This window comes from Microbulbifer sp. CnH-101-G, from assembly GCF_052466775.1.
The window spans coordinates 917,675-975,345 of the sequence record NZ_CP174292.1 but is presented as its reverse complement, the minus strand read 5'-3'; the positions used below and the strand labels follow the sequence as shown (position 1 = coordinate 975,345).

At 49.2% G+C, this 57,671-nt stretch carries 47 protein-coding genes (2 of these 47 running past the window's edge); 25 read left to right on the top strand and 22 right to left on the bottom strand.

Annotated elements, in window-relative coordinates; all coding sequences use genetic code 11:
• The 8 genes from ACJJID_RS04490 to ACJJID_RS04455 form a co-directional block, all read right to left on the bottom strand.
• Positions 1-410, bottom strand: partial view of a prenyltransferase gene (locus tag ACJJID_RS04490; RefSeq protein ID WP_444921669.1) — the beginning only. 703 nt of this gene lie to the left of the window's left edge; only the first 410 of its 1,113 coding nucleotides appear in the window; the start codon lies at positions 408-410; its stop codon lies off the left edge, out of view.
• Positions 407-1,159: a class I SAM-dependent methyltransferase gene (locus tag ACJJID_RS04485; RefSeq protein ID WP_444921668.1), complete on the bottom strand. Its 753-nt coding sequence runs from the start codon at positions 1,157-1,159 to the stop codon at positions 407-409. The genes ACJJID_RS04490 and ACJJID_RS04485 overlap by 4 nt, the downstream gene beginning before the upstream one ends.
• Positions 1,159-2,502 (bottom strand): glycosyltransferase family 4 protein, encoded by a 1,344-nt coding sequence (locus ACJJID_RS04480; RefSeq protein WP_444921667.1) that lies wholly within the window; start codon positions 2,500-2,502, stop codon positions 1,159-1,161. Before ACJJID_RS04480 ends, ACJJID_RS04485 begins: the two co-directional genes overlap by 1 nt.
• Positions 2,503-3,160: 658 nt before the next feature.
• Positions 3,161-4,546, bottom strand: coding sequence for a glutamine synthetase family protein (locus ACJJID_RS04475; protein ID WP_444921666.1), 1,386 nt, complete (start codon positions 4,544-4,546; stop codon positions 3,161-3,163).
• Between the two features lie 122 nt (positions 4,547-4,668).
• Entirely contained in the window at positions 4,669-6,018 is a 1,350-nt protein-coding gene (locus ACJJID_RS04470; RefSeq protein WP_444921665.1) for an aspartate aminotransferase family protein, read from the bottom strand.
• 335 nt (positions 6,019-6,353) lie between these two features.
• On the bottom strand, positions 6,354-7,025 hold the full coding sequence (locus ACJJID_RS04465) for a GntR family transcriptional regulator (RefSeq protein WP_444921664.1): 672 nt from the start codon (positions 7,023-7,025) through the stop codon (positions 6,354-6,356).
• Positions 7,022-8,128: a hypothetical protein gene (locus ACJJID_RS04460; protein ID WP_444921663.1), complete on the bottom strand. Its 1,107-nt coding sequence runs from the start codon at positions 8,126-8,128 to the stop codon at positions 7,022-7,024. The genes ACJJID_RS04465 and ACJJID_RS04460 overlap by 4 nt, the downstream gene beginning before the upstream one ends.
• A 59-nt stretch (positions 8,129-8,187) precedes the next feature.
• Complete coding sequence (locus tag ACJJID_RS04455; protein WP_152452724.1) at positions 8,188-8,628, bottom strand: VOC family protein; 441 nt, start codon at positions 8,626-8,628, stop codon at positions 8,188-8,190.
• 75 nt (positions 8,629-8,703) lie between these two features.
• Here ACJJID_RS04455 and ACJJID_RS04450 point away from each other — a divergent pair, with 75 nt between their 5' ends.
• Complete coding sequence (locus ACJJID_RS04450) at positions 8,704-9,876, top strand: hypothetical protein (RefSeq protein WP_444921662.1); 1,173 nt, start codon at positions 8,704-8,706, stop codon at positions 9,874-9,876.
• Between the two features lie 143 nt (positions 9,877-10,019).
• Complete coding sequence (locus tag ACJJID_RS04445; RefSeq protein WP_444921661.1) at positions 10,020-10,730, top strand: SIMPL domain-containing protein; 711 nt, start codon at positions 10,020-10,022, stop codon at positions 10,728-10,730.
• Positions 10,731-10,789: 59 nt separating this feature from the next.
• On the opposite strand, the gene ACJJID_RS04440 is transcribed toward ACJJID_RS04445, so the two are convergent.
• Positions 10,790-12,151, bottom strand: a complete 1,362-nt coding sequence (locus ACJJID_RS04440) for an amidohydrolase family protein (RefSeq protein WP_444921660.1) — start codon at positions 12,149-12,151, stop codon at positions 10,790-10,792.
• 90 nt (positions 12,152-12,241) lie between these two features.
• On the opposite strand from ACJJID_RS04440, the gene ACJJID_RS04435 reads away from it, so the two are divergent.
• The gene (locus ACJJID_RS04435; RefSeq protein WP_444921659.1) at positions 12,242-12,853 is read left to right on the top strand and encodes a glutathione S-transferase family protein; all 612 of its coding nucleotides are present in this window, start codon (positions 12,242-12,244) and stop codon (positions 12,851-12,853) included.
• 140 nt (positions 12,854-12,993) lie between these two features.
• Here ACJJID_RS04435 and ACJJID_RS04430 read toward each other — a convergent pair whose 3' ends face one another.
• A complete protein-coding gene (locus tag ACJJID_RS04430; RefSeq protein ID WP_444921658.1) occupies positions 12,994-15,810 on the bottom strand; it encodes a M16 family metallopeptidase in 2,817 nt (938 codons plus the stop codon).
• 250 nt (positions 15,811-16,060) lie between these two features.
• Complete coding sequence (locus tag ACJJID_RS04425) at positions 16,061-17,149, bottom strand: Glu/Leu/Phe/Val dehydrogenase dimerization domain-containing protein (protein ID WP_152452712.1); 1,089 nt, start codon at positions 17,147-17,149, stop codon at positions 16,061-16,063.
• 348 nt (positions 17,150-17,497) lie between these two features.
• Here ACJJID_RS04425 and ACJJID_RS04420 point away from each other — a divergent pair, with 348 nt between their 5' ends.
• From ACJJID_RS04420 to ACJJID_RS04405, 4 genes are all read left to right on the top strand, one after another.
• The gene (locus ACJJID_RS04420) at positions 17,498-19,465 is read left to right on the top strand and encodes a VacB/RNase II family 3'-5' exoribonuclease (protein WP_444921657.1); all 1,968 of its coding nucleotides are present in this window, start codon (positions 17,498-17,500) and stop codon (positions 19,463-19,465) included.
• Between the two features lie 116 nt (positions 19,466-19,581).
• A complete protein-coding gene (locus ACJJID_RS04415; protein ID WP_444921656.1) occupies positions 19,582-21,054 on the top strand; it encodes an aminoacyl-histidine dipeptidase in 1,473 nt (490 codons plus the stop codon).
• 284 nt (positions 21,055-21,338) lie between these two features.
• Positions 21,339-21,854 carry a hypothetical protein gene (locus ACJJID_RS04410; protein ID WP_444921655.1) on the top strand — a complete coding sequence of 172 codons (516 nt, stop codon included), beginning with the start codon at positions 21,339-21,341 and terminating at the stop codon, positions 21,852-21,854.
• Positions 21,855-21,876: 22 nt separating this feature from the next.
• The gene (locus ACJJID_RS04405) at positions 21,877-22,203 is read left to right on the top strand and encodes a YceK/YidQ family lipoprotein (protein ID WP_444921654.1); all 327 of its coding nucleotides are present in this window, start codon (positions 21,877-21,879) and stop codon (positions 22,201-22,203) included.
• Positions 22,204-22,351: 148 nt separating this feature from the next.
• Here ACJJID_RS04405 and ACJJID_RS04400 read toward each other — a convergent pair whose 3' ends face one another.
• The 3 genes from ACJJID_RS04400 to ACJJID_RS04390 all read right to left on the bottom strand — a co-directional run bounded on the left by ACJJID_RS04400 (position 22,352) and on the right by ACJJID_RS04390 (position 25,318).
• On the bottom strand, positions 22,352-23,254 hold the full coding sequence (locus ACJJID_RS04400; protein WP_444921653.1) for a polysaccharide deacetylase family protein: 903 nt from the start codon (positions 23,252-23,254) through the stop codon (positions 22,352-22,354).
• Positions 23,254-24,135, bottom strand: a complete 882-nt coding sequence (locus tag ACJJID_RS04395) for a GNAT family N-acetyltransferase (RefSeq protein WP_444921652.1) — start codon at positions 24,133-24,135, stop codon at positions 23,254-23,256. Before ACJJID_RS04395 ends, ACJJID_RS04400 begins: the two co-directional genes overlap by 1 nt.
• Positions 24,136-24,235: 100 nt before the next feature.
• Complete coding sequence (locus ACJJID_RS04390) at positions 24,236-25,318, bottom strand: linear amide C-N hydrolase (protein ID WP_444921651.1); 1,083 nt, start codon at positions 25,316-25,318, stop codon at positions 24,236-24,238.
• Between the two features lie 523 nt (positions 25,319-25,841).
• On the opposite strand from ACJJID_RS04390, the gene ACJJID_RS04385 reads away from it, so the two are divergent.
• The 7 genes from ACJJID_RS04385 to rdgC all read left to right on the top strand — a co-directional run bounded on the left by ACJJID_RS04385 (position 25,842) and on the right by rdgC (position 33,904).
• Entirely contained in the window at positions 25,842-26,240 is a 399-nt protein-coding gene (locus ACJJID_RS04385) for a VOC family protein (RefSeq protein ID WP_152452696.1), read from the top strand.
• A 427-nt stretch (positions 26,241-26,667) separates the two neighbouring features.
• Entirely contained in the window at positions 26,668-27,774 is a 1,107-nt protein-coding gene (locus ACJJID_RS04380; protein WP_444921650.1) for a hypothetical protein, read from the top strand.
• A 95-nt stretch (positions 27,775-27,869) separates the two neighbouring features.
• On the top strand, positions 27,870-28,373 hold the full coding sequence (locus tag ACJJID_RS04375) for a hypothetical protein (RefSeq protein WP_444921649.1): 504 nt from the start codon (positions 27,870-27,872) through the stop codon (positions 28,371-28,373).
• Positions 28,374-28,383: 10 nt separating this feature from the next.
• Positions 28,384-28,722, top strand: coding sequence for a hypothetical protein (locus tag ACJJID_RS04370; RefSeq protein WP_444921648.1), 339 nt, complete (start codon positions 28,384-28,386; stop codon positions 28,720-28,722).
• A gap of 330 nt (positions 28,723-29,052) precedes the next feature.
• Positions 29,053-31,410 (top strand): TonB-dependent receptor domain-containing protein, encoded by a 2,358-nt coding sequence (locus tag ACJJID_RS04365; protein WP_444921647.1) that lies wholly within the window; start codon positions 29,053-29,055, stop codon positions 31,408-31,410.
• Positions 31,411-31,601: 191 nt separating this feature from the next.
• Positions 31,602-32,732 carry an alkaline phosphatase family protein gene (locus ACJJID_RS04360; protein ID WP_444921646.1) on the top strand — a complete coding sequence of 377 codons (1,131 nt, stop codon included), beginning with the start codon at positions 31,602-31,604 and terminating at the stop codon, positions 32,730-32,732.
• A gap of 179 nt (positions 32,733-32,911) precedes the next feature.
• Positions 32,912-33,904, top strand: coding sequence for a recombination-associated protein RdgC (rdgC, locus tag ACJJID_RS04355; protein WP_444921645.1), 993 nt, complete (start codon positions 32,912-32,914; stop codon positions 33,902-33,904).
• A gap of 143 nt (positions 33,905-34,047) precedes the next feature.
• On the opposite strand, the gene gndA is transcribed toward rdgC, so the two are convergent.
• On the bottom strand, positions 34,048-35,568 hold the full coding sequence (gene gndA, locus ACJJID_RS04350; protein WP_444921644.1) for an NADP-dependent phosphogluconate dehydrogenase: 1,521 nt from the start codon (positions 35,566-35,568) through the stop codon (positions 34,048-34,050).
• Between the two features lie 1,032 nt (positions 35,569-36,600).
• On the opposite strand from gndA, the gene ACJJID_RS04345 reads away from it, so the two are divergent.
• Positions 36,601-37,083 (top strand): hypothetical protein, encoded by a 483-nt coding sequence (locus ACJJID_RS04345; protein WP_152452678.1) that lies wholly within the window; start codon positions 36,601-36,603, stop codon positions 37,081-37,083.
• A 284-nt stretch (positions 37,084-37,367) separates the two neighbouring features.
• On the opposite strand, the gene ACJJID_RS04340 is transcribed toward ACJJID_RS04345, so the two are convergent.
• Together ACJJID_RS04340 and ACJJID_RS04335 are read right to left on the bottom strand one after the other, a co-directional pair.
• A complete protein-coding gene (locus ACJJID_RS04340) occupies positions 37,368-40,376 on the bottom strand; it encodes a TonB-dependent receptor (protein WP_444921643.1) in 3,009 nt (1,002 codons plus the stop codon).
• A gap of 596 nt (positions 40,377-40,972) precedes the next feature.
• Positions 40,973-41,488 carry an RNA polymerase sigma factor gene (locus ACJJID_RS04335; RefSeq protein ID WP_444921642.1) on the bottom strand — a complete coding sequence of 172 codons (516 nt, stop codon included), beginning with the start codon at positions 41,486-41,488 and terminating at the stop codon, positions 40,973-40,975.
• Positions 41,489-41,653: 165 nt separating this feature from the next.
• Between ACJJID_RS04335 and ACJJID_RS04330 the strand changes: the two genes are divergently transcribed.
• The 8 genes from ACJJID_RS04330 to ACJJID_RS04295 all read left to right on the top strand — a co-directional run bounded on the left by ACJJID_RS04330 (position 41,654) and on the right by ACJJID_RS04295 (position 48,324).
• On the top strand, positions 41,654-41,935 hold the full coding sequence (locus ACJJID_RS04330) for a hypothetical protein (protein WP_444921641.1): 282 nt from the start codon (positions 41,654-41,656) through the stop codon (positions 41,933-41,935).
• A 313-nt stretch (positions 41,936-42,248) separates the two neighbouring features.
• Positions 42,249-43,721, top strand: a complete 1,473-nt coding sequence (locus tag ACJJID_RS04325) for an alpha/beta hydrolase (RefSeq protein WP_444921640.1) — start codon at positions 42,249-42,251, stop codon at positions 43,719-43,721.
• Positions 43,722-43,841: 120 nt separating this feature from the next.
• Complete coding sequence (locus ACJJID_RS04320) at positions 43,842-44,936, top strand: PaaI family thioesterase (RefSeq protein ID WP_444921639.1); 1,095 nt, start codon at positions 43,842-43,844, stop codon at positions 44,934-44,936.
• 145 nt (positions 44,937-45,081) lie between these two features.
• Complete coding sequence (locus ACJJID_RS04315; protein WP_152452668.1) at positions 45,082-45,615, top strand: DUF2058 domain-containing protein; 534 nt, start codon at positions 45,082-45,084, stop codon at positions 45,613-45,615.
• An 8-nt stretch (positions 45,616-45,623) separates the two neighbouring features.
• Positions 45,624-46,181: a DUF1415 domain-containing protein gene (locus tag ACJJID_RS04310; protein ID WP_444921638.1), complete on the top strand. Its 558-nt coding sequence runs from the start codon at positions 45,624-45,626 to the stop codon at positions 46,179-46,181.
• A gap of 3 nt (positions 46,182-46,184) precedes the next feature.
• Entirely contained in the window at positions 46,185-46,772 is a 588-nt protein-coding gene (locus ACJJID_RS04305) for an endonuclease dU (RefSeq protein ID WP_444921637.1), read from the top strand.
• 206 nt (positions 46,773-46,978) lie between these two features.
• Positions 46,979-47,440, top strand: a complete 462-nt coding sequence (locus ACJJID_RS04300) for an NINE protein (RefSeq protein ID WP_444921636.1) — start codon at positions 46,979-46,981, stop codon at positions 47,438-47,440.
• Positions 47,441-47,814: 374 nt separating this feature from the next.
• Positions 47,815-48,324 (top strand): 6-carboxytetrahydropterin synthase, encoded by a 510-nt coding sequence (locus ACJJID_RS04295; RefSeq protein WP_444921635.1) that lies wholly within the window; start codon positions 47,815-47,817, stop codon positions 48,322-48,324.
• Positions 48,325-48,466: 142 nt separating this feature from the next.
• On the opposite strand, the gene ACJJID_RS04290 is transcribed toward ACJJID_RS04295, so the two are convergent.
• Both ACJJID_RS04290 and ACJJID_RS04285 read right to left on the bottom strand, forming a co-directional pair.
• On the bottom strand, positions 48,467-48,949 hold the full coding sequence (locus ACJJID_RS04290; protein ID WP_444921634.1) for a hypothetical protein: 483 nt from the start codon (positions 48,947-48,949) through the stop codon (positions 48,467-48,469).
• A 254-nt stretch (positions 48,950-49,203) separates the two neighbouring features.
• Positions 49,204-49,689 (bottom strand): hotdog fold domain-containing protein, encoded by a 486-nt coding sequence (locus tag ACJJID_RS04285; RefSeq protein ID WP_444921633.1) that lies wholly within the window; start codon positions 49,687-49,689, stop codon positions 49,204-49,206.
• Between the two features lie 500 nt (positions 49,690-50,189).
• Here ACJJID_RS04285 and ACJJID_RS04280 point away from each other — a divergent pair, with 500 nt between their 5' ends.
• Positions 50,190-51,110, top strand: coding sequence for a haloalkane dehalogenase (locus ACJJID_RS04280; protein ID WP_444921632.1), 921 nt, complete (start codon positions 50,190-50,192; stop codon positions 51,108-51,110).
• Positions 51,111-51,203: 93 nt separating this feature from the next.
• On the opposite strand, the gene ACJJID_RS04275 is transcribed toward ACJJID_RS04280, so the two are convergent.
• Entirely contained in the window at positions 51,204-53,288 is a 2,085-nt protein-coding gene (locus tag ACJJID_RS04275; protein ID WP_444921631.1) for a neutral/alkaline non-lysosomal ceramidase N-terminal domain-containing protein, read from the bottom strand.
• A 788-nt stretch (positions 53,289-54,076) separates the two neighbouring features.
• On the opposite strand from ACJJID_RS04275, the gene ACJJID_RS04270 reads away from it, so the two are divergent.
• Positions 54,077-57,205, top strand: coding sequence for a cellulose binding domain-containing protein (locus ACJJID_RS04270; protein WP_444921630.1), 3,129 nt, complete (start codon positions 54,077-54,079; stop codon positions 57,203-57,205).
• Positions 57,206-57,255: 50 nt separating this feature from the next.
• On the opposite strand, the gene ACJJID_RS04265 is transcribed toward ACJJID_RS04270, so the two are convergent.
• Positions 57,256-57,669, bottom strand: coding sequence for a nuclear transport factor 2 family protein (locus ACJJID_RS04265; protein WP_444921629.1), 414 nt, complete (start codon positions 57,667-57,669; stop codon positions 57,256-57,258).
• On the bottom strand, positions 57,669-57,671 hold the final stretch of the coding sequence (gene pcaB / locus ACJJID_RS04260; protein WP_444921628.1) for a 3-carboxy-cis,cis-muconate cycloisomerase. 1,347 nt of this gene lie beyond the right edge of the window; 3 of the gene's 1,350 nt are visible here — the last part of the coding sequence; its start codon lies beyond the right edge, outside the window; it ends in the stop codon at positions 57,669-57,671. Before pcaB ends, ACJJID_RS04265 begins: the two co-directional genes overlap by 1 nt.

Here is a 57,671-nt window from a genome sequence, read left to right as displayed (position 1 = left end):
AAGACAAAATCGATGGCGCGCTCCACCATCGGCCAGTACCGCTGTAGAAAACGTCTATCACCGCTAATCAGGTAATACTGCCAGACCCCAGTGGCCACATAAGCGACAAAATTACTCTCCCGGCGCTCGCTATTATCAATCGCCCCATCTTTATAAGCCGCCCACCAACTGCCATCCTGCAATTGAATATCTGCCAACCAGCGATAGGCCTTCTCCGCGGCGACAAACTCCCCGGCGATGGCCAGTCCCATGGCCGCCTCTACGTGATCCCAGGGATCGGCGTAATGCCCTTTAAACCAGGGAATGGAGCCATCGGGCAGCTGTTGAGAAAGGATGTAGGCGGCACTATCGCGCACAAAGCCGGTAGGGAACAGGCTCGCCTTCTTTTGGGATGTTACCGTTTCAGTCACGAGTTCACCTCCTCGACCAGAGGTAGGGACTCAGGAACCCGCTGCTCCGCCTTCACAAAATAGAGCGCGATGCTTTTTCCCAAAAGCGGGTTCAACAATTTTTCCGTCACACGGGTGATCGCGGGCCGCTTCATCAAGTCCCAAACAAGCAGGCGATGATAGGCAGCCACCAGGCGATTATCCGGTTTGTTCCAAAACAGACACTTCAACCACCAATAGGGAGAGTGCAGAGCATGGGCCTTGTGACGGGCGAAGTGGCGGTGCCCCAGGGCTTCAATGCTCTGGCGCAGTTCGCGCTCACGGAAAATGCGGATATGTCCCCCCTCTACCTGATGGTACTCGTCGCTGAGTTGCCAGCAGATCCACTCGGGGAAATACGCCGGTACGGTGGCGGCGAAGATGCCCGAAGGTTTTAGCACACGGTCTATTTCTGCGAGGACTTCTTTGTACTCGTGAATGTGCTCCAACACTTCGGAGCAGATCACCACATCAAATGTGGCATCGGCAAAAGGCAGCTGTAAGCCATTCGCCACCCCGAGTAATAGGCGCCCTTTGGCATGCTTTGGATGGTTAAAAGGTTCGGCACGCTCACTGGCGGTGCGCACATCATTGAGGCACAGGTCTATGCCGTAGACATCCACCTCATCGGTGATCATCAAATGGATGGAGTGGCGCCCCTCGCCACAGCCCAGGTCCAAAACTTTTTGTCCTGGGCGAAGATTCAAGTGTTGCGGATCTACAGTAATCATTAAGCTGCCTCCGCACCGCTGACATCTGCGTCAACTAAATCGTTTTCTTTGTGCTGTTGTACAACCGGCTCACCGAGTATTTCGCGGTAGTAAGCCACCAGGTTTGCCGCCGCCAGACTCCAACAGAACTTATTCTCTATACGCGCCCTACCTTGAGCGCCCATATCGGCTTGTAAAGACTTATCCTCCAGAACGCGCCCCAACGCCTCCGCCAGCGCTTTGCTGTCACCGGCCGGGACGACGATACCCGCATCGCCAACTACTTCTGGCAGGGCGCCACCATCACTGGAAACCACCGGGGCTCCGCAAGCCATCGCCTCGCCTGCTGGCAGACCAAACCCTTCATAAAGTGACGGACAGGCAACAACTGTTGCACTGCGATAATGATTCACCAGTTCTTCATTGGAAATACCGGAAACAAACTGCACTGCATCCTGTAATTTCAGCTTTTTCAGCAGCTTTTCGGTGGCGCCGCCCTCGCGTAAGCGCCCGACCACCAATAGCTCCAAAGCAGGAAAGCGCTCTCGCAATCCAGCCATGGCCTGTAACAAGACGCCAAGGCCTTTGAGCGGCTGATCCGCCGATGAGGTCGTCATGATGCGCAAGGGCTGGCGATGTACTTTGTCGTCGGGGCTGAATATCTCTGTGTCGATACCGTTGTAAATCAGGTGGATCTGTTCTGGCGCTACCCCAAACTGCTCGATGATATCCCGCTCTGACTGTCGCGATACCGTGACAATATGGCGTAATTTCCTCGAGACCTTAATCTGCATATTGAGGAAGTTATGCCAGCGCCGCACCAATAAACGAAAACGCCAGTCCGGCGCCGCATCCAGGGCTAACTGACGATCGCGGGTAATAGGATGGTGAATAGTGGCAACAACCGGAAGGCCGCTGCGCTCAATATCCAACAGGCCGTAGCAAAGGGATTGATTATCGTGAACTATGTCGTACTTGTGGCCATGTTGGCGCAGGTAATTGCGCACTCGACGGCCAAAAGTGTAAGGTTCGGCAAAACCGCCGGTCAGTTTACTCCACCACTCAAAGAAATCCGCCCAGGAGAGCAGGTGTTTTGGTCTAAGAGCAAGGCTGGGCTTTTCTACTTCATAGAGATTGAGGCCGGGCATCTTAATCAGCTTGACCCTTTCATCCAATTCCGGATAGGGCTGGCCGGATATAACATCCACGGAATGACCGGCATCAACCAGTGCCTTACTCAAATAGCGGAGATAGATACCCTGGCCACCACTGTGCGGGTGGCTGCGATAACCCAGTAGACATATTTTTAGTGGCCGTGTCTCGCCAGCCATTGGACCGTCTGCACAATTTCCCAAGGCGGTCATAGATTCCCCATCTGCTTGTTCTGAGACCCACATACATTAATCAAAAATGCAGCGCCGGGCTGTGAAGCCTGGCTATAGCAGTCGACCAATCCGGGGCCCTACGCTGGTAAAGCGGAAGAATACACTGGCGGAGAAATGACTGCTAGGCAGAAGCAGTCCACGCTGTTGGCCAGTCCGCCCTTCCGCGTGGCTTCTGAAGCCAAATAAAATGAAGCAGGTGAATTCCCCCTCAATGGTATTTTCGCCGGTGAGATTTTGGCGAGCGCCTAAAAATTCACACAATGCTTAAAGCCCTATGGTCACTGCAGGCCCCCTATTCTGTGCATAGCCCACCCCAAATACCGCACCTCAAAAAACTGTGACGGATTATTTACCTGACAGTAACGTCTAAATTTCGCTACTTGAAACAGGTTAGGCGCAAAGAGAAAGGTGGCATTAGTTTTTTCAGCGGAAGAGCTAACCAAAAGCGAGCCTGATTATTTTTTTGACAAAAAAATGCCCGCCAATGGCGGGCCAGGTTTCTCGAACACACTTTCAGGAGGAGAGTTTCAAGCACGTTACGCACTTAAATTTAGGTATAGCAGAGTATTGCCACTCTCCAGAGCCCCTGTCGCAAAAGCCGTTCAGTATTTATTCGCCGGTGGCCGACGGGCCAAAATTAAACCCGATGCAAGTAACTTTGATATTCCACATCGGTAACTCGGGCGCCAATTTCTGCCATCTCCTGGCGCTTCAGCATCAAGAAAAGCTCGACAAACCGAGGATCAAGATACTCGCGCCACAAGACACTTCTATCAAAGCGCTTGAGTGCCCCACTCCAGGTGTTGATCAGCTGCTCGCTTTGCACCTGATAGGCATCACCTTCCACCGGTTCAGGCGCTTCCAACTGGTTCTCTAGACCATGGCAGACACCAGCCAAAATACCCGCCAAAACCAAATAAGGGTTCACATCCGCACCGGCGATACGGTGCTCGATACGACGGGCTTCTGGGTTGCTGGCTGGAACACGCAGTGTTGTGGTGCGGTTATCGTAGCCCCAACACAGGTTTAGCGGTGCGTGAGAGCTTTCCTGGAAACGGCGGTAAGAGTTGCTGTGCGGCGCGAAAAAGGCCATCGCATCATTGGCTGTTGCCAGCATACCCGCGGCTGCCTGACGCAACAGCTCGGAGCCCTCCTCACTGCCATCATCAAAAACATTTTTGCCACTGCTATCAATCAGACTTAAGTGCACATGCATGCCATTGCCAGCCTGATCCCCAAAGGGCTTGGCCATAGTGCTCACACGGAAGCCATGGCTGCGCGCTACGCCTTTCAATAAGCGTTTAAACAGCAATGTCTGGTCGGCTACTTTGACCGGATCGGCACTGTGCAGCAGATTGATTTCAAATTGACCGGGTGCACACTCTGAAAGTACCGAGTCAGCGGGAATGCCCTGAGCCTCGCAGGCGGCGCGTACATCGGCAAAAAAGTGACGCTGCGCATTCAATTCAGACAGATCGTATACATCCGTGGAGGGCACTAGCTCAGCATCATTGTCACTGACCGGACGCGGGCGCGCCAAATGGTCAACGTCATCGCGCAGCAGGTAAAACTCCAATTCGGTGGCACAAACCGCGGTGTAGCCGAGCTTCTGCAGGCGATCCACCACCCGCTGCAGCTGGGCGCGCGGATCGGCATAAAGTGGGGAACCATCCGCTTCATGTAACTGCATATGTAGTTGTGCCGTCTCCTCCCGGTGCCAGGGCGCCAAGCTGATGGGCGATACCGGCAGGCAGACACCATCACTGTCACCACTGGCGAACACCAGGGGACTGTCTTCAATATCCCGCCCCCAGATATCCAGGCTAACGGCGCTGCGCGGCATTTGCAGGCTCCCCTTGAGCAGCTTCTCCGCCGCTTCAGCAGGCAGCCATTTACCGCGGGGGACGCCATTGATGTCGAACATAAAGCCTTCGATCCACTTTAGGTCCGGGTGCTCTGCCAGGAATTTGCGCGACTGCTCCAGCAGCTCTGGCTGGGCAGTAAATTCTTTTTCTTGTGACATAAGTTGCCTGAGGTAGTCCTGTCAAACCGCAGAAGCGGCCCAGGGCTGCCCCCATGTCCGCCGTTGGCGAATTATGAGTGACAGCCTTGCGCCGCTTCCAATAAGGGGGCGAAACCCCGAGTTTACGCTAGAGCTTTAGCGGTGTCGTCTAGTGCGCGATGCGCTTTTTCCACCAACTCATCCACCTGCTCTGTGGTGATAATCAGCGGTGGCGCAATCACCATGGCATCACCGACAGCACGCATGACCAAACCGTGTTTGATACTCAAGTCGCGACATACCGCGCCGGCGGTGCAGTCGTCATCGAAACGGGCGCGGCTGGCCTTGTCCTTAACCAGTTCCAGAGCGCCGACCATACCCAGGCTGCGCGCCTCACCGACAATCGGGTGTTCGGCCAGCTCAGCCCAGCGCTTGGCCAAATAGGGGCCGGTTACATCGCGCACATTCTCGATAATTTTTTCGTTGCGCAGGATGTTGATAGTCGCCAGGCCTGCCATACAGGCCGCGGGGTGTGCGGAGTAGGTATAGCCGTGAGTGAATTCACCGCCCTTGCTCTTGATCACATCCGCAACGCGATCACCCACCATGGTACCGCCCAGAGGGAAGTAACCGTTGGTCACCGCTTTGGCGAAAGTCATCAGGTCAGGCTTGAGACCGTAGTAATCGGCGCCGAACCATTCACCGGTGCGGCCAAAACCAAAGATCACCTCGTCCATTACTAACAGGATGTCGTACTGATCCAGTACTTTCTTCACTTCAGGCCAGTAGGTTTCCGGGGGAATGACCACACCCCCGGCGCCCTGGATAGGTTCAGCAATAAAGGCGGCCACTTTCTCAGGGCCCAGCTCCTGGATTTTTTCATCGAGGCTGCGCGCGGCCTGGATACCGAACTCCTCTGGAGACAGTTCACCGCCCTCGGCAAACCAGTAAGGCTGCTGCACGTGTTCAATGTAATCCAGCGGCTGGAACTGTTTGTGCATGCCGCTCATGCCACCCAGGCTGGCACCGGCGATGGTGGAGCCGTGATAACCATTCTTGCGGGAAATCACAATGCGCTTCTCGGGCTTGTCCTGTAAGTCCCAGAAACGGCGGATCAGACGCAGGTTGGTGTCATTCGCCTCGGAACCAGAGCCGGTGAAGAATACATTGCTCATATTGGCGGGGGTTACTTCCGCCAGAGCGTCTGCCAACTCAATGGACGGCACGGTAGTGCATTGAAAGAAGCTGTTGTAGAACGGCAGAGTATTCAGCTGCTCATAAATAGCGTCACTGATTTCCTTGCGACTGTAACCTAGGTTGCAGCACCACAGACCGGACATGCCATCCAGCATACGGTTGCCATCGATATCGGTGATATAAGCGCCCTCGGCACTGGTGATCACACGGGTGCCCTGTTGCCCCAGATCGTTGAAGTCGGTAAAGGGGTGCAGCAGGTGCTCGCGATCGTGTTGTTGCAGCTCACTTTTGTTCATATTTCGCTCCTGGCTTTTGCTCGGGGGCTCTCTACAGCACCGGACTGAGTCCGCATGGTGTTGAACGAGTCCTCCCGCAAATTGATCACCTGCCCTCCTGAGCCCGTTTACGAGCACGGCCGGGCGGCATATTGCTTCCAACATTTGTGATCACATTCTAGTGGCGAGACTAACGGAAGCGCAAGATCTATCTATGCCTCTGGGTAACAATAGAGTCCAAAGCGCCAATTACCTTGGTGAGAAGAAAACCCCGAGGTCAAATCACAACGGCGAGAGCCCTCTCAACTTGAATAGTGAGAAGGCTTTTTTAGAGGCTTAAAAGGTTATTAGAACGGTTAAAGTAGTTCTTCTGCGGAAATGGAACCGAGTCCTTCCTCAATATCCTGGCGGATCGCCAAGCGCACTCGCGCCACATTGCCATCGGCTATCGCATCCAGCAGGTCCTCGTGACGATCCGGCAACTCTTGTACACCGAAGCGCTGGAATACCAGGTGCTGAAGGGGAGCAGTTTGCAGCCAAAGGCTCTCAATCAACGAGAGAATGATATGAGGGTGTCCCAAGCGGTAGAGGGTAAAGTGAAAATCGAGATTGGCCGTCACATATTCCTCGATATTCTTCTCTTTGAGCGCGCTAGTGACTCGAGCATCCAGCTGACACAGCTGCTCGAGAGCCCCCTGCCCCACAAAGGGCAGGGCCTGCTCTGCGGCCTGACACTCCAGCGCAACCCGCGCCGCACAAATCTCCGCAAGCTTCTCCGGGGTCATAGTGGGCACTGTGACACGGCGTGTGTCGGACAACTCCAATGCCCGCTCTGAGGTGAGACGCCGCAAGGCCTCACGAACGGGCATGGGACTGCAGTTCAACTCCGCCGCCAAACCCCGGATAGTGATCGGATGGCCCGGCAAAAACTTGCCGCGTAAAATGGCATCACGCACCTGAAAGTAGACCCGCTCCTGGGTGGTGCGAAAAGCCTCCTGAGGAGGGTTAAACTCCGGCGCCATATTCATGCGGCCCCAACCTGCTGCAATTTATGCGGCAAGTCATCGGACCCCACCTCAATAAGGTGATCCGCCACCTGACCCGTCTGCCAGATTTCCAAAAAATCATCTGCCACCTGCCGGCTCATCTCCACTACTTTTTTCCAGTAATTCACGCGTTCATCTGTGCTCAATTTATAAAAGTCATTACGGTCGGGGATTTTGCCAAATGGCAGCTTTTCGACAAATTTAGGCGATGGCGCAATCAGTAGTGTCGATGCCATGGCATCGCCGCGCACACGCCGCCAAGACAAACCCTTATCGAACCAGCCCGGGACCATAAACGGGAAAAAATGCGGATAGAGCACTAAGCCAGGCGGATGGTTAAAGCGAAGATCAAAATGGTAATCGGTGATTCCCCCGTCGCGATAATTGCCCAAAGGCGCACCAGCGGGGTTGCGCACGCCCGCCATTACCAGTGGGATAGAACCGCTGGCAAGCACCGCCGCGCAGACGTTTTCACGATTGAGGGGAGAGTTCACCGTACTCAAATTCCCAAACGCCACCGCGGGCTGTGCCTGAGAGTGGAACACTACCCGCTCCCAAAAGGCCTTCAAGCTGTGTCTGGAGAAGGCATTAGCCAACGCAGAAGTGAAAAGTGCCGGAGCCAGCAGAGCCCGCTTTTCACTGGCCAGGGGCCCGCGCCCGCGCGCTGTAACGAAGTGACTGTGCCACAAGGGGTTCTCTACCACTTCACTCGCGCCATTTTCCCCCAAAACTTCCAGCAGAATCGCCTCCCCCGCCGCGGTAATCTCCGCTGGGGTAGGTCTGGCGGTGCCGTAGCTCTGGTGGATATAACCGTATTCCAAGCGCTCCAATGCCGCCAAAGGTTCCTCCATGGCGTAACACATATTGCGGAAACTGCCGATGGAAGAGCCCAGTGTCGCAATAGGCTCGCAGCGATCCTTAAAAAAGTCGCCCATGAGAACCCGATCCAGCTGGCTGATAACCAGCCACTTGGGACCTCCAGAGGCGCCGACCAGGGTGGAGAACTGCCCCTGGTGCAATCCCTCTTCGCGAACCCTGCGCGCCGCAACAGCGCCGGCCAGTAAAATACAACTGCGGTTCTTCACATAATGTCCTTACAAATCAGCCTATAGCCAAGGTTTATTGGGAGCTTCCTTAGGGAAAATTACCATTCGCCGGTATTCTCCATCGACTTCCAGGGCTCCTTGGGCTCCAGAGGCTCACCATTTTGCAGCAGTTCAATCGATATGCCATCAGGCGAGCGGAAAAAGGCCATATGGCCATCGCGAGGAGGGCGATTGATGGTAATTCCCGCGTCCATCATTCGCTGACAAACCGCATAGATATCATTGACTCCATAGGCCAGATGGCCAAAATTACGCCCACCACTGTAGGACTCAGGGTCCCAATTGTATGTGAGCTCCAATGTCGGGGCTTTCTTCTCGCGGGCACTATCAACATCCTCTGGTGCCGCAAGGTACACCAAAGTGAAACGCCCCTTGTCATAGTCGTTGCGATTCACCACCTGCAAGCCCAATTTCTCACAGTAAAATTTTAAGGATTCTTCCAGGTTGGCCACGCGGACCATTGTGTGCAGGTATCTCACCCTCTACTCCTTCCTATTGCCAAGCTTTACAATCGGGGAATAATAAATAATTCAGCTTCGCCCGGCGAAAAGCAAATGTATAAAAAATTCTATCGTGCGTTTTCACAAGCGCCCAGCGGCAGCCCATCCTCCATGCTGCACATGGCCTGCCACTCGCATCATTACTGGCCCGATGTGACGCTGGAGGCGGTCCAGCAATACTGGCAGGATGCAGCGCTACTCGCCGATGACAAGTGGGGACCTATTTTCCAGGAAAAAATACCCGCCTGGCAAAGTGCTGTCGCGCGCGCACTAAACCTTCCCGACGCTTCTCAAATAGCTATTGCCCCCAATACCCACGAGCTTGTCTACCGGCTACTTAGCACCTTCCCTTTCACTGAACCCCTGCATATCCTCACTACAGATGGAGAATTTTACAGCTTCACCCGCCAGTTACAGCGGCTGGAGGAATTACCCAACATACAGGTAACCCGTATCCCCAAACACCCCTTCTCCACCCTGGCAGAGCGCTTCGAGAGAGAGCTGCATACCGGTGACTACCAGCTGGCTTATGCCAGCCTAGTATTTTTCGATTCTGGCGTGGTTTTCCCCGAATTGATTCGCATCGCCGAACGAAAGCCAATCCAAACCCAGTTTGTTATCGACGGATACCATGGATTTTTCGCTCGTCCAATCGACCTAAGCACCATCGCCGATAAAGCCTTTTTCACTGCCGGCTCCTATAAATACTTGGGCGCTGGCGAGGGAATGTGCTTTATGAGCATCCCCCGCCACTGCACTCTGCGGCCTCTAAACACCGGCTGGTTTGCAGAAATAGCAGAGCTGGAAAATCGCAGCGGCAGTGTCGGCTATGGGGACAACTGGCTGAGGTTTGCCGGAGCCACCATGGATTATTCCTGCCTGTACAAAGGCTTGGCTATTTTTGAGCTGTTTCGCCGCGAGGGCATTACTGTGGAAAAAATCCACAACTATGTCCTCGCCGCACAACAGCGATTCCTGCGCACCATGGATAGCGCCGGCCACCCTTTTCTCAATCGTGAGCATTTAATCCATCACGACCTGGAGCATGGTCATGGACATTTCTTCACTTTTGATTGTCACAGCGCAGAGAATGCAGAGAAATTACAAAGTGAATTAAAAGCCCGCGCCGTCCTTTGCGACCGGAGACAGCAGTTGCTGCGATTGGGGTTTGCCATCTACCACGACCACGAAGAAACATACCAACAGGTTTTTGGTTCTTACGAATAAGAAAGGAGGAAAGGATTTGCACCGTTATAGCCAACCCGCTGGATCCGGTATGCTCAGCTGAGGTTCAGACAAGCTTAGATAATATTTTTGACGCCAAGTGCATTGCTATATCGCCAACCCATAGCGATAGATAAGGAAAAATCATGAAGTTAGTAAAATTTTCGACCATTACACTACTCGCCCTGATACTTAGCGCCTGTGATAACGGGCAGGCACCCTCGCAGCGTGGCACCCTGGTATCTATCGCAGCCCAAGGCGAGACCAGCCAGGCCCCCGATGTTGCCAACTTGTCTGTGGGCGTGGTGACGGAGGCGGACGATAGCAAAAAAGCGATGCAAGATAACGCAGAGCAAATGGACTCTCTGATGAAGGCGATTAAAAAAGCCGGCATTGCCAAGAAGGATATTCAAACCAGCGGCGTTAGCCTCTCCCCCCGTTACCACTACCAAAGAGATCAGAAACCCAAAATCGTCGGTTACACCGCGCGCAATACCGTCAACATCAAAGTGCGTGAGCTGGATAAACTGGGAACCGTGTTGGACGACCTCACCGCCGCCGGTGCCAACCAGATTAACGGCCCTAGCTTTGAGATTGGTGAGCCGGGACCGGTAAAAGCCGAAGCCCGTGAGAAAGCCCTGATAGATGCCCAGGAGCGAGCAACCATTTATGCCAAAGCACTGGGTATGAAAGTTCGCCGGATCGTCAGCATCTCTGAGCAGGGCAGTGGCGGTATGCCCCGTCCGATGATGATGCGCGGCCAGATGGAGTCAATGAAAGACAGCGCCTCAACGCCAATTGCACCCGGTGAAACCACCGTATCGGTGAACCTGGACCTGGTCTTCGAATTGGAATAATCAGTAGCTTTTTACCGGCTCCGCAATTTTATGCGGCGCCGGTACCCTAGACACCACCGTCAGCCATTCTCCTCATGCTCCAGAAATACCTCCACGGCCGGCTCACTGGGGTATTTGAAAATCTTGCCTTCCTTCATGACAAACTGCACTCGCTGCAATTCGGAGATATCCTCCAGAGGATTGCCCCCGACTGCAATAATATCTGCGAGCTTGCCCTCACTGATACTGCCAAGCTCATCTTGGATTTGTAGCAATTGTGCTGCATTCCAGGTTGCTGAGCGGATAGCGTCAGCAGGAGACATACCGCCCTGCACCATCAAAACAAATTCCCTCGCATTCTCCCCGTGCCGGGTCACGCCGGTATCGGTCCCAAAAGCAATTTTAACTCCGCGTTTATAGGCCTTGGAAAAAGTCTCCTGCATCAAGGGCCCCATGGTGGCAGCCTTGGGGCGCACTATTTCCGGCAAAAAGCCATCGATCGCAGATTTCTCGGTTACCCACTCCCCAGCCATCAGGGTCGGGACAAACCAGGTGTTGTTGCGACGCATTAAGTCCATCACCTCTTCATCCATGTAAGTACCATGCTCAATGGAATCCACACCGGCACGAATAGCCCGAATCATGCCTTCCTTACCATGAGCATGCACCGCTACGGTAAAACCATAATCCTTGGCGGTGGAGACAATTGCCTCCAATTCATCCTGCATAAATTGTGGATTTTGCCCACTTTTCGCTACACTCAGCACCCCACCGGTAGCAGTAATTTTGATCAGATCGGCACCGTCTTTATAGCGCTGGCGAATCGCCTTGCGCGCTGAAATAGGCCCATCTACAACACCATCAGCCGGGCCGGGATTTCCCACCAGATCATGGCGACGGCCATTAGTGGGGTCGGCGTGACCACCCGTGGTTGCAATGGATTTTCCCGCAGTGTAAATCCTCGGGCCCTCAATAGTGCCGGCCTCAATCGCATGGCGCAGACTGACGGTGACATTATCGTGATCACCCAAATTACGAATGGTAGTAAAACCCGCCTGCAGAGTACGGTTAGCCGCATCGACACCGCGAAGGGTGAAGTCTGCCGCGTTCCAGGTATAGGATTCCATGTAAGCGCGAGGACCAAACTCATAGGTCAGGTGGCTATGCATATCCATCAGCCCAGGAAGCACAGTGAAATTGCGCAAATCAATGAGAATTTCACTCTCCCGCTTGGCAAACCCTTTTTGCACCGACTTGATACGACCATCCACGATATGAATGGTACGGTTCTCTAACAATTTACCATTGCTGCTATTGAAGAGTTTGCCCGCATAGATGGCCATTTCCTCAGCCGAAACTTGCTGACAAAATAGGCCTACAAAAACAGTCAAGGCCGTGACAGTGCGGCGAAAGAAGCAGTCTCTCTTGGAACTTGTTGTCATTGTCCTCACCAGTAAGTCTCTTTTAGATTTGTTGTGTTTCTATGGAAAGTTGCTCAATTTAACGCAATCACTAAGGCGAGAGAAAGCCCTATGAAAATCTATGAGTTTGCAAGCGCTCCCAATTGTCGTCGAGTTCGCATGTATCTTGCGGAAAAAGGCATCGAAGTTGAATTTTCCCATGTAGATATCGCCAAGGGCGAAAACCTCAGCCCCGAATATCGCAGCAAAGATATCAACAAAAAAGTCCCTTTATTAGAACTGGATGATGGCACTTATATCTCAGAATCTGTAGCCATCCAGCGTTACTTTGAAGAACTACACCCAGAACCGGCACTGTTTGGCCGCGATGCAAAAGAAAAAGCGCTGGTGGAAATGTGGAATCGCCGTGCCGACTTCAACTTAATGTTCCCAATAGGCATGTGCTTCCAACATGTATCAGGCTTTTTCAAAGACCGCATGAATGTCTACCCGGAGTTTGGCGAGGATTCCGGTAAGCGCGCAATAAAGTTTATGGGCGTCCTCAATGATCACTTCTCGGATCATGAATATCTGGCAGGTGACTATTTTTCTGTAGCGGATATCAGCATGGTTTGCGGCCTGGATTTTGGTAAAGTGCAAAACCTACGCCCGGATGCCGAAAAGCACCCCCATCTGATACGCTGGCGTGAACAACTCAAGCAACGCCCGAGCTTTAAAGTCTAAAGTGAGTTTGACAGGTCCTAGCCGTAAGACCTGATGTGATCTAGCTCTATAGCCACGTAAAGAGTCAGCAGACACCACACAAAAAAATGCCCCGATTCACAAGAGAGCGGGGCATTTTTTATGTAACAATAATTTTCTTATTAATCTTTAGCGGGTAAAACCTCCACCGGGCCGATATCCAGGGCTTCAACCTCTCCTTTAATCTTGTCCAGATCACCGACAATGACCCAGGTAAATTGATCTGGAGCGAGAAACTCCTGTGCCGAGGCCTCAACCTGCTCTTTATTCAGCGCCGCAACCCGCTGGGGATACTCGGCGATGTAATCCTCTGGCAACCCTTTTTCCACCTGCCAGTTTATACTGGAGAGCAGCTGCCCCTTGGTTTGGAAACGAGCGCTCTGTTTAAGCACTTCATCGTTTCGGTAGTCCTCCAGCTCCTTTTCTGTGATCGGCCGATCAGCCAAATATTCCCGATATTCTTTGATCAACTCTTGGATTGCAGGGGCCGTTTTATCGGTCTGAACCGGGGCAAATAGAATATAAGGTCGCTGGCCTTCGGTATCCATGGAAACCGCGCGCGCCCCGTAGGACCAATGTTTATCCTCGCGCAGATTCATATTTACCCGGGAGGTAAACTTGCCGGCAATCGTATTTGCCATTGCCTCAAAGGCTTCCGCCCCCTTTGGCTGCCAGGGCGGCATGACCAGCCCGGCCATAATATAACTCTGCTGAGCGCCGGGGCGGTCCAGGAGATAAACCCTGGCCTTTTCCGGGCGCGTCACCTTGGCCACTTCAATCTTTGGCAGCTCCTGCTTAGGCGCCTTCCAGCCACCCAGAGTTTCATTCAGCAGCGGCTCAATCTCTTTTTCTGTCACGTCACCAACGATGGTGAGCGTGGCGTTATCCGGGCGCACCCAGGTCTTTTGGAAATTCACCAGGTCTTCGCGGGTAATGGACTTAATGCCCTCGGGTGTGCCTGAGCCGGTCAAAGGGGCACCGTAAGGATGCTCGCTACCAAAGAGAAGTGGCGGCAACTCGCGCAGAGCCAGCCCTTGCGGCTGCGCCTTTTCCTGGGCAATGGCATCCAAGCGATTGGACTTTACCCGCTCGAGATCGGACTCAGGGAAACGGGGCTCTGTCACCACCTTGGCAAACAGCTCCAGGGAGGGTTTCAGTTGCGACTTGAGAGCACTCATGCTGATGGAGTTGTAATCCAGACCGCTACCTCCTCCGATACTAACTCCCAGTTCCTCGGCCCTGGCACTGAACTCGAGGCTGTCCAGATTTCCGGCGCCTTCATTCAGCATCTGTGCGGCCACTGAAGCGAGTCCGGGTTTGTTTTTATCTGCGGAGGCGCCACTGCGAAACTGCAAATTCATCAGTACAACCGGTGTATCGTGGCGCTCAGCCAAAACCACCCGAAGTCCATTTTTTAGAGTGAAATTCTGCTGTTTGGGCAATTCCAGCTCTACATTTTTATCGACCTCCGGCAGCTTACTGCGATCCGCACCCACTGTTGCCGCGGTGTACTGCTGCTGGGGCTCGATAATCAAGGTATAAGAGTCATCCTTAAGCCACTGCTCGGCGACGTCCTGCACCTCGCGGGCTGAAACCTTGGCATAGTCTTCGACGCCTTTCAGCAATGCTCCGGGATCATCGTAATAAAATTCCGAGCGGGCCAGAATATCGCTCTTACCCCCAAAACCACCGGTTTTTTCCAGGCCTTTAACCAAGTCGGCAAACTCGCCCTGCTTTACCCGGCGCAGCTCTTCTGCACTGACGCCGTTTTTGGCAAATTGCTGCAATTCCTTATTTAAAAGTTTTTCAACTCTATCGACAGACTGACCCGGTTTTACATCCACCACAATAATCAACTGCCCAGCCAACTGGCGGCCGTAGTAAAAAGCACTCACACTGGTGGCCACTTTTTCATCTCGAACCAAGCGGCGATACAGAAGGGAGTTTTTGCGGTTTGCCAGCAGGGAAGTCATCAACTCCAGCGCATGCTCTTCCTCGCTACCCACTGCCGGCACATTCCAGACCTTATAAATACGGGTTTGCGGCACCTGATCGTATACCACCTCCCGCTTTTTCACCTGGGAGGGCAACTCCCAGTTTTTGATGCGGGGTTGCACCTTGGTACTGGGAATATCCGCGAAATATTTGCGCGCTTTGGCCATCGCTTCATCGACGCTGATATCACCGGCGATCACCAAGGTGGCGTTGGCCGGTTGATAGTGATCCGCAAACCACTTTTTAACGTCTTCGAGACTGGCATTGTCCAGGTCTTCCATGGAGCCGATCGGCGTCCATGAATAGGGGTGATCCGCCGGGAAGGTACTTTTGGCAATAATGTCGAAAGCCTTACCGTAGGGTGCATTTTCACCCTGGCGCTTCTCGTTTTTTACCACCCCGCGCTGCTCATCGAGTACTTCCTGGGTAATAGCGCCCTGGAAATGTCCCATCCGGTCAGATTCCATCCATAGCGCCATATCCAGAGCACCCTTGGGGACGGTGGCAAAGTAATTGGTACGGTCGTTACTAGTGGTGCCGTTCATATCGGTGGCACCGGAGCGCTGGAAAGGTTCGAAGTACTCACCGGGGTAGTTCTCACTACCGTTGAACATCAAGTGTTCAAACAGGTGCGCAAAGCCGGTTTTACCTTTCGGCTCGTCCTTGGAACCCACTTTGTACCAGATATTGGTAGAGACAACCGGAGCCTTGCGATCCTCGTGCACAATCACAGTCAGTCCGTTGGGGAGAACTTCCTTGTGAAACGGGATATCCAGTTGAGGGGGCGGTACGAAAGCTTTCTTATCAATAGCCGCATTTTTACTACTTGCAGCGGCTTCCTTGTCCACAGAAAGAGCGTGGGGCGTATTGTCCGTAGACTGGTCACAGCCGGCGAGACCGGCTATAGCGATAACGATACTGAAGAACACTGGACGCAAGTCCATATTGTCACTCCCTAGTAATAACCGCGGATTCAGGATGGCAAGTTTAGGCCAGTATCCAATCCATTTACTGGCTAGCCTTCCGCAGTAATAAACCACAAACCTGGTACCAGAATGAGGAGCCAAGTCACTACATCAATCTTCAGACAAAAAAATGGGCACAAAAGTGCCCAAATAAATACATCACAGAGAGAAGCGATGATGCCAATCGCCAGGGATCAGGTCATCGGCACATCTCCCGTGCCGAATTAGATTATGCTGCCACAGTGCCGGACTTGTTTTCCGTATCACCAGTCACGGAGTGGTGTCCAAAGCGTTCTTCAGCGATACGGTCGGCCACATGCGCTGTGGTCTCACCGGTTTCATCCGCGCGCTCAAACACTTCTTTCATGGTGCTGCCGATCTCTTCGATATGGGCACGCACCTCTGCGGCGTCGTAGTCACCCTTTTGCTGGTAGTAAACATCGATAATGCCACCGGCGTTGATCACGTAATCCGGCGCATACAAAATACCTTTCTCGCGCAGAGCCGCTGCATGGCGCTCCTCAGCCAGCTGGTTATTGGCTGCACCAGCCACAGCGCCCACTTTCAGACGGGAAATGGTGTCGTCATTGAGGATGGCACCCATCGCGCATGGGGCAAACAGATCCACATCCAGATCGAAAATTTCATCGGCGGTAACGGCAATAGCACCCAACTCGGTTACTGCCCGGTCGATATTGTCTTGGAAAATATCGGTGACAAACAGCTCAGCACCGGCATCTTTCAGTAGTTTGCCCAGGCGGAAGCCCACGTTACCAACGCCCTGGATAGAAACTTTCAAGCCTGTGAGGTCTGTTTTGCCCCAGCGGTGCTCGACAGCAGCCTTGAGGCCGACAAACACACCGTATGCCGTGGAGGGAGAAGGGTCACCGCCGTATTCAGAGCCCGCAAACAGGCCGGATACGTACTCGGTGGTCTCACCGATAATACTCATATCGGCAACACTGGTACCGGAGTCCTCTGCGGTGATATAGCGACCGCCCAGGGTGTTGATGAACTCGCCCATAGCGCGCAATAGCTCGGGAGTCTTTTCCTTGCGAGGATCGCCGATAATGACTGATTTACCGCCGCCCAGCTTCAAACCTGCCATAGCGGACTTGTAGGTCATCCCACGGGACAGGCGCAGAACATCATTCAAAGCCTCGCCGTCATCGGCGTATGGCCACATGCGGCAGCCACCCAGGGAGGGACCTAAATTCGTATTGTGTACCGCGATAATTGCCTTGAGACCACTCTTAGCATCTTGGTAAAACGCCACTTGTTCGTGTTTATCGTAGGCGGAATGGGAAAAAATACTCATTAACTGTTCCTCTCCGGAAGGCCGGTTCTACAGCTGGGGAACAACCACAGCCCTTATCTGTTTTTATTTAGGGGTAAGATTATATCTAGCTTCGGCAGACAAAGTTTGCATATTTTGCACAGAACAGCGCTGTAATAGCTAAATTCTCACACAAATCATTATCTTTTAGGACAATTAACCTTACGGAAATATAGGGGGCCGTATAGTCATCAATCTTGACTGCTACTTCAACCTAGTACCTTTGCGCTGAATCAAACTGGGATATTTTCTCCTATTCCAGCACCCTGTTACCCGCTTCACCCTGGTCTGGTAGAATCCGCGCCTAAATCGACCCGAGAGATAAACTCGATGCTGAATGCCGACGCTCTGAAACAACTTTCACAACTGAAAACAGATATTCGCTCCAGTAAGGAGTTTGCCGAGGGCCGGGTTCGCGGCAGCAACGGCAAATTTGGCTTTGTGGAGCTGGAGGATGGACGCGAGGCTTTTCTGCCTCCCAATGAGATGGAACGGGTTTTCCCCGGTGATCGTGTTCGTGTCAGCCTCTCTGAAGAGAAGAAGGGCAAGCTCAACGCTGAGCTGGATGCCCTGATCGACAGCCAGCTGAATTACCTGGTGGGGCAATATGTACAGCGGGGCCAAGGGCATTTTATCCAGCCCAGCCAAAATGGTCTGTCTCGCTGGATTTTCCTGCCGCCCAAGGCCCGTGGCAAGGCTCAGCCCGGCGAGTTTATAGCCTGCAAAATCAATCGACACCCTTTTAAAGATGGTCGCGCCCAGGCAAAAGTGGAAACGGTCATTGGCAAACCCGATATCCCTGGTATCGAGCATGCCTATGTGGTCGCGCAATTCAAATTACCCGAGCAGTTTGGCCAGGCTGCAGAAGCCCAGGCACAGGAAATCAGCGCGCAACTCACTTCAGTGATCGCTGAGCGCCAGGATCTGTCCGAGTTGGGTTTTGCCACTATCGATGCGGAAAGCACCCGCGATATGGATGACGCTCTCGCCGTCAGCATCCGCGACGGCGGCTGGACCCTACATATCGCCATCGCCGACCCCTCCAGTGTGATTGAGGCCGGCAGCGCCCTGGACAAAGAGGCCTTCGCACGCGCTCACAGCCAATATCTGCCCGGTGAAACCCTGCCGATGCTGCCGCGCAACCTGTGTGAAGACCTGTTCTCCCTGGTGCCTGGAGAACTGCGCCCAGCCCTGGTGGTTCATATCGATATCAACAGCGATGGCAGCCTGGGCGAAAGCCGCTACGAGTATGCCGCGATCAGCTCCCAGCACAAACTGAGCTACATCCAGGTGAGCCAGTTTATCGAGGGCGACGAATCCGCTGTACCGGAAGAGCAGAAACAAAGCCTGCGCAACCTAGCTGCCGTTTATGAAGCCCGCTCTGCTTATCGCGCAAGTCACTCCCTGGCGATGGAAGACCGCCCAGACTACGAAATTCACCTCGACGACAAGCGCAAGATCGCACGCATCGAAAAGCAGGAGCGAAATGTTGCTCAGCGCATGGTGGAAGAAGCCATGCTCGCTACCAATATCAGCATCGGCGGCAAACTAGCAGAGCTGCAACAGGGCTGTTTCTCGGTACACCTGGGCTTCCGTGAGGAGCGCATGGGTGAAGTCCGCAGCCTCCTTAAGGAGTTACTGCCCGAGCATGCAGAGAAAGACCTCAGCGAGCTGCCACATTACCTGGCCCTGGTTAAGCACCTGGAAAGCCATGAAGATGCTCAGATGCAAAACCTGCTGGCGGTACTGAAGCGTATGCTGCGCCCCGGCCAGCTAGACAATAAAGCTGGGGCACACCTGGGCCTGGGTCTCGAATCCTACGCTACCGTGACCTCTCCTATCCGCAAGTACAATGACCTGCACAACCACCGGGTATTGCGTGCCGCCCTACAAGATGACACTGCTGTGGCGATGAGCGATGAGCAGATCGAATCCCTGCAGGAGAGCCTGATCCGCGGCCGCCAGGCCAATCGCGCTCTCGAGCAATGGCTTTACACCCAATTTATGCAGGACAAAGTTGGACAAGAGTTCACTGGCAAGATCACCCTGGTCAATGGTGCCGGACTCGGTGTGCGCCTGGATGAATTTGGTATCGATGGGTTTGTTCGCCTAAACGGGGATAAAAAGAACCTACCTAATTTTGACGGCAAGCACCTGACCCTCACTTACAACGAGCAAAGCTTCCAGCTAGAACAGGCTATCAAGGTCAAAATTTCCTCTGTAGATATCGACAAGCGTCGCATCTCTCTCGAGCTTTTACAGGAGAGTTCGCCAGGCGACACAGCTGCAGATAAATAAGTTCAAAAAAACCCAAAGAGCCCAGCACCCGCTGGGCTCTTTACTGTTATGCCCAAACCGCCCAAATTTTAGGGCAATGCATAAAGCCACCCCATAACAATCACTCGAGGCCACCAATGAGCAATATTGCTGAGCTGAACCCCACACCACTATGGAAGCACTTCGCCAAGCTCTGCGAAATTCCCCGCCCATCCAAACATGAAGATCACGTTGTCGAATACATTGTGGATTTTGCCAAGCATCGTGGTTTAGAGGTTCAGCTCGACGAGATCGGTAATGTCATCCTCAAGAAGCCGGCCACACCCGGCATGGAAAACCGCAAGACACTGGCCCTGCAAAGCCACGTAGATATGGTGCCGCAGAAAAATGCCGATACGGACCATGATTTTCTGACAGACCCGATCAAACCCTATATCGATGGCGAGTGGGTTACCGCGGAAGGTACCACCCTCGGCGCCGACAATGGTATCGGTGTGGCCGCCATTCTCGCCCTGATGGAATCCACGGATATCCCCCATCCAGCCCTGGAAGCACTACTGACCATTGATGAAGAAGCGGGTATGACCGGAGCCAAAAACCTGAAGCCCGGTTATTTTGAAGCAGACTTGCTGTTGAATCTCGACACGGAAGATGAAGGGGAGCTCTACATCGGCTGCGCCGGTGGTGTCGATGTTAATGTCACCCTGCCCTATAGCGCCGAACCGTTGATGGCTGATGCTGTGGCTTTCAAACTGGCAGTGCGCGGTCTGCGCGGTGGACACTCCGGCCTGGATATCGACAAGGGCCGCGGTAATGCCAATAAAATCGCCAACCGCATTATTGATATCGCCCTTCGATCCATCCCCCAATTACGTATTGCCAACCTCGACGGTGGCAGCCTGCGCAATGCCATTCCACGTGAGTCTTTCAGCACCCTAGTCGTACCTGGCAACGCGCAGAAACAGCTTCAAGAAATTGTTGAGAATGAAAGCGCACAAATTGCTCGCGAATTCGATAACGAAGCGGCGCTGGAAATCTGCTTGGAAGTAACCGAAGCACCGGCGAATGTCATGGACGAGGCGAGCCAGTTGAAGTTAATTCGCGCTGTTCGCGCCTGCCCCAATGGTGTCGAGCGTATGAGTACCGCTCTGGAGGGTATTGCAGACACATCTAACAACTTGGCCCGTGTGGTCACCATGGAAAGTAACGGCCAGCACCAGGTACATATCCAGTGCCTGGTCCGCAGCCTGTCCGACAGTGCCCGAGATCAACACGGTCTTGATGTCGCCGCCACTTTCGAACTGGCCGGTGCACAAGCCAAGCTGGATAACGCCTACCCCGGTTGGACACCGAACCCAGCATCACCTCTTCTTGCCATGATGAGGGAAGTGTACAGGGAAATGACTGGTGAAACTGCAGAAGTAAAAGTCATCCACGCCGGCCTGGAATGTGGACTTTTGGCCAAACCATACCCCAACTGGGATATGGTCTCCTTCGGCCCAACCATCCGCCGCGCCCATTCTCCAGAAGAGAGAGTGCATATCCAGAGTGTGGCCAACTTCTGGGATTACTTTATTAAAGTTGTCCAGGCCATTCCGGCTTATCAATAATTAGATGCTTAGTATATTGACTAATCTCCAGTAGCACTCTCCTTATTCATTGCCTGCCCTTCAGAAACTTTTTCTGAGAGCAGGCAATACCTACCAAGTCTATAACCCTATTTACCACATCAGTTGTAATTTTTAGTCCGCCAAGAAATTAATAAAATATTTTTTATTTTACAGAAGTAGCTTACCCCCTTTCATAAAAATCCTTGCAAACAAACTCTGCCGAAGGAACTTCCCTTGAATCCTATAGGTCAATACAATCGCTTTAAGAAAACATGGAAGAAACAATGAAAAGTTTGATTTTTGTCGGTATCCTTTTCCCCTCATTCGCATTCGCAAACATGGATAACCACTTCAGCCTTGGAGTAGGCACACAATATGGAGGACTTTTAGGCATAAAGTATTCAACCATCAATGGGCCCAACACTTTTTATATTGGAGGAGGGCTAGCCGACAATTTTGATGAAGAATACGGGATATCGCTCGGCTGGGAAAGAAGTCTCAGTCCAAAACACTCCCTTGGTCTGCTAGTAAGAACAAAAGAACTAAGTTGGGAGCATTATATTTATGAAAACTCAAACTTACTTACGACTTCACCAAATGACCAGACATCAGCCAAGTTTAAATATAAAGGACGCTATGAAAGCTATATCGCAGGATCTTACACTTATTTCTTTAACAGATATGACGAAGCCAGCCTCCTAGGTGGCGTAAGCTTTGGAAAATCCTATCTAAAGACCAATAAAGATGGCTCATTCAGAGATGGGACCGAACTCAAACTGCACTTCGGCTATCAATTCTAAACCTTCATAGAAACCAATATAAATGAGAATTCTAACCCTATCTCTTTGCTCTCTCCTACTAACAGGATGCGGCACCTTCACCACCCTCTCCAGCACAGATCGTGAAATTTCTGCGAATTTGAAAAGGCAGAAGTCCAACTGTGAATCCATCCCGAGAGTCTACAGTGGGCTTTCTTACAATATGTGTAAAATGCATTCAGATAGTGAATCGATTAATGTCGACCTGCTTCTCGGTGTATACCTCTTAGATAGCGTACTATCTACCGCAACGGATACAGCCGTACTCCCGTTCACTATCTACAATCAACACAAGAATGGCAACATTTCAGTCGCCAACGGGCAGTATTAGCGAAAACAACTTAACCAGTAAGAAAAAATTTTAGCCAGCTGGCAGATCTATAATCCCCCGATAGCTGCCAGCCTCCTGCCAAAAGGAACTCCCACCACCAAAACCCCAATAGATATTGCACTACTAGGAATATTATGAGATTAATTATTCACCCGTTCTGAGGCGGATATTGAGAAATCCAATGTCTGGCAATATCTGCCCTTCGACAAATCCATACTTTTTCGTAATTAAGGATATAATCCAGAAAACGGAGCAAAGCCATGGCTCGAGCCGGGTGACCACTGATACGACTATGCAATCCAACCGTCAACATTTTTGCCTGATTCCCCCCCTCCTGCCAGAGAAGATCAAAACTATCCTTTAAAAGATGAAAAAACTCATTTGAAGAGGCGCAGCCGTTTGGAAGAAGATATCGAACATCATTACTTACAAGAGTATAGGGAATAATTAACCAGGGATTTGGCGTATTGCTCCAATAAGGTAAGTCATCACTGTAGGAGTCCGAACTATAGAGCAAGCCCGGTATTTCACCAAGGAGTCTACGAGTATTTACACTAGTGCGGCCGACATACCAGCCAATTTCTTTCTCTCCAGTCAGTCTTTCGATGCATTTACGCGTTTTTTGTATATGCTCACGCTCAATCGCTTCACCAATGTGCCGATAATCTAACCAGCGATACCCATGTCCAGCGAGCTCATGACCTGCAGCTACCAATGTTTTTGATAGGATTGGGTTTAATTCCAGAGCCAATCCACAAGCAAATACCGTTAGCGGAAGATTATGAGAGTTAAAAATATTGAGAATACGCCATACACCTGCCCGACTGCCATACTCATACATGCTTTCAACACTGAGGTCTCTTTCCCCTAAGCGTGGCTCCCTACCGAAAAGTTCATGTAGATAGGCTTCGGATTGACTATCGCCATTTAATACGCAAGATTCAGCGCCCTCTTCAATATTCAGCACAAATTGAACGGCTATCCTGGCTCCATTTGGCCACCTGGGATCAGGGGGATGCCCAACATAGCCTTCCAGATCGCGCTCGATCATCAACCCAGCTCAAAGGTTGTCACACCAAAAACCCGCTCATTGGCAATATCAGGCTTAGGGCCAAGATACATACGTGCGCAACCGAAAACCTCCTTCATATTATATTTTTTCACCAGAGCCATAGCTTCTGGATTATTTTCTGGCACATCCAAAAATATTGGACCACCTTCCACAGAACTGGATAACCCTCTCAATAGAGCTTCGGCCAATTCACCGCTATTGGCAAATAAGGGCCCCACCTTATAACCATCTGCACAGCGACGGATAACCCCATAACCGCAGAGTTCCCCCGATTGCATCAGACCTAAAGCCTGAACGCCCTCCTGACTCAACCAAGTACACAGGAATTTCTCCCTCCGCACTGGGAAGCAGGTCAGGTCATATTGAAGTAGCTGATCAAAAGGAATATCAGCGAGAGGACAAATCTCATAATCGCCCGCACCATTTATTGCTTTTATAACTTTGCTTAGAGGTTTCTCCATACTGAAACGCAGGTTGCGATGGGAAAATTCAAAGCCTCCTTCCCCATAGAAATCCTGCATTTGGTATGCGGCATCCAGACCCACGGAGGCTCCCGGAGTTAATCGCTCAAGCATTCGCTGACGACGGTGGTACCAGAGCTTACGACCAAGACCCAACCCGCGATATTCTGGTTTTACGATGAAAAACCCCATAAAACCATATTTTCCCTCATAAGAGGTTACGGAGCCCCCACCAATCATATTTTCCTGAACCAGTGCAGCGATAAATGCTTCTGAATCCGACTGCCAAAAAGCTTCAGCGTCATGTACTCCCGGGTTCCACCCCTCTTGAGCTGCCCAGTTCACCAAGACATCGACTTCAGGGCGCTGCATATTACGCATGATCATTGTATCTTTCATATCCACCCCTATATATAAAAACGCAACCTAGCGCACTCTCGAAAGTGCACTTTAAAGCCTACCCTAAAGCCCTCTAACAGTAGCTTCCTGTCAAGAAAACTTAACTTTTTGGTGCAAGAAATTTGAACGGTGTTGCCGGTTTTAATTGTGAGGAGATCTCCCCCCCAATATCGCTGGGAGTATCCATTTTTAAAGACAAAACCTTCGCTCCACTCTTGAAATCTAAATTGCTGAAGTCTAACCATACTACCGAGGGGTTAATCACAGAATCAAAGTAATAACGCATCTTCTTTTGATCTATAACTGAACGCCAAAGTGTCGAGGCAATATTAGGCTTTCCTGGACTACTCATTCCCAAAGGTACACTGATAGCACGCACCTGAGAAAATACAGAAGCAATTGCATCGCGGCGATCCTTAAACTTTGGCGAAGATTTAAGAGCAAAACTGGCACGAACAAATCGATCAGCAGCACTTATGGTTCCCGGTAAAAAATTATCACCGCCTATTTGACTCCAGTATGTATTAATCGCAAGTTGCTGATCATATACCGGGGAGTTCGTCATCACCTTGTACTGTTTACCATGGTGTACTTGTAACTTTCCATTGATATACTCAAATATGGCTGAATCTCCACTAGGATCAGAAATTGCAATATGCGCCGAGGCTGGAGAACCATCAGGTAGATTAGCCCCCACCACTGTAAACGGGTCGGCTTCCATGGCCTTAACTACTTCATCAACGGTTGCGTAATTATCCAGAATATATTGAAGCCATGCACCAACCGAGATTGTTGGTTTCCCACGTTTTTTGGGATTTCCATAATCAGCTTCAGCCAAATAGAGAAGGTTTCCAACCAACCCAGCCTCATTAAGCCCATCGGAAGTTGCCGCCTCATAAATACTAATCACCACCGAACCATATTTTGAAGTCCAGGTTATTGATCCCTCTCCTACACCACCATTTCTTTCCATCCCTTTAGGAAACAGCCAAAAATCCATTGCCGCCTTGGTATCATTCCAGTCCATGCTTCGCCCAGTAATATAATCTCCATCGCCAGACTCATAAAAAATTCTGGTACATGCACTGGCATCTCCAAGACTCAAACCAACAGTTAGAACCAAAGCACCACCCAACAGGTTGCGAACAAATTTTTGGGCAACACCTTTTTTATTGATATCCATATCTAAGATTCCTCTTGAATACATTCCCCATATTTTGACGAACCAATTCACAGCCCCTCAATTCAAAGCCCCTCAATTCACAGCCCCTCAATTCACAGCCCCTCAATTCACAGCCCCTATTGGAGGTTGGCGGAAAATCAAAGGATCCTCAAAGGCCAATTCTAGCTTTAGCAGGTAATAATAAATGGCTCTAAGAAGAAGGGGGCGAAACTGATTCAGCCAAAAACCCCCTAATCTACCTAACACCCCAATAAAGGCGCTTAAACACTCATTTTCAATCAGATTGCAGCCATTCGCCTTGGCGGCCTAACTCTTCAGCAAGGCTCGCCCCTTAAAATAAGATAAATATCAGCGTATTATTTCACTCATAACAAATCTTTGGATATCTGTGTAATTACAAGCAGCTTGGCAGGTCATTCTTCTTTGTGGCTTTACCTCGTTCAGACTGTTGTAATATTCAATGCCATAACGTTGATCAATATGGCTCACTGTGATCAGCAGCTAATCGAGAAGGAGGCGCTTAATGAAGGCTATAGGAAGACTGGTTATTCTTGTTAAAGACTACGAAGAAGCTATTGTATTTTACCGGGATAAACTTGGCTTCGAGGTATTTGTTGACTCAGAGACACCCCCACTAAGATTTGTTCACCTGCGCCTCCCCCAACAAAAAGATATGGGAATATGGCTTCTACAGGCCTCCTCCAATGCACAATTGGAACAGGTAGGCAGACAGACCGCAGGCCAACCCTGCGCGGTTATTTACACAGAGGACTTCGAAAACGAATATCAACGCCTGAGAGGGAATGGGGTGAAGTTTACAAAACCTAGACTCTCTGATTCCAGTGCTGAATTTGCGCACTTTGAAGATCTTTATGGTAATGAGTTTGTACTCGTACATCTGAAAGCAGAGGTTGTTGATTAACCCGTTTTTACTTTCAAACTTGCCATTACTATCACTTATCTGAGGTAGTAGGAATCACTATTACTACATCTCTGCGCCCAATATCAGCGTTTAACTCCATCATCAGGGTACAAACCCTATTATTAAAAAGCTTCCTGTTTACATCCCTTTCCCTATCACATATAAATCGAACAAGACTCACACTATGAGTACCAACTCCCATAATTTTCACGCCTCTTGATCTGATTATCGCTTAATGCAGATCAAAATTTCGGCACTGGCTGTGCCATGCTCAGCCCAATGCTGGTGCGTTATAGAATAGAAGGAAGGTTGTTTCTTAACAGAATATCAATTGGAAAAATATGCGGCCTATACAGGCCATTGAGCCCCTGGCGCCAACTCCAAGAAAGAAGAAGCCCGAGGCTCGATACAATCATTTGGAAGTATTATGAAAAGAAATCTGATTATGCTGGTCCCTGGGCTTACCAGGGTCACCAGCACCGCACAACTTTCAGAGTTTACCGAGGGTTTGATTGCTGCAAGTGAACGCATGCCCCTCGCCCATATAGCCGCCCCCTCTATTCCCCCAGGGGTTCAGCGCCTGCGAACCACCGCAGCCGGCCAAGAGATAGAACTGGACCTGGTTGAAGCCTACTGGAACGACCTGGTACCTAGCATCACCCAACAGACACTGAAGACACGCCTCGCCAGGGGCTTTTCGCTCATTTGGTTCTGGCTCGCAAACCTGCATATTTGGAAAGGGGTATTGCGGCGTAAGTACCTAACTTTTGGACTCACCCTGTCTGCGCTAGCTTTCATTGTCTGGTACCTAGGTACCATTATCTTATTTGTAGAAGCCATAGAGCCCGCAGCGGATAGTCCTTTCTTCCCTTTAGTAGAGGAGCTAAAAAAATCCGTTGAATATATAGGCGGTTGGCGGATCTGGGCAGTGGCAACCGCAGTTGTAGCCCTAATGCCTGTTTCCCTGCTGGTAGATATCTCAGATTTCTGTAAGCGTTACTTAACGAATGAACCCGCAGCCCGTGGCAAACCCGCAGTACGCTTTGAGATTATTCGGCGCGTACGCGAGCAACTGCAGAGTAGCCTTGCCCTGGGGGATTATGAATCGGTGACCATCGTTGGCCATAGCTTTGGTAGTGTTGTCACCGTGGACCTGCTTGCAGATCTCCCCTCCTTCGGTACCCCTGTGCGTATTCTAACTATGGGCTCTTTAATCGAAGTTCTAGGCAAGCAGGCTCCCTGGCTGCAAAATGAGGTTCTGGAGTTGTCCCAACGCGATGACTTGATCGAATGGATTGATATCAAATCCCACTCAGACTGGTTTGCCAGTGGCTCAGCCGTACCAGAGGTGCATAATTGTTATGAGAAGGTAATCGGCTCCTATGGTACTTTCCCAGATAAAATTGCGGCAAAAGTACATTCTCGCTATTTCGACAACCAGGAAGCCGTCAGGCTTCTGTTGTCGTATTTTGAGCGGCAGGAATCCATTAAGGTTGACTCCACTGAAAGTGAACCAGCCATGGAGCCGGCTTAAAATAAGCTAAGGAATGGCAGCTACCCAAACAGCTGCCGCTAACGCATATCAGAAACCACAATACTTACAACATGCCATTAGCAAGGAGAGTGCAGATGTTGTCCACCCCGTCCCAGGTAGCGTCAGCTCTATTTTACCTAGCGCTAACTCTAGTCATCAGTGGATGTTCCCAGCTGGCTCCCAGATATGATGCGGAGCTCTATTCAGACCTAACCGAAGTAAACGCTGAAATCCTGCAGTTCTTTTCTTCGGTTTCCCACGGCACCAGTAAAGACTCTTATGCGGAGAGAAATCAAAATTACCATGCCTTAATTGGCAAGATCGATGCCCTGGCAATGCAATCTAACACTCGGCCAATCCCGAATAAGGATACACTCAAGAAAATCAACAATTATCTCAATTCCACGGGAGCAGATATCGCCTTTAACGAACAGCCACCCAGTGTCGATTCTCTGGAAAAAATTTCCTTGAGCCTAAATCGTATGCGCAAAGAAGATGAGGACAAAGGGCTTCGCGCTACAGTTGTAGCTCTTTTCAAAAATGAAATAATCATTTCTATGGACCAGGCTCTAACCTACGAATCATTTCTAAACCGTTGAGGACTTTGCCATGTTACTGGACGTAACCCAATTGATATCCGATATAAAAGATGCAGCCTCTACTGTTATTGAGCATGACGTCACTGAAATTCGCGGCTTTTCAGATCGTCAGTTATCGGCGCTGGCTTTACAGGCAAAAATGATTGCCAAAGCCATTGCCGAAGGGGAAATCGATGATGACCTGAGAGATTACTTTCTGGACTCTATTGAGGATATGGCCTTGAATTTTGCCAAAACCCTGCGCGGCCTCCTCGCCATAACCATAGAGAAAGTCTGGAACGCAGTTGTGCGAGTAATTTGGAATGCACTGGAAGCTTGCACAGGGATTTCTCTGAAGATCGCCTCCTGACTGCTCAGTAGCCACCCTTTCCCCATCCTTCCCATAGCTGAGGTGATTCATCTGTGGGAAGCGGCCTAATACAGCCCCGTTACATTTTTACTGAGCTTTTCTCACACTTTCATTAATCCCTTCTGAACCCATTTCCTTGCGTTCTTCAATCGCCTGCATTAACACCTCCTGACTCCAACGCTATCCCTATCTCTTCACAATTTGGTCAAAAGAGTTTCACAGGCCTGTAAGGAATTTTTCATCGGAAGCCGTCAATGTACGCGCAAAACGCGCCGGGCATATAAATCCCCCGCGTCGGAAATAATTTGATAACAACTAAAGAGTTACCCAATGAATACCAGAAGAAACTGCCTCGCTTCGGCCATTGCTATTATCACTCTGACCTACGCGAATCCTTTAATAGCACAGCAGGCTAATAGCGACCAAATAGAGGAAGTGGTAGTTTTAGGGGCAGGCTCCACTTTTAACAGGAGTGAAGTCTCCGAAGCTATGCGCAAACAGCAGTCCTCTATAACCAGTGTAAATGCGTTGATCGACAACCTGCCCGGGGTCTCTGTCAGCGAAGGCGATACTTACGGTTTTGATGACTGGTCTACCAATATCAGCGTGCGGGGATTTAGCAACAGTCTGGATGAGCAGCAAATCGGTACTACCATAGATGGTATTCCCAATGGCGGGTCCAATTATGGTGGGGGCTCCAAGGCAAATCGCTTCGTGGATCCCGCCAATATCGGCTCGGTAGAAGTATCCCAAGGTACCGCAGACATTGCCTCTCGCTCCCATGAAGCCCTAGGTGGCACCATTGATTACCGCACTGACGACCCAGTCGATCATCGCCGCAGCCGTATGGAACTTGCCGCCGGGGAATACGATGCGAGACGCCTCTACTACCGTTTCGATACCGGCACCTTTGCCGGCAATACTAAAGCCTGGATTTCCTACTCCACTCAGGAAGCCACCGACTGGATCACTGAAACAGCCGAGAATGAACGTGAGCATATCGCCGCTAAACTGGTAACCGGATTGGAGAGAGGCTCTATCAAAGCCTATATTTCCTACGATGATATTCACGAGGACAATTACCAGCGGGTTTACTCAAATGCACAATTTGAAGAGCACCCGGAAAATGATTTCCTCAGTGGCGAATGGACCGGAATTCCGTATAACGACCAACTCTATCGCCGCGGCTGGTCCACCATCCGCGAGAACCTGCTGGCCTACACCCAATTAGATTTTGACCTATCTGACCAACTCGATGTAGAAGGCGGAATCTACTATCACCGCAATGAAGGACGTGGAGACTGGGTACCCCCTTATCTGGTCAATATCACTGATGATGGCAATAACGGCCAATCCGAGTTCCTCGGGGGGACCACAGTAACTGGAGGTACTCAACTAGATAAGATTTATTTTGTAAATGCCAGAGGCAATGCTCTCACGCCTAAGGAAAATTGTTCCTTCTCAGTGAATAATATTTATGGCCCTTCTGGGAAGGAGTACGATCCACGCTGCTATTCCGCAGATGCCATCCCCGTAATGTCTTATCGTCATACGCATTATGAAAAAGAACGCGCAGGCCTGACGCTGGACTTTACCTACAACAGCCTTATTGCCGGTTATGAAAATAGCCTGCGCGGCGGAATCTGGTATGAAGATGCCACCCGTGATGAATACCGTGACTGGCATAAGATCAGCGATGCCAGCCGAGGTGCCGGCTTCAATGCCTCCCCCTATTGGGTTCAGTACGATCGCAGCTACCCTCAGGATACCCAAAAGTGGTACCTACAAGATGCTCTCACCATTGATAAAGTCACCTTGACCCTGGGGGCCAAGCAGTTCTTTGTGGATGTAGAGCGCAAGGATTTATTTAATGAATCCCCTAATGCAGATATCAATTCCGACTCCGATATCCTGATATCCACCGGCCTCACCTGGGAAACGCCTTTAGAGGGTATCGAGTTATTTGCCGGTTATGCCGAAAACTTTAAGGCTATAGGCGATAGTATCCTGGAACGACCAGAATCCGATTTGGATAACATTGAACCAGAAACTTCCGAAACTATCGAAATCGGCCTGCGCTATGCCGGTGATAATCTGACCTTCACCAGCACCTATTTCGAGAATGAGTTTGAGAATCGTATCATTTTCCTGGATAACAACAGTGCAAGCGGCCAAAACTACCTAATCGGCACCAATGGTACTTACTTTAACGCCGGGGGAATCGAATCCAGTGGCTTGGAGTTATCACTGGATTACGACATCAGTGATTCGCTAAACCTTTATACTTCCTATACCCAGATCGACGCCACCTATATCGGTACAGGTGATGCCACCGTGGACGAAACATTGGGTCTCACCCCCGGTAATGATGTTGTAGGTATTGCTGATCACCTGCTCGTAATCGGCCTGGATTGGAACTCAGAAATCTTCTACGGCGGTATTTCCAGTAAATATACCGGTGATCGCCATGTTGACCTGGACAACACCTGGGTAGCCGACGCCTATATGGTGACCGATGCCTACCTCGGCCTGGATCTAGTAGATCTCAACCCGGCCCTCAGTGGGTTGAACCTCAATCTTGTAGTCAACAACCTATTTGATGAGGATTACCTGGGCACAGTGGTGTCCGGGGGAGCCTGGATAGGCGCACCGCGTACTGTTTCCCTATCTGCCACCCTAGATTTCTAAATCTGCACCAGACTCCAGGCACCTCTTCGTTCGCTGCCTGGAGTCTATCCGCGCAAACCTTCAATAATCGCCAAGTTAATCCACTCACTTCTTTATCAGTCGGGTTAATATCTATAAGCGCCCAGCGGTTCAATGGAACATTACCAAACAAAGAATAATAAATTAGGACTATGCCCGCAGAGGACTCCTTAATGAAAGCATTTCTTATAACGCTATTGGCAATGGCAATTTCGACTGCCTCTTATGCCGCAGACAACCTGGTTCTTGTAACCATTGATGGCCTTCGCTGGCAAGAGGTATTCAATGGATACGACCCTGAGCTTATCGATCACGAAAAATATACCGAAAATAAACAGCAGTTGATTGAGCGTTTTGGCGGCAAATCTGTGGAGGAAAAACGCAAACAGTTATTGCCTTTTTTGTGGAGCACTGTAGAAAAAAAAGGAACACTCGCTGGCAATCGCCACAAAAATTCCCTGGCTAACATCACCAACGGCTGGTGGTTTTCCTACCCTGGATATAACGAAATTTTAACCGGTCGTGCGGATCCAACAATAAATTCCAATGACCCAGTACCCAATTCAAATATTACCTTTCTTGAGTGGCTCAATAGAAACCCTCATTTTAAAGATCACGTGGCCGTTTTTGGTAGCTGGGGAGCTTTCTCAGCCATTATCAACCGAGAACGCAGCGGTGTTTTTATCAATGCGGGACTAGAAGCAGCAGACTGGCCGCGCCTTTCACAACGCGCTCGATTTCTTAATGAGCTTCAGGAACAATTACCAGTATTCTGGCCCGATGTAAGACCCGACGCCTTTACCTGGGGACTGGCCAAGGAATACTTAATTCAGAAGAAACCCAGAGTACTGTATATCGCCCTGGGAGAAACCGATGATTTTGCCCACGATGAGCAGTATCACCAATACCTGGATTCAGCCCACCGCAGCGATGCCATCCTGGCCGACCTGTGGGAGACGCTGCAATCCATTGAAGGTTATCGGGACAATACGAATTTGATCATCACAGTAGATCATGGACGCGGCAATGCGGCTGAGGCATGGCCGCACCACGCCAGTGGCCCAGCCCTAACCCAGTATTTCGGTAAGGCGGATCATCCACATAAAGATGGCATACCCGGGTCCGATGAAATCTGGCTGGCAACCCTGGGCCCGGATTTTAAGAGATTTGGGGAACTATCCAGCGGCCCTACCCTTTACCAAAACCAAGTGGCCGCTACCGCGCTGCAGCTACTGGAACTCAACCCCATGGACTTTCACAGAGAAGCGGGCCCAGTTATGGCCAGTCTTTTAAAGGAAAAATAACCCTCAGCCACTGGGGGAGCGCCCATACTCCCCCCCTAGCCCCTTCACTCCCCAACCTCATCCAAAAGACGTACAAAAAACAGGCAATTCGTCTTTTGGAAACAGCTCACTAGCTGCCACGCCCCAGTTTCCGCATAATTAACGGCCGCACTCACAACTGAACACCAATGGCCTGATGTATGTGGTTTAAGAACCTTCGTATTTACCGCTTAACCAAAGAATTCTCCCTGGATGCCGAAAAATTAAACGAGCTTCTGGAAGCCCAGGCATTCGTGCCCTGCGGCAGCCAGGATAGTGTCCGCTACGGCTGGGTCTCTCCACTGGGCCGACACGGCAGCCAGCTGGTACATGCCACCAATGGCTACCTGATGGTCTGCGCCAAGAAGCAGGAGAAAGTTCTACCTGCTGCCGTCATCAATGAGAAAGTGGAAGAGCTGGCCCAGGCGATTTCCGAGAAAGAGGCCCGACAGGTGGGCCGCAAGGAACGTCAAAACCTCAAAGATGAGGTACTGCTGGAAATGCGTCCCAAGGCTTTTGCTCGCTCCCGCCTGCACTATGCCTATATCGCCCCGCAGGAGGGCTGGGTTGTGGTAGATGCTTCCTCTGCCTCCGCCGCTGAAGAGTTGCTGGAAAACCTGCGCGAGGCCATCAGCAGCCTCGCGGTAGTGCCACTATCAGCCAAAAACTTACCGCAGCAGACGATGACCCACTGGCTTACCGCCCCCGAGGCCCCCGCTCAGTTTGATTTCGGCCACGAATGTGAACTGCGCGATCCAAAGGACAGCGGTAGCGTGATCCGCTGCAAAAACCAAGACCTATGTGCCGAGGAAATTCATAACCACCTGGTTGCCGGACTGCAGGTGCACAAGTTGGGACTGGTTTGGCGCGGTGGGGTCGACTTCCTGGTAGACGATCAACTCTCTCTAAAGCGAGTAAAGTTTAGCGATGAATTGCTGGAAAAAGCAGATGGCGCCGATGCCGAAAGTGCAGCACAGCGCTTCGATGCGGATTTCGCGGTAATGACACTGGAAATCTCAGCCTTGATCCGGGATCTACTCAACGCCTTCGGTGGCATGAATACCGAATCTACCAGTGTAGAGGAGATTGTCGCCAAAGCCTCCCGCTCTGAAGCTGAAGACCTATCGCGAGAAGTAGAGGAAGTAGTCTTTTAATACCCTCGCTTCACAACACAGATATTGCGCTTAGGAGTACGCTTAGCGCTTTGAAGTGGTAACCAGCTACCAATTCACTGACTCCGAGTGGGGCAAAAGCCCCACTCAAGACCAAAGTGCCAGTAGCTAATCTTTTATCTCTACTAAATCTCTACAACCGGGCGGCCCGGCTCATTCCACTGTACGTGGTACTTGCGCTGCTCGGGCTGATCTACACGTGAAAAAGTATGCGCGCCGAAGAAATCCCGCTGCCCTTGCAACAAGTTGGCAGGCAGGGATTCCGAGCGGAAGGCGTCGTAATAACTTAAGGCCGAAGACAGCGCCGGCACCGGAATACCGTTCAGGGTTGCACTGGCAACCGCCTGACGCCAGTTAGCCTGGTGGTCGGCGATCTGCCGGGTAAAGAAGTCATCTAATAACAAGTTGGAGAGTTTGGGGTCTCTGTTGTAGGCATCACTAATGGACTGCAGGAATACCGCCCGGATAATACAGCCGGCGCGCCAGATTCGTGCGATTTCCGAGAAGTTCAGCTGCCAGCCCTGCTCCCGCGCAGCCAGTTTCATCAGGTCAAAGCCCTGAGCGTATACGCAGATCTTGGCACAGTAGAGAGCATCGTGTAGCTGCTGAATAACCTCCTCGCGTTGCTCTGCCGCCACCTGAGTGAGCTCCGGGCCCTTGAGTTTCTTTGCGGCACGAGTGCGCAGAGTTTTGCGGGTAGACAGGGAGCGAGCGTAAACCGCTTCGGCAATGCTCGGCGCCGGGCATCCCACTTCCAGACTACTAATAGCAGTCCAAAGGCCGGTCCCCTTCTGGCCCGCACGATCCAGAATCACATCCACCAACGGCTGTTCGGTAACGGAATCCAGGGTAGACAGTACTTCCGCACTGATATTGATTAAATAGCTGTTCAATGGGCCGCGATTCCACTCACGGAACACTTCGGCAATCTCCGCCGGTGACATCGCCAGGACACTGCGCATCACGTGGTAAGCTTCGCAGATCATTTGCATATCCGCATACTCAATGCCGTTATGCACCATTTTCACATAGTGCCCAGAGCCAATAGGGCCGATATAAGCCGCACAAGGCTCCCCACCTTTCACCGGATTACCTGGCTCAAAGCGTTCGATGGGCTGACCGCTGGCCCTGTCTACTTTGGCCGAAATCGCGTGCCAAACGGGCTCGATACGACTCCAGGCGTAGGGATCGCCACTGGGCATCAGAGACGGCCCAAAACGCGCACCCACTTCACCACCAGATACCGCCGTAGTGAAGAAAATCAGCTTACCTTCATAGCGCTTGGCACGCTCTACCGAGTCGGTCCAAAGGCTGTTGCCTGTATCCACAACAATATCATCGGCCTTGAGACCGGCATCAAGAAGCTTGCTACAGACATCATCTACTGGCGCCCCTGCAGGCACAGAGAGAATGATCAGGTGCGGTGCTTTGACCTTAGCCAACAACTCGGTATATGAATTACAGATTTCTACACGTGCAGGCTGATCACCACGTTCTTTTTTATCCTGCTCCAGCAGTGCATTGAGCCGGTTGTGATCCAGGTCGAAGGCGCAGACCCGATAGCCATTATCGGCCAGGTTCAGGATCAAGTTCTTACCCATCACACCGGCGCCGATAAAGCCAATGTCGCACTGTGAATCAGACATCAAATTCTCCGTCATAAGATAGGGGGGCTTTCAAGGGCGCGGAGTATAGCAACATGAATCAATGGTCGGGAGGGTAAAAATTCATCAAAGTAGCCTTCCGCCTCCCAAGATACATCAACTACCAACAGGGTTTAGCCGATCACTGGCTTCAGGCGGTAAAACTGACCAACCCATCAAATATAATGCCACCAAAAGCCAACGATGGAGATTTACGAGTAAAAAGAGCTAAATCAACAACATGTAAGAGGTAAGACTGATACAAAATACCAGAGAACTGCCAATAGGCAGGGATAATAAGAAGACCTAATAGACCTCAATGAAGAGGTTTAACTTATTAAACTCGTTGGAAACAGTGATACCCTTCACCAAGCCTCTAGGTTTAACAAACATCACTTGTTAACCCATTTAAGGGAATTAATAAGTATCAATCAATCACGAAATCACTTTGAAACAGCATCGCTCAGCTACTTTTCAAAAAATCAACAAGAATATAGTTTTCAAATAAATATAAATTCCATTTTTCTATGAGGAGCCTGTATAGGAGGACTTCACAACATCAGAATGGCTACTGACTCGTCTCGCCCCTACTCTGAGCGGTTCCCTCCATAGGGTAGTTGTTATCTTTAGCCACTCCAAAGTGAAAGGGCTCACAGTAGTTTCAACTTAAAATTTCAGATTCCCCCTGCAAGCATCTCAGCCCCCATAAGCCTCATAATCTATTGCAGATATGTCAAGATCAACAAACTGACCTGAAGACTCCAATACAAAAAAAGAATTAAAAATCAGATAAAGCACAGCAAAAAGCTTACTGCCAATAGTCTTTAGAAGTAAGAAAACAAGCTAAATTTCAGATTCACATAACTTACACAACAAAAAACCAATAACTAACACAAACAATAATTCCACGTCGATTTTCTCTGCAAGCCTCCCCCCGCCCTACCTACCATGTCGTCTTTAATTATGAAAGGGCTTCCTTTCCATCGATGATGCGACGTTAAAAACATATAACTTAGGTTTGAGGAAATTATTATTATGAAAAAGATCCTTACTGCAGCCACGCTTTGTATCGCTACCGCAGGACTGACGGGCTTGGCTAGTGCCGCAACTTGGTCGCCTTCTGGCGCTATCGCCCTGGCGAATGTTGGAAACTTAACAGTTAAGAAAGGTATTCAACTCACCTGCTCCCTCTCCGGCAGTGTTAACTCAACCGGTACAGATGCTTCAGTAGGCAGCTTAGCGTTATCGGGAGGCTTTTTGAATATGTGCAACAGGGTTACTTTTAACAACTTACCCTATGAATTGGTTGGACATTCCAACAATAATGTCACCTTAAAGAATGTATCTGTTGCCGCTGTAACAGGAAATTGTGTGGGAGACCTTGTGGGTACATTTAATCAGGGAAATGGAAGAATAACCTTTAATAATGCACAAATCCCAAGCTCCGGTAGCGGCAGTGATTGTTTTATTAACGGCGTAATTTCAACCAATCCGCAATCATCATTTACCGTTCCCTAGCAAGAGTGAAGTAATACAAACATAGAAATACCGCTAGTTTTTACTAGCGGTATTTCTTTAATGAGAGCCCAATAAAACCTTAAGATTTCTTGCTCTCCTTTTAGTGCTTTCTAGTGCACACATCAACAGATCAAGGTATTCGAAATAGCCCCTACAATCTTTAATGTATACCACTAAAATTACTGACAGTAGTTTTTGACTGGCAATACAAAGTTATTTGGAGCGCCACTACAAACCAACAAAAATTTTCTTCTGTCAGCTCGTCGCGGCATCTCCAAAAAACCTTAGAAGCCTTTACTAATACTAAAGCCAACTATACGTGGCTCTAAAGTAAAGACATTAGTAGTTAGACCCGAGTCATCACTATTGGTAAATAAGTCAGTGATTGGTGCATCATCGAAGATGTTCTTCACATAGAGCTGCATATACAACTCCGAATTAGGATTACTCAGGCTGACAGAGGCATTCAAATTGCTCCATGCTTTTAGACGATCATAATCGGTATTATATACACGTGCATAACTCTCTGATTGCCGATAGTAATCGGCGCGTAAGGTAAGATCCCAGTCTTCGATAGGTATAGTGTGCTCCATCCCTAAATTTAGGGTAAAGCGCGGAGCATTAGGAAGCTCATTACCACTTAAGTCAGCCGCAAAACCTCGTGCTCCATTCGGTGCATCAGTAATTGGGTTATAGGGTTCTGATAGTAACCAATCAAAGTATTGATCAGATTCAATTTCCGGTGTAAATGATCCCCATCTACCCGTAGTATCACACAAAGCCCAGAGCATTAATGGGTAATCTATTGCAAAGGTTGCCTCAACTACGTCCTTTGGAGCAATACAATTAGAAGGTACTTGAAGGCTTGGCCTCACTACGAGCCAGTCTTCATGCCCCTGAGTACGATTCATTACATCGATAGACTCTTCACCATCCGCGATACGGGTCTTCAGATAACCCATATTCATATCCAGCCGAGTGCTGTCTGTAAGCTGCCATGCCAATTCCAGCTCAAGCCCCATACTCTCCGCATCAAAGTTTTCATTTAATGAAATACGGTCAACGATTTGGGAAACTTGATAATCGCTATAGTCATAGTAAAAAGCGTTAGCATTAAGCGTTAAACTCCCATCAAGTAAAACATTCTTTGTTCCAATTTCAATTGCATTAACAAATTCAGGTTCAAAGGTTTCATCTAAAGGTTGATATTGCACAACATTGGGATCAATATCTGCACGAGGAGGGTTGGTACCGCCCCCTTTATAACCGTGAGCAAAGGAGAGGTAAAACATAGTTTCATCGGTAAAAGGCGTATCTGTACGCCAGTCTAGCACGGCGCGCCCCGTATACTCCTTCCAGCTTTGAGTAACCTCGTCATCCTCAGGGTATCCTTTATAAATCAGTCCCCCAGAGGCCGAGCCAGGAACAATCTCACCGGTATCATTATTTGTTTCAGTTCCCAATAATAATTGACTGGGTACTGGCGTGGAGCGCTTGCGATCATCGGTATAACGCAAACCAGTAGTTAACTTCACATCATCAGTAATTTGCCAGTAGGCCTCTCCGAATAGGGCCCAAGAGCGCGTCTCAACCAAGTTGCGACTAAGGAAATAGTTGTGACCTTCCTCATCTATGTTTGCTAACGAGTTATAATCCACATACATGCAATCTTGAAAACCCTCTTTACTCTGAGGATCCGTACAATTCACTGAGCCCAATCCAGACTCAGGATCATAGACTCCATTGTATACATGCTCAGCAATCAGGGTGAACATATTGTTAAATACAAAGTAATCATCCTGAGTTTTAAAATCCAGGTAGTTTGCACCTACTGAAAAATTCCAAGGCCCATCAAAAGATGTTTGAAGTCTGAATTCCTGACTCCACTGCTTGTTATCAGATCGGCTGATATCTACTGCTAATATCCCCTCTGAAGGACCTAGCTGTGGATCGGTATAAACTCCATCCGGCGTAGGGCCTGGGTCCATTCCAAATTCAGTAGAGTCACTAAAAATCGCATCGGAAACATACCGGTTGTAGTCTTGGGAAGAGTAATAGTCATCCTTGGCGTAGGTTGACTGAGAAAAAAACGTCAGAGTATCACTCAATTCCCATGAAAAATTTAATTGCACCAGGTCATTTTCAGCACGAAACACAGGATCAAAACTAGTAGCGATCTCACGCAAATCTCTGGATTGCTCGGCATTGGCATAAGGATTGGGAAGAAATTCCTTCATTACCGGGTAATAACCAAAAAGAAGTGCTTGTGGAGCAACAACAAATGCAAGTCCCTTAGCATTTGTCGTACCATACGCTTCATCACTATAGATTGAGCCAGGTAAACAACCTTGACTAAAGAAACCCCTATAATTCTCAGGTACTTCAGTATCCCCTATCTTTGAAATGCCTGGATCTGTAGTACAGAGCTGCTTCCCAGTACGTGAGCGCTTATCGTCTTCTTCAAAGTGCTGCCAGATTAAGTTGGCGCTAAAATTATCGGCAGGCTTCCACTCAAAGATTGCACGAGTGGAATAGAGGTCGCGATCATTCACATCATTTCCGGTATAAGTATTGGTATCAAAACCATCTCGCTTGGTCATAGCACCGGAAAGACGAAGGGCTAAAGTATCGCCCATGGGCAGATTAAACATACCACTAGTGCGTTTGGAGTTATAATTGCCTATTTCCACCTTAATTTCAGAATCCAATGCATCACCCGGCATTACCGGCAGCATGTTAACCACACCGGCGGTAGCGTTGCGGCCATAGAGTGTGCCCTGAGGGCCCCGTAGCACTTCTACCCTCTGGACATCAAAAAATTCTTGCTCGAATAGCCGATTCCGAATCAATGGCGCATTGTTAAAACTCACTGCCACTGCTGGATCCGTAGCCGCAGAGACCGCTTTGGTACCCACTCCCCGAATGGAAAAGTTATAGGTACTAAAATTAGATTTGGAGAAATTTACATTCGGCACTGCCCGCAGTAGTTCCTCACCACGTTCGATCTTCAAGGCATCCATGTTGTCCCCCGAGAGTGCCGAAACTGCAATAGGGACATCCTGGATACTCTCTTCAATCTTTTGGGCCGTTACCGTCACTTCCTCAATAGGCTGTTTGGAGCGGCTACTTCTTTCAGTATCCTGCCCATCTTGGGCAAGCACTCCAGAAGGAGTAATAGACATTGCTAGGCATGTTATTGCAGCACTGTACCAAGGGGTTGTTCGATTAAGCGGATTGGTGGCACGAATCGCTTGTGCAATCAAATTTTTTTGCTTACGCAGGCTCATCATCATTCTGATTCTCTCTATTATATTTTCTCTATTTTTCTGTCAGCCAAACACCACCTTATCTCAGGCCTAACCAGGTTAAAGACGCATTTCAATTTCAATCGGGGGGATACCCCTATCTATCAAAGCTTTTTTCTATATACACACCCCCTACAACCAAAAAATTAACCCAATCAAATTAACATAAAAAAACAAAAGCAATGACCAAACATTCCAGCAAACCACCTTTCAATCAACTTTTATAAAAGGGTTAGTTTCCAGCAAGGGAGTGCAGGTTTCCTCTATCTTTCACTCCTGAAAAACCTTCAGGAGTGTAGTTCAAGCTAGCAAAAGTCGATTTAAAATTTGGAAATGTAAGCGGATAGAGACGTGCACTTACGAAGCAGGGTAAACCCATCTTAAATTTAACAAGTCGCGAAGTATTTAGATTGCTTGTTGACAAAGAGTCAGAACAACTATTCTTCGATTAACATTACTGGAGCACACTGGAAGCATCTTGAAGCATCTTGAAGCATCTTGAAGCATCTAACGACTGGGCAATATTCCTACCTCACCAGCCTTAACCTGAAGGATAATTATATTAAAATATTTGAGAGAAAGAGCTACGGAACCTCTTCCAAAGCCCTTCTCAGTTTTATCAGTGCGCGCTGAATAAGCTCCTTTACCGACTCTTTGGAGATACCCATACGTTCAGCAATATCCTGATAGGTCATACCTTCAAAGCGGTGAAATTTGAATGCAGTCCCTGCTCGGGGAGGCAACCCTAAAATCGCCTTCAATACGCATCGACAATCCTGTATACCTATTACTGTACGTTCAGGCGTGATCACATCAGGAATATCCAAATCTTGCGAGAGTGATTCATGGAACGTTCGGCATCGTGACTTTTGGTATCGGCTATGACTAACCAAAAGATTTTTAGCAACTGCAAAAATATAGCCTCTTGGGTTTTCAATCTCTATATCGGATTGATTGAGGTGCCAATGTAACTGAGCAAAAACCTCCTGGACCAGATCATCAACATCAGCAGAGTTTACTCTAGATGAGAAATATCGTCTCAACCTTGGAAGGTACTCATCCACCCAAGGAGAAATATCTTTTTGATAAAATTTATCCATAGTGAAACACACACGTGATTCAACTAATTATTTAGCACCCTTCAACACAGAAAAGATTAGACAAATAAACAGAACAACATACATGAGAATGGAAAAATTTATTTTTATAATTAACTTAAGACAACACCCCCACAACACTAAAAACAAGCAAAACACAGCAAGCGCTTGGCGGCAGCTACCATCAAGAAAAATCATCGACCTCAAAAAGCTACAATTACATTAACGGAGAATAACCGCACAGGAAATTTAGATAAACTTCTCTCAGAAGTCTTCAAGCAGAATAGAACGCCTTTTTCACGACAAGCAACACCAACCCATACAATCACTAAGCAAGCTCATACACCTCACTCACTTAATACATCCCAAGCCGGAGTTAATCGTTTATTCTTGACCAAGCTGAACGTTACCTGGCAACCAATCTTCTTAATCAACACCGCCCTGCCCTAATCGATACCAATAGTCCCAATACCCGAATGGTACGATTGTGAAATAAAGAACAGCATATAAGGTCAATGTGACCATTAAAACTTTTATGCTTTCTTGTGACAACCTGTCTATTTAGCAAAATCAAGACTGACCAAAGAAGAATGATGGCCTAAAACGCTACATCGATAAATATCAAGCTTTCCTAAAAAGTATTGAAGTAAGTTCGCCTCGTAAGGAAAGCCTGAGAAAATCTCCCATCCTATTGTCAATTGGCTCAATCAATATTTTTCAAGTATAAAATACGAAAATTCGATCTAAGGAAGGATAGTAGTCAATGCGATTTATCTTCAATCACCCCTTGATTAAGGGAATTCTATTTTTAGGCCTCCTCGCTAGCACAGCAATCACCCATGCAGAGCCCGCTAAAAACGAGGAATTATTCACCTTTACAACCTGGAGCAAACAGACTGCGGATGGTCTTAAGGGCTTCTTTGAAGTACCAGAAAATCGCGGTACTCCTAAAAGCCGCTCGCTAAAAATTCACTATGTACGCTTTCCTGCAACCGGAAAGCAACCGGGTCCACCCATCATCTATCTAGCTGGTGGCCCAGGCGGGTCGGGTATTATGGCCGTTAACTACCGTTTTGATATGTTTATGGCTCTGCGGGAGTACGGCGATGTCATCGCCTTGGACCAGCGGGGCACCGGCCGCTCAAACGATCTTCCTAACTGTGAATCCCGGCAAGTGGTTCCCGCACTGGAAAAAATCTCCGACGCCAAATACATCGAATATCATCGCGAAGCATTGCGAGAATGCTTAACATTCTGGCGCGAAAAAGGTATCGATCTCGCGGGTTATAATACCCTGGAAAATGCCCGCGACCTGGAAGCCCTACGCCAACATCTGGGCGCAGAGAAAATTGTCCTGTGGGGCACATCTTATGGCAGCCACCTAGCCTTTGCGGCATTGAGGGAAATTGAAGGCTCGATCGCTAGAATGATTCTTTCCAGCGCCGAGGGTCTTGGCCAGACCATTAAACTGCCGGCGCGCACTGAATCTTACCTGGACCGCCTGCAACTAGCCGTGGATCAACAACCCTCCGCTAAAGCCGCCTATCCGGATATCAAGACACTGATCAAAAGAGTGCACACAAAGCTGGAACGGGAACCACTCAAAATTCAGATCCCTCAGCGAGATGGCGAGAATCTGGATTACCTGCTTCAACGCCGGGATATGCAGCGGATAGCTTCCTCTTTTATCGCTGACCCCAAAAGTGCCGCCTACTTATTGGGTTTCTATCGCTCGATCGATTTGGGGCAGGTACCGGCTTTTGACAAGGTGCCCAGGCGTTACTTCCCCGATGGATTCCACAGCCCGGGAACTCCGATCTCCCTGCGCGCCATGCCAACGGCAATGGATATTGCCTCAGGTATGAGTAAGCAACGCAAGTTACAAGTGAGGGGGCAAGCCGAAAACGCTTTGCTAGGCGACTACCTCAATTTTTCCTATCACTATGATGGATTGGCCAGGGAGCTTGACCTGGGTGAGAATTTCCGCAGTAACCCCCGCAGTGATATTCCTGTTTTACTTTTGAGTGGCACACTGGATGGGAGAACCTATATAGAGAGCCAACGCGAGGCAATGTCGGGGTTGGACAATGCCACTTTGGTGACAGTAGAAAATGCCGGACACAATTTATTTATGGCATCCCCCGAGATACAGGAAACCATCAATTTTTTTTTGGAGGGGCGCCCAATTGAAAAAACCACCCTAACCCTGAATTTGCCGGATTTTTCTCCGAAATAACTACTCCCTCTGCCAATCAGCGGCAGGTCCAAAATACCTGCCGCAAAACCACCCTCACATTCCCTCGTTGACCAAGCCTTTGCACATTAATCTTGCAATAGATGAATTTGGAGGCGGGGGATGACCAATATCACCGACGAAGTTCATCGCGGTGCCATCTGTGACCTGCGAGCGTTGCAACAACCCGGTCTACAGACTTTCAAGCGATATATTCGAGGAAGTCTACCGGGACCGCCCTTTTGGCGGCTCACAGGTATGCAGCCAACGGAAGCGGGGCTTGGTAAAGCCACTTACTCAATGCCTATTACGCCCTGGCTGGCAGACGGTACCGGCGTTTACTGGGGTGGTATCTATGCGATGTTCGCTGACGCACCCCTCGCCTCCGCAATCTGGACCACCCTGCCAGCTGGTAAAGTACTCAGCACGTCTGAGCTGAACATGTGTTTTATCCGGCCTATTACCAGCACCACACAAAATATTGTCGGCAGGGCCACCACGGTGCACTCTGGTAGCCAGGTAGGCCTCTCCAGTATCCAGATTAATGACCAGGAAGGTAGAACCCTTGCTTATGGTAGCACCCGCTGCCTGATTGCTGACTTTCCGGTCAACCCAAATCAGGAATTGCCACTGCCAGACTTGGGGCCCACTGATCCACCAGATCCATACCTGAGACCTCCACCCAATCCCTATTTTTGCGATATGGCGCAATTACCTGAGCAGACGCCCATTGAACTGCAGCGCACCACCATTAACGAGGGCCGCACTCACCCTATATGGATGCTTACCGGCTACCGCGCGATCGAGATTGAGAACGGCCGCTGTATCTCTACTATGCCCTCATCTCCCTGGTTCTCTAACGGCACCCTGTCTATCTACGGAGGGCTGCTGGCCTGGGCGGCGGACTTCACCATGGGGGGAGCCGTATATTCCACATTACCAGCGGGCAGTATTTTTGCCACCCTCGATATGCATATTCGCTTTGCCAGACCGGCCAAGCTCAATAGTGGGGATCTGATCCTCGAAGCTCAGGTTTTGCACCGCGGTCGCCAGCTAAGGGTTTCCTCCTGTAACATCGACACCCCCAGCGGCAAGCGCGTGGCTATCGCCACCGGCTCAGCACTAATGATTCCAGGGGGCGCGCAGATGTTGAGCGAGGGTAAAGAACCCGATGAAATTATTGCTACCGCCACTTCCGGTAAGCCATGGACTCCCTAATTCAAATTCCCTGCCAGCACTAAGGCCATCTTCGGGTAAAATGCCCTACACCCATGTCAGGGAAACTCTCTGATTACAACTTGACCAAGTGGCCACCAAGCAAATGGCGGCTCATAATCCAATTCACAATTGCAGGATACAGACTATGGCCTCACTGCAAGACCAGCTATTACAAGCGGGACTCGTCGACAAGAAAAAAGCCAAGCAGATCGGTAAGGAAAAGCGCAAGCAGCAAAAGGTTGCAAAGAAATCATCACAGCCACAGGTTGATGAAACCAAACTGGCCGCGCAACAGGCCCGCGCCGAGAAGGCCGCACGGGATCGTGCACTGAATGCCGAACGCGATGCGGCGGCTCAACAAAAGGCCATCGCCGCACAAATCAAGCAACTGGTGGAAAACAACCGACAGCCCTACTCTGGCGAAACTGCTTACAATTTCACCTTTGATAAAAAAATCAAAACCATTTATGTCAGTGAGACACTGCGTGACCACTTAATAGCTGGCCGCCTGGTAATTGTCGCCCAGGGTGAACGCTTTGAACTGGTACCCAGAGTAATCGCCGACAAAATTGCCGAGCGCAATGCCGACATCATCGTGAAGCCCGCAGAGACTTCCACTCCAATGGATGAAGACGATCCCTACGCTGACTTCCAAATTCCTGACGACCTGATGTGGTAAGCGAGTTCATGGAGCAAGATGTTACTCAGGTAGTGGAACAATGGCTCACCAATGTTGTGGTGGGCCTAAACCTTTGCCCTTTTGCACGCAAACCCCAGCGCGCTGGCCAGATTCGCTACAAAGTCAGCGAGGCAGATGAGGATAATGCTCTACTAGCGGACCTCCTCAAAGAGCTTCAATTACTCGACAGCACGCCGGAAGATGAGCTACTGACTACCCTGCTGATTATCCCCAAACATCTTCAGGACTTTTCTGACTACAACCAGTTTCTCGACCTGGCTGAATGGCTTCTGAAGCGCAACCGCTACGAGGGCACCTACCAGCTGGCCAGCTTCCACCCAGACTATCAATTCGCAGGTACTGCCCCAGAGGACGCAGAGAACCTCACCAATCGTGCTCCCTACCCGATTCTGCACCTGCTGAGAGAAGAAAACCTGGCCAAAATGATCGACCTCTATCCAGATCCAGAGAGCATTCCGGAAAATAATATCCAACGGGTCGAATCTCTTACTCAGGAGGAGAAGCTGCGGCTTTTTCCCTATCTATTCCAGCAAATGAAAAAATAGCCGATGAAGCCACTCGCAGAACTTCTTCGCCTGAAGAAAAGACTTCGTATTATTGGCTTTGACGATGCTCCTTTCCAAAAGGAACGGGGCTCACCGGTTAACATCAGTGGGATAATTTGTACCAACACCCGCTTTGAGGGCATGCTCTGGGGTAAAGTACAAAAAGATGGTATGGATGCCACCGAAGTTATTACGCAGTTACTGCAAAACAGCAAATTTTATCCACAAATTAACGTGGTGCTAATTGATGGCCTCGCCGTTGGAGGCTTCAACATCATCGACTTACCCAAGCTGACCGAATCACTAAGGTGCCCTTGCATCGCCGTAATGCGCAGGCCTCCCGACATGTTGGCCATTGATAAAGCGCTAAAGAATTTCTCTGATTACCCACTACGCAGGCAAACTCTGCTAAAAGCGGGTGAGATTTACTCTGACAGAGGGTTTCACTTCCAGGTGCAGGGCTGTGCCCCGAATATTGCTGCCCAGGTACTGGTGCAAGCTACCGATAACGGTAACGTACCTGAAGCCCTCCGATTAGCACATATGATTGGAGCAGCGGTAATAACTGGGCAGAGTGGGAATCGTGCTTAGGTTCTAAGTAAGGGGTCATGCTGGCTTTATCAACCTATTGAATAAGTATGACATTGTTCTATGTATCATCACCTCTTGCAGAAAAACTTCGATAGATATTAGTATTGCTTCGACTTACAAATCCTACCAACTTGAAGTGGGGATCATGGCAGGGAGGCTCATTGTAAGAGTTTTTCAGCCAATAATTATAAACTTAGAGATAAAAAATGACTGAAAATGTATATAGACAGCCAGAATCCATTCTGGAAAAGAATTTAGTCTTTTGTCGTGATTGTGGCCAGAAAATTTCTGTGACCGCCACTACTTGCCCTAGCTGTGGTGCCACCCAATTGATAGGTGGAAAAAGCAAAGTAACTGCTGCCTTGCTGGCTTTTTTTCTGGGAAGCTTCGGTATACATAGATTTTACTTGGGACAGTGGTGGGGGATTTTCTACCTGCTATTCTTCTGGACAGGTATCCCAGGTATAGTTTCTTTTATCGAGATGATTGTATTCCTTTGCACTTCTGATAGTAACTGGGCGCAGAAGTATGGTAATAAGCAAGGTGTATCAGCACTTGTCCTAATTCTAATATTCTTCCTGGCAATTATTCCCATGATTGGCATATTGGCAGCTGTTTCAATTCCGGCGTACAACGACTATGTTGAACGCGCTCAGCAAGCCAGATAAAGACCAACGTAGTTGAAGGGTCTACTATTTTAATTTTGGTAGACCCTTCAAGCCCCCTCTTTTAACATTCAACTTCATGCAGTTCCTACTTTTTACCCATAAAAAATTAAACCGAACTTTCTTATCCTACACACGCAATTTTTATAAGACACCTTGGAAACCCGCAAGATACAGCTACGCCCCCGCCTGACAAAGCTATGTTTTATTGGCTTCTGCAATACCATCCGCACATTAAAAATTTTCCCTAACCGTGCCACTTATTTGATCATTTATACACAATATGCCTTCACTATGGTAACGGTACAGGGATCTTAGAGGCGTGATTATGCTAATCTTCAGGCGATAGCATCAACCCCACTAAAGAGATCACCCCAATGGCTCAGCATTTCAATATCACCTACTGTATTGATCTCAATATTACCAAGAAAGTAAATTACGCCTATATCGAGGACAACTACCTGGAAGAGGGCTTTGTTGGGTATAGGTATCGGGTGGAATGTACATGCAGGGTAAAATACCAAGATCCACCCACAGATATGTCTTTCTTAAAAACTATATTTAGAGCCGAGATTCAAGACTTATGTGATCACGCTACGATTATTGACTCTCAAGATCCCTTTCTAAAGGAAATCATCAGCTCCGATGAATATACAAGCATCATCAACCAACAACAAAATAAGCCACACTTTATTCTAAAGAGTTCAAAGGTTGGAAAATTATGCATAACCCCTTTTAAACCAAGTTCTGAAAATCTTGCCAAAGCTTGGCATGAAGCCATTAGCCAAAAAATTACAACCCATAACTCTGTCCCAGATATCAAATTCGAAAAGATAAAAGTTTGGGAAACTAACAACTGGTATACAGAATATTCCGCAGATCTATAAATCGTGAAAAACTTCAGAATATCAATAAAGTAAACTCGCCGAAGTAAACAATTATCGAAAAAACAAGGGCAAGGTAGGCTATTTCTTACTTGCTCGCAGAAAGAAAAAACCACCCATAAAACATATTCTAATACTGGGTTACCTATAGAATAACTGCCCGGTCCCTAGTGCTATCGGTAAAGAGTGCAATCAAAGAGAACTGACTAAACCCTTGATCAGTAGAGAGAAACTCCTTGCACCAAAAATGCAAATCCTCAGAAAACATCCCCAGCGCAGCTTGCTTTTCACTGTCAGATTCATATTCGGATTCTTGTAATTGCTTTTCTAGCGCTGTGAAATGACAGCGAACAAGCACTCGAGAGTCATTCTCTCTTTGGTCATCCGTGACAGACAACGTTAAAGTCGAAGCTAGTGGCTCCCAGTGGATCAGAAAAAAGCGGGAAGTATCGTTTACGTTTTGGTTAAATTTGGAAACGGCCCGTTCCAAGTTCTCAGCAAGATCCTGATAAATATCGTCGCTACTTAGTGCCGGGCTTTCAGTACTATGTACTTCATACTCAGCAACACCTCCCGTGACCTCTTCAAAGGGAGATGTCGAATGATCCAGTTTCCAAATTAAACCCATAATTCCTCCAGGTAGTCGATCGATAACTATTACCAGCTGATCTATTTTACGACTTTCTGGACCTCTCTACACCCACTCCCCCCTTACAACTATCACCGACACCCACCTAGAACTGCTTAAGAGACCAGGTCTGATGCGCCAAAGTTGTCGTGAAAAGGCTGTGGAGAGCGGCCAAGCCCTCGATGAAAGATCAATTTTGGCAATTTACGACAGGCTGTATGCGTGCTGACAAGCCACAGCCCATCGAGAAACCATTACTTGGTTACAGGACGTTGGGATACCCGCATAGTGATATCCGCGTGGAATACCTCCTCACCATTGGTATCGAAGACTCCCACCGGCATCACTACATCCCCAGCCTCAATGGAGGCAAAATCTGGATACTCACAAACCGCTCTCAGGTTGGTTTTCGCCATTTTCAGGTACTTGACTTCCATACCCACAGGAATCCAGCGGAAGCGGCGATCCAGGGAAACATCCAGACAAACCCCACCGGCAAGTTCAGCAGCATTGCACATGGCAATGGCATGCACGGTGCCGATATGGTTCGTCACACTCCAGCGTTTCTTCAAAGATACCTCTACGCGCCCAGGTGATATTTGGGTAAAGCAGGGCTTGATAGACCTGAAGTAAGGTGCCTTGAAAGCGACAATCTTAGAAACTGCCCAGCGTCCAAACGCCGAACCACCAAACTTCTTCCAAAGCTGCAAAACTGCACTCTTCGAGGACTGATACTCCATCTTGTCTCACTACCTAAATTATGAACTGATTAGACCCCGGTTATGGGGGCTGATATTGGGTGCACTATACAACACCTCTTTGCTCGTTCAGGTAATCAGATCTATCAGGTCAATTGACCCGCAAGTATGCCGGAATGCCGGAAGACCCAGGGCAGTGAGTGGTAACTTGTAGATAGATAGCTACAGCAGATCCCTTCCTGGAGCTCGCCATGCATGTATTTTTAGATGAGAGAGCCATATTTTTAATATGGCAAGTAAGTTGGCAGTTAATAATGAAAATCGCCAGTCCTTAATCTCTATTCAAATTATAAAGATCAAAATCATGGGAATGGTCCTTTCCAGCAGGAGATTAAATTTTAAAAACCAGTGTATTTAAAACTCTAAGGAACCATTTATACACCTTGTCAACTTTATTCAGCCTATTTATTAGGCTATGGTTGAACGTCGAGGATTCACAACATAAGACCACTTACCAACTTTTTAATAAAAGAGGGTTATCTATGTCTATTGAGCGATTAAGAACTCCCGAAGAACGCTTCTCCATTCTGCCTGGTTTTCCCTACCAACCTCATTATATCGATAGCCTGGATGGCTACGATTCCATGCGCATGGCCTATATTGACGAAGGAAACTCCAATGCGGAAACGACATTCCTGTGCCTGCACGGAGAGCCTAGCTGGAGCTATTTATACCGCAAAATGATTCCAGTATTTGTTGAAGCCGGGCATCGGGTAGTTGCCCCGGATCTCTTTGGCTTTGGTCGTTCAGACAAGCCTGTGGATGACAAGGTCTATACCTTTTACTTCCATCGAAACAGCCTGATAAAACTGATTGAGCACCTAAACCTTAAAAATATCACTTTGGTTTGCCAGGATTGGGGCGGCCTACTGGGGCTCACCCTCCCCATGGATATGCCGGGTAGGTTTACTCGCTTACTGGTAATGAATACCGCGATTGCAGCCGGTGATGGTGCCTCTGAAGGTTTTTACCACTGGAGAAACTTCTCTGTCAGTGTTCCAGAAATCCCGGTAGGTGGACTGATCGCCAATGATGCCAGATCTGAAGTTAATCTCTTGGATATAGTCGCTTATGATGCGCCCTTCCCAGACAACCGCTATAAGGCTGGGGTCCGCCGTTTCCCTTCGATTGTGCCGGTTGATCCCGGTATGGAGGGTGCAGAACTGGGGCTTAGAGCCAGGGAGTTCTGGTCCAGTAACTGGGAAGGTGATAGCTTTATGGCGATTGGGATGCGAGATGCCGTGCTCAGTGAAAAAGTAATGGCAATGCTGAGGAGCACCATCAAAAACTGCCCGAAACCTCTCAAAGTTGAAGAGGCCGGTCATTTCGTACAGGAGTATGGCAAGGAAATTGCTGAAAAGGCCCTAGCCCACTTTCAACTACAAAAGGCACCGGCCCAATAAACAGCGATGAAAGGGAAGAATTGCAAATAGTTCTCTCCAGAGCAGGCCGTTCCCACGGCCTGCTTTCTGGGGATTTGAGTAAGCCTTACTGACTTATTTATTCACAGTAAAACTGCTGGACTTTCCGCTGTAACTCGTGATTTTACCGCTCCAACCGCTCTTCCAGTTACCTTTGTGTTTGATGCGATAGGTACCCGCTGGGGTATCCTCACCGATCACCCACTGACCCTCGGCAAAAGAGCAAGCCAAACAGTCCACCGCAGTATCTCGCGTCCAGATAAAACGGGTATCCAGGTCATTATCCGTAAGATAGGTTTCCCAGTTACCATTTACCTTGCGCTGCACTTCGATAAAAGTGCCCCCGGTTCTGAGATTATTGCGTGGGTGGCCGGAGCGGAAGCTTGCGGAGACGGTATCGCCAACGGAATAGCTGTTACGCACATCATCCCAAACCTGCCCAAAGGATTCCCATAGGCGCTTGTCATCGTAGACCACACCAATGACATGTATGATCTGGTCATCGGATAAATCCGCCGGTGTCGGTCCAGCATCGACCGCCAAATCATTGTTCATGGCATCGGCCATTTCCGTGTAAATCTGTTGGTAAGCCGCTAGGGTGTTGGGGCCATAGATGGTATGCCCACCTTCGTAGTGCTGGCGGTCAAACTCTTCATGAGTGGTGACATAACCGGTATAAGCATTGGCCAGACCGGCAATAACCACGGTAGAAATACCGTGACCTTGCATCGCGGACAATACTTGCTCCTGTAAACGGCGACCGGCCATAGTAGTCATTTCACCCGGTGCGGCGACCAGGACCAGAGAGCCGATACGGAACATCTGGAATGGCAGATAGGGGGTATACAACTCCTGTCCAATCACTTTGCGCTCGACAAAAGTGGGCTTGGGATATTGGCAGGGATCGTCCTGTGTATCCTCGTAAACCGCAGCAGCGGAGAAAGCATTCATCAGCCCAAAAAGCGGGAAACCACTGATCACGGATTCGAACAAGCTCTCACTGCGATCCCACTCGGTGCCCTCATTTTCAACAGACATACCCTCGAAGATACCATCGATCCCACTAGGGCCATCCCAGGAGGAACCGGCGGTAAATGACCAGCCCACGGCGCCCTCACATATATTCTGCTGCCCTTCGCCGGTATATTCTCCAGCTACGGTATAACCGGGAAAATATATATACTGGTGACGGTAATCGAGATCGTTTAATAATTTACTGCCGGAAGCACTGTAGAGAGACTTAGCCTTAGTTACTTGTTTTTCTGCAGCCAACACAAGGCTCTCATACTCGCTAGAGCCACAACCATCTCCTGGCCCACAAATATTGGGGGAAGCATCACCCAAATTACTATTGGCAAAGGCTGCGACAAAACTCCCTGTGGTATCTGCCTGGCTTGCTGCCCATTGTTCAAATAAATAACTGGCAGCGCCCTTGTGATCACTACTCAGCTGACGCTGGCTTGTACCGAGTGAAACATTGTGCACCGCAAACCAGTTAATAATACCTAGAGCTTCATTATTGGCATTCACCAGCTTGAGCTGGGTCATGGTCTTATTGGTATCGTATTGATAGTCCTCGGCATCCGGATTTTGCGCATATGGCTCCGGGTTTCGATTGATACTGGTGTTAAGCAGTGTGCCCTGCTCCAGGTAAATGTCACCCTCTGCCAAACCATTATTCGCAGAAACTATTGATTGGTAGATACCTTCAACGATCGCGTTGTAGTTATCTTCCGCATAGCCAAGCGCGCTCATGTTTAACATCACATAATGGTCGTAACCACCGGGCCCAACATGTGTATGGGTAGCCGTGAGCATAACGTTCTCATCGGTATAGCGGCTGTTGCCATATTTGCTCTTAAGTTTGGCAATTACTCCCTGTTTAACCCCCTGGGGAATACCCTGTAAATCGGCAGAGACAAACACGAGACGCTCACTATCCTGTGCATTGGCAATCACAAATGCACGGGACCATAGACGGCTATGGATTCCCTTGGTGGTCTGACTGGTTTCACCGTAACCAACCATACCCACATCGGCGGCTGGACCAGTGATGTCATATTTACCTGCACCCAAAAGCCATTCCGCGCTAAGGGCAAAGGGGGTGTACCCAAGCAGCATAAAAAATGCGGCATACCACCGAATTATTATTTTCTTCATTTTTTCTCCATACACTTTTACACGAAAAGTTGCCGCATTGGCCTTCTCTCAATATCTTTGAAGCGCCAAAAAAGTGAGTCCCTTTCGCAAAAAGTCAGCTTGATATTGTGGGGTGAAAACTGGCCAGGCCAGTGGATGCCGGAGTACAGTAAGAAACTACTATAAGAAGCTACTATCGCCGGCTTTTATCTCTTCCTGATACCTCTGCCTCAACATCCCGATAAACCACGGAGAGTGATGGGCAGGATCAATGTCCTTGATCGCACCAATCGCTTATTATTTGTATAGGTACGTAGGTGCCAGCATACTCTAATTTCACCGCTCAGTATGCCTATCAGAATTCAGCGGCCGCCAAAATTATCCAGATTTTTTCAGTCCCAAAATGATACCAATCCAGCGGCGCACATAAATAACAATTAATTATTTCTGTCTGTCAGTTATGACAGCATCATTTATTTCAACAAATTGAGTAATACGAAGATGACCCATGCGTTCTCATAAAGGTTTGAACATCGGCATACTTGTCTCAGGTCACTTCATCACAAGGGTGAAAATGGCTAAAAACCAACAAAAGTTCCCAGTCTATGAGAGCTTTAGAAAATGCCGAGAGGGAGTACCAGGCTTGATCAAGCCCTTAAAGAAAAGATAACCCTATAGATAACGGTTTAGTCAGAAAATTATGCTTTGACCTTTAAGTCACAACCGAGTCGACCTCCTCAAAAGAAACTTTCTTGTCCCCCAAGGGCCTTAGAAGGGTTACATAAAATGAATAATTTAGTGGTTATCAGATGCGTGTAAGATTTTTTAAAACAGGCTTAACCTCCCTTCTTCTACTAGGTATCACACCTTTCTCAATGGCGGCAACCGACTGCGAAGTGAATATGGTTGTACAGAGCCAATGGGACAAGGGCTACATGGCTTCCGTGGTGGTGCGCAATACCGGTACAGAACCTATTAACGGCTGGAACGTCTCTTGGCAATGGCCTGGAGACCAAGTGATCGACGGTTCCTGGAATGCCAAGGTTTCCCAGAGTGGCAATGCAGCCTCCGCTGAAGGGACCGGCGACTTTGCCAATATCCCTGTAGGTGAGGCTCGCTCTTTTGGCTTCAACATCGCCTACTCCGGTGGTGCGCAGGTTCCAGCCAAAATCAATGCCAGTTGTGATAGCCAGCAAATACCTACGCCGACGACACCGGCAGAGCCACCCAAAGGGAATACACCCCTCTCGGACCTGGAAAGCTACAACTATATTCTGGGCACCCAGACGATCAGCCCGAAATACAGTTTCACCGGCGAAGGCTCCTTGGTGGAATCCGCCAAGGCCATCCGTGCAATGGGCTCTAACCTGCTTAAAATCGCCCTTTCCACCGGCTTATACGATGAGCTTAGGGGCAAAGGTCTGGACTACCAATTCAAACGTATGCTGAAAGAAGTACCCGCTTACCGAGAGGTACTGGATATGGACTTCTCCCACTATATGTTCTGGGTGGAGGACTCCGGATCTTGGATGGACAATAAAGGAATGTCCCAGGAAGAGCTCACCTGGCAGTACGACAAAATCTATGCGATGGCCGAATATCTGCTTACGCAGTACAGTGGCTCTGGTAAGACTTTTATGATCGGTCACTGGGAAGGCGACTGGAATCTCGTGCAGAAAGCCGATGGAACAAGAGATGATAGCCAGCAGAAAATCGATCCGCTGCGTATTCAGGGGTTAATCGACTGGCTGAACATCCGCCAAAAAGCCATTGAGGATGCCAAGGCCAATGTGCGTCACTCCAACGTCAACCTGTATCACTATGTTGAAGTGAACCGGGTGGAATCCGCTATGCAGGGCAAAGAGCGTATTACCAACGCGGTCCTGCCACATACCAATGTCGACTTGGTTTCCTATTCTGCCTACGATCTTACCACCAAAGAAAAGCACTCCGACTTCGCCACCCTACATGCCGAGCTCACCAAAGCATTGGACTTTATTGATTCAAAACTGCCACACAAGGCTGGACTGCCCTTCGAAAAGCGCGTGTTTATCGGTGAATACGGCTACGGGGAATCCTGGTTTAAAGATTGGGGAACCCGCTCCGGAGAAGCTCAAGACATGCTGTCTCGCAATGTGATTAAAACCGCCCTTGAATGGGGTTCTCCGTTTATTCTCTACTGGCAGATGTACGGAAATGAATACGATAGCTGGATCAATGAGTTTGTCGGCTATTGGCTTATCGATAACAACGGCAATAAAAAAGAGATTTACCATACCCACGAAAAATTTTACAAAGATGCCAAGAGCTATCTCAATAACTATCAGACCAAGCAGGGCAAGTTACCATCCGAATCAGAGTTCCGCGCTTTTGCCCTAAAATGGTTTGAGTCTTCTGCTACCACCACTCCGGACAACAATACGACTACGCCACCAACAACTCCGACCACAGGCACAGGCACAGGCACAGGCACAGGCACAGATCCAACACCCACAACTCCGGATACGCAACCCCAGGCCTCTGGTCAATGCACAGTGGAATACTCCATTCAAGATGACTGGGGCAATGGATTTATGGCTAACATTGTCATTCGCAATACCGGCAGCCAACCTTTGGACGCTTGGCAAATACAATGGCAATGGCCTGGCAACCAGAAAGTCACAAATTTTTGGAATGCAAAAGTGGTTGACCACTCAGGCTCTGTTACAGCCAGTGGCCAAGACACCATTCCGCCAGGGGAAGCTCGAGCTTTTGGCTTTAATGGTGAATATAGCGGAACCAACAGTAAGCCAACCCTTAGCGCCACTTGCCAGGCTAGTAGCTCAGACCAAGCTAGTACCTCCGATACATCGACCTCCCCTAACACCGCTACCCAACCCAGCGGTATTGGCAACTCTGCCCAAGGTGAAACGGGAAAAATCAAACTCTGGTTTATTGGTGACTCCATCACCTACGGTATGACCACCCTGCCCTACAACTCTATGGGCTTCCGCTCTCAAATCTGGCAACACGTTGTCGAAGCCGCCGATGGGAAATCCAATTTCCCTCTGAGTAGCAGCGATAATAATGGTGCGCTGACCATTAGCTACAATAGTCAACCCGTAGAAACTATCGGCACCGTGAGCGGTCCTACCGGGCCAGATGGCATAGAAAAGAAGTCTGGCAATTATTGGCACACTGGCATTCCGGGAGCCAGCACCAGCGATATGTTGTGCTTTCTCAACCCCACAGGTCACCAGATCCCTGCAGGCTACAGTTCTACCACCTGTGCTGACTCCATCGCCTACTTTAACTCTGTAGTTACTGAAATGTGCCGTGAGAGCGGCAATAGCGCAGGATGGCTAGACAACCAAGCCTGCCAATTAAACCAAAAGCTGGAAACCACAGATGCCGTTATTGTGCCCATTCAATTGGGCACAAACGATATTACTCACCTCAACAGGAGCGGCGCAACTCAGTGCAGCTCTACCCCGCAAGCTGGAAGTACGACTGCCAAGAAACTCGATCAAGTGGTCGCCAGTATTGTTTCAACGGAAAATATTCGGGATAACACAACTTTGGTAGGCAAAATTTACGGCCACCTCAATGCACTCGGGATACCAAACGACAAAATTGCTTTTGTGATTTCGACAATCCCCCGCCGGACAAACCTGGATGGCCAGGACCCATCCAACCACTGTACAGACTATTACAATACAAAAATCAAAAGTACTGTTGCTAGCATTGCTCCCTCAGCAAAAGTCTTCCTTGCCGACCAAGGTAATATTGTACCTACCGGTGACTCAGTACACCCCACCACCGCTGGACACAAGGTCATGGCCTGTAACCTGCTATATGGCTACAACTATGGACACTCCGAAAGCTTCCACTGCCCAATTCCTGGTAAGATTCCAAACACAGGGTTGCTTCGGGCATTTGCTGCTGTTTCAGCACAATAAATATTACCGTTAATGGTGCCAACAATTGAGATTCAAGGAATAGCTTTGGATTACCGCGGCATATTTTTTGGATGTACAAAGTCTCCATGTATTGGAGCAGTATCATAGATAATTTTCACTGATGAAAAAGCACTAAAGTCATCAGTGAAATCAAAGAGATCCACCACATCAATTGTGGCTGGATCTCTCCCCTCTACCGATCGGGTATAGCTAAGATAAATGGCAACCTGATTGGTCTTCACCCCACCATAAAGTATATTTCTCAAAACCATTGTACGATTGCTGATTGAGCGAAAAATATAAGAGTAAAAACTCTTCACAGAGCACTCCCCAAAAATTGGAGAGTATACGGATGCATTTGGAGTAAAAAGCGCCAATAATGCTTCCAAGTTACCCTGCTCTACAGCAGCTATATATTGGTAACAGAGCTGCTCAGTCTTCCCAATACATATCGTTTTACTCATCA

Coding starts and splice junctions, on each gene's coding strand:
- ACJJID_RS04485 (WP_444921668.1), bottom strand. CDS start 1,159: ATGATTACTGTAGATCCGCAACACTTGAATCTTCGCCCAGGACAAAAA.
- ACJJID_RS04480 (WP_444921667.1), bottom strand. CDS start 2,502: ATGACCGCCTTGGGAAATTGTGCAGACGGTCCAATGGCTGGCGAGACA.
- ACJJID_RS04475 (WP_444921666.1), bottom strand. CDS start 4,546: ATGTCACAAGAAAAAGAATTTACTGCCCAGCCAGAGCTGCTGGAGCAG.
- ACJJID_RS04470 (WP_444921665.1), bottom strand. CDS start 6,018: ATGAACAAAAGTGAGCTGCAACAACACGATCGCGAGCACCTGCTGCAC.
- ACJJID_RS04465 (WP_444921664.1), bottom strand. CDS start 7,025: ATGAATATGGCGCCGGAGTTTAACCCTCCTCAGGAGGCTTTTCGCACC.
- ACJJID_RS04450 (WP_444921662.1), top strand. CDS start 8,704: ATGTATAAAAAATTCTATCGTGCGTTTTCACAAGCGCCCAGCGGCAGC.
- ACJJID_RS04445 (WP_444921661.1), top strand. CDS start 10,020: ATGAAGTTAGTAAAATTTTCGACCATTACACTACTCGCCCTGATACTT.
- ACJJID_RS04440 (WP_444921660.1), bottom strand. CDS start 12,151: ATGACAACAAGTTCCAAGAGAGACTGCTTCTTTCGCCGCACTGTCACG.
- ACJJID_RS04435 (WP_444921659.1), top strand. CDS start 12,242: ATGAAAATCTATGAGTTTGCAAGCGCTCCCAATTGTCGTCGAGTTCGC.
- ACJJID_RS04430 (WP_444921658.1), bottom strand. CDS start 15,810: ATGGACTTGCGTCCAGTGTTCTTCAGTATCGTTATCGCTATAGCCGGT.
- ACJJID_RS04425 (WP_152452712.1), bottom strand. CDS start 17,149: ATGAGTATTTTTTCCCATTCCGCCTACGATAAACACGAACAAGTGGCG.
- ACJJID_RS04420 (WP_444921657.1), top strand. CDS start 17,498: ATGCTGAATGCCGACGCTCTGAAACAACTTTCACAACTGAAAACAGAT.
- ACJJID_RS04415 (WP_444921656.1), top strand. CDS start 19,582: ATGAGCAATATTGCTGAGCTGAACCCCACACCACTATGGAAGCACTTC.
- ACJJID_RS04410 (WP_444921655.1), top strand. CDS start 21,339: ATGAAAAGTTTGATTTTTGTCGGTATCCTTTTCCCCTCATTCGCATTC.
- ACJJID_RS04405 (WP_444921654.1), top strand. CDS start 21,877: ATGAGAATTCTAACCCTATCTCTTTGCTCTCTCCTACTAACAGGATGC.
- ACJJID_RS04400 (WP_444921653.1), bottom strand. CDS start 23,254: ATGATCGAGCGCGATCTGGAAGGCTATGTTGGGCATCCCCCTGATCCC.
- ACJJID_RS04395 (WP_444921652.1), bottom strand. CDS start 24,135: ATGAAAGATACAATGATCATGCGTAATATGCAGCGCCCTGAAGTCGAT.
- ACJJID_RS04390 (WP_444921651.1), bottom strand. CDS start 25,318: ATGGATATCAATAAAAAAGGTGTTGCCCAAAAATTTGTTCGCAACCTG.
- ACJJID_RS04385 (WP_152452696.1), top strand. CDS start 25,842: ATGAAGGCTATAGGAAGACTGGTTATTCTTGTTAAAGACTACGAAGAA.
- ACJJID_RS04380 (WP_444921650.1), top strand. CDS start 26,668: ATGAAAAGAAATCTGATTATGCTGGTCCCTGGGCTTACCAGGGTCACC.
- ACJJID_RS04375 (WP_444921649.1), top strand. CDS start 27,870: ATGTTGTCCACCCCGTCCCAGGTAGCGTCAGCTCTATTTTACCTAGCG.
- ACJJID_RS04370 (WP_444921648.1), top strand. CDS start 28,384: ATGTTACTGGACGTAACCCAATTGATATCCGATATAAAAGATGCAGCC.
- ACJJID_RS04365 (WP_444921647.1), top strand. CDS start 29,053: ATGAATACCAGAAGAAACTGCCTCGCTTCGGCCATTGCTATTATCACT.
- ACJJID_RS04360 (WP_444921646.1), top strand. CDS start 31,602: ATGAAAGCATTTCTTATAACGCTATTGGCAATGGCAATTTCGACTGCC.
- rdgC (WP_444921645.1), top strand. CDS start 32,912: ATGTGGTTTAAGAACCTTCGTATTTACCGCTTAACCAAAGAATTCTCC.
- gndA (WP_444921644.1), bottom strand. CDS start 35,568: ATGTCTGATTCACAGTGCGACATTGGCTTTATCGGCGCCGGTGTGATG.
- ACJJID_RS04345 (WP_152452678.1), top strand. CDS start 36,601: ATGAAAAAGATCCTTACTGCAGCCACGCTTTGTATCGCTACCGCAGGA.
- ACJJID_RS04340 (WP_444921643.1), bottom strand. CDS start 40,376: ATGATGATGAGCCTGCGTAAGCAAAAAAATTTGATTGCACAAGCGATT.
- ACJJID_RS04335 (WP_444921642.1), bottom strand. CDS start 41,488: ATGGATAAATTTTATCAAAAAGATATTTCTCCTTGGGTGGATGAGTAC.
- ACJJID_RS04325 (WP_444921640.1), top strand. CDS start 42,249: ATGCGATTTATCTTCAATCACCCCTTGATTAAGGGAATTCTATTTTTA.
- ACJJID_RS04320 (WP_444921639.1), top strand. CDS start 43,842: ATGACCAATATCACCGACGAAGTTCATCGCGGTGCCATCTGTGACCTG.
- ACJJID_RS04315 (WP_152452668.1), top strand. CDS start 45,082: ATGGCCTCACTGCAAGACCAGCTATTACAAGCGGGACTCGTCGACAAG.
- ACJJID_RS04310 (WP_444921638.1), top strand. CDS start 45,624: ATGGAGCAAGATGTTACTCAGGTAGTGGAACAATGGCTCACCAATGTT.
- ACJJID_RS04305 (WP_444921637.1), top strand. CDS start 46,185: ATGAAGCCACTCGCAGAACTTCTTCGCCTGAAGAAAAGACTTCGTATT.
- ACJJID_RS04300 (WP_444921636.1), top strand. CDS start 46,979: ATGACTGAAAATGTATATAGACAGCCAGAATCCATTCTGGAAAAGAAT.
- ACJJID_RS04295 (WP_444921635.1), top strand. CDS start 47,815: ATGGCTCAGCATTTCAATATCACCTACTGTATTGATCTCAATATTACC.
- ACJJID_RS04290 (WP_444921634.1), bottom strand. CDS start 48,949: ATGGGTTTAATTTGGAAACTGGATCATTCGACATCTCCCTTTGAAGAG.
- ACJJID_RS04285 (WP_444921633.1), bottom strand. CDS start 49,689: ATGGAGTATCAGTCCTCGAAGAGTGCAGTTTTGCAGCTTTGGAAGAAG.
- ACJJID_RS04280 (WP_444921632.1), top strand. CDS start 50,190: ATGTCTATTGAGCGATTAAGAACTCCCGAAGAACGCTTCTCCATTCTG.
- ACJJID_RS04275 (WP_444921631.1), bottom strand. CDS start 53,288: ATGAAGAAAATAATAATTCGGTGGTATGCCGCATTTTTTATGCTGCTT.
- ACJJID_RS04270 (WP_444921630.1), top strand. CDS start 54,077: ATGCGTGTAAGATTTTTTAAAACAGGCTTAACCTCCCTTCTTCTACTA.
- ACJJID_RS04265 (WP_444921629.1), bottom strand. CDS start 57,669: ATGAGTAAAACGATATGTATTGGGAAGACTGAGCAGCTCTGTTACCAA.